Source organism: Pseudomonas sp. 3HC3 (assembly GCF_044904505.1).
In the GTDB taxonomy this organism is placed as follows: Bacteria; Pseudomonadota; Gammaproteobacteria; order Pseudomonadales; family Pseudomonadaceae; genus Aquipseudomonas; species Aquipseudomonas putida_Y.
This window is the reverse complement of sequence record NZ_JADDRH010000011.1, coordinates 56,326-112,760: the sequence shown is the minus strand read 5'-3', so window position 1 is coordinate 112,760 and position 56,435 is coordinate 56,326. Positions and strand designations below refer to the sequence as shown.

General features: G+C 62.8%; 52 protein-coding genes and 1 pseudogene (2 of these 53 only partly in view). 26 read left to right on the top strand and 27 right to left on the bottom strand.

Annotation, left to right across the window (positions count from 1 at the left end):
* Positions 1 to 879: the 5' portion of a sigma-54-dependent transcriptional regulator gene (locus tag INQ47_RS16450; protein WP_392488108.1), read on the bottom strand. Its footprint begins 681 nt before the window's first position; the window shows 879 of its 1,560 coding nt (coding positions 1–879); it begins with the start codon at positions 877 to 879; the stop codon falls past the left edge of the window.
* Between the two features lie 257 nt (positions 880 to 1,136).
* Here INQ47_RS16450 and phhA point away from each other — a divergent pair, with 257 nt between their 5' ends.
* The 5 genes from phhA (at position 1,137) to INQ47_RS16425 (ending at position 8,286) form a co-directional block, all read left to right on the top strand.
* Complete coding sequence (gene phhA, locus INQ47_RS16445; protein WP_003254528.1) at positions 1,137 to 1,925, top strand: phenylalanine 4-monooxygenase; 789 nt, start codon at positions 1,137 to 1,139, stop codon at positions 1,923 to 1,925.
* Positions 1,926 to 1,964: 39 nt separating this feature from the next.
* Positions 1,965 to 2,321: a 4a-hydroxytetrahydrobiopterin dehydratase gene (locus INQ47_RS16440; protein ID WP_003254532.1), complete on the top strand. Its 357-nt coding sequence runs from the start codon at positions 1,965 to 1,967 to the stop codon at positions 2,319 to 2,321.
* Between the two features lie 186 nt (positions 2,322 to 2,507).
* The gene (locus tag INQ47_RS16435; RefSeq protein ID WP_003254533.1) at positions 2,508 to 2,636 is read left to right on the top strand and encodes a hypothetical protein; all 129 of its coding nucleotides are present in this window, start codon (positions 2,508 to 2,510) and stop codon (positions 2,634 to 2,636) included.
* A 157-nt stretch (positions 2,637 to 2,793) separates the two neighbouring features.
* On the top strand, positions 2,794 to 6,993 hold the full coding sequence (locus tag INQ47_RS16430; protein ID WP_404702118.1) for a deaminase domain-containing protein: 4,200 nt from the start codon (positions 2,794 to 2,796) through the stop codon (positions 6,991 to 6,993).
* A 90-nt stretch (positions 6,994 to 7,083) separates the two neighbouring features.
* A complete protein-coding gene (locus INQ47_RS16425; protein ID WP_404702117.1) occupies positions 7,084 to 8,286 on the top strand; it encodes an MFS transporter in 1,203 nt (400 codons plus the stop codon).
* Between the two features lie 132 nt (positions 8,287 to 8,418).
* On the opposite strand, the gene INQ47_RS16420 is transcribed toward INQ47_RS16425, so the two are convergent.
* A complete protein-coding gene (locus tag INQ47_RS16420) occupies positions 8,419 to 11,439 on the bottom strand; it encodes an FAD-binding and (Fe-S)-binding domain-containing protein (protein WP_392521301.1) in 3,021 nt (1,006 codons plus the stop codon).
* Between the two features lie 152 nt (positions 11,440 to 11,591).
* Between INQ47_RS16420 and INQ47_RS16415 the strand changes: the two genes are divergently transcribed.
* Positions 11,592 to 12,476: a LysR substrate-binding domain-containing protein gene (locus tag INQ47_RS16415; RefSeq protein ID WP_003254537.1), complete on the top strand. Its 885-nt coding sequence runs from the start codon at positions 11,592 to 11,594 to the stop codon at positions 12,474 to 12,476.
* Positions 12,477 to 12,892: 416 nt separating this feature from the next.
* Here INQ47_RS16415 and INQ47_RS16410 read toward each other — a convergent pair whose 3' ends face one another.
* The 6 genes from INQ47_RS16410 to INQ47_RS16385 all read right to left on the bottom strand — a co-directional run bounded on the left by INQ47_RS16410 (position 12,893) and on the right by INQ47_RS16385 (position 19,392).
* Positions 12,893 to 14,311 carry an amino acid permease gene (locus INQ47_RS16410; RefSeq protein WP_404702116.1) on the bottom strand — a complete coding sequence of 473 codons (1,419 nt, stop codon included), beginning with the start codon at positions 14,309 to 14,311 and terminating at the stop codon, positions 12,893 to 12,895.
* A gap of 640 nt (positions 14,312 to 14,951) precedes the next feature.
* Positions 14,952 to 16,019, bottom strand: a complete 1,068-nt coding sequence (gene rluB / locus INQ47_RS16405) for a 23S rRNA pseudouridine(2605) synthase RluB (protein WP_252461646.1) — start codon at positions 16,017 to 16,019, stop codon at positions 14,952 to 14,954.
* Between the two features lie 264 nt (positions 16,020 to 16,283).
* Positions 16,284 to 17,051, bottom strand: coding sequence for an SMC-Scp complex subunit ScpB (scpB, locus tag INQ47_RS16400; protein WP_404702115.1), 768 nt, complete (start codon positions 17,049 to 17,051; stop codon positions 16,284 to 16,286).
* Positions 17,038 to 17,778, bottom strand: a complete 741-nt coding sequence (locus INQ47_RS16395) for a ScpA family protein (protein WP_162149596.1) — start codon at positions 17,776 to 17,778, stop codon at positions 17,038 to 17,040. Before INQ47_RS16395 ends, scpB begins: the two co-directional genes overlap by 14 nt.
* Before the next feature lie 110 nt (positions 17,779 to 17,888).
* Complete coding sequence (locus INQ47_RS16390; protein WP_103444853.1) at positions 17,889 to 18,518, bottom strand: L-threonylcarbamoyladenylate synthase; 630 nt, start codon at positions 18,516 to 18,518, stop codon at positions 17,889 to 17,891.
* Positions 18,519 to 18,531: 13 nt separating this feature from the next.
* Complete coding sequence (locus INQ47_RS16385; protein ID WP_252461648.1) at positions 18,532 to 19,392, bottom strand: PHP domain-containing protein; 861 nt, start codon at positions 19,390 to 19,392, stop codon at positions 18,532 to 18,534.
* A gap of 67 nt (positions 19,393 to 19,459) precedes the next feature.
* Between INQ47_RS16385 and INQ47_RS16380 the strand changes: the two genes are divergently transcribed.
* From INQ47_RS16380 to INQ47_RS16360, 5 genes are all read left to right on the top strand, one after another.
* Positions 19,460 to 20,053, top strand: coding sequence for a septation protein A (locus tag INQ47_RS16380; protein WP_404702114.1), 594 nt, complete (start codon positions 19,460 to 19,462; stop codon positions 20,051 to 20,053).
* Between the two features lies 1 nt (position 20,054).
* The gene (locus tag INQ47_RS16375) at positions 20,055 to 20,354 is read left to right on the top strand and encodes a YciI family protein (protein WP_021783441.1); all 300 of its coding nucleotides are present in this window, start codon (positions 20,055 to 20,057) and stop codon (positions 20,352 to 20,354) included.
* Positions 20,355 to 21,141: 787 nt separating this feature from the next.
* A complete protein-coding gene (locus INQ47_RS16370; RefSeq protein ID WP_020193052.1) occupies positions 21,142 to 21,819 on the top strand; it encodes a response regulator transcription factor in 678 nt (225 codons plus the stop codon).
* Between the two features lie 148 nt (positions 21,820 to 21,967).
* The gene (locus INQ47_RS16365; protein ID WP_103444750.1) at positions 21,968 to 22,384 is read left to right on the top strand and encodes a Spy/CpxP family protein refolding chaperone; all 417 of its coding nucleotides are present in this window, start codon (positions 21,968 to 21,970) and stop codon (positions 22,382 to 22,384) included.
* 58 nt (positions 22,385 to 22,442) lie between these two features.
* Positions 22,443 to 23,783 (top strand): ATP-binding protein, encoded by a 1,341-nt coding sequence (locus INQ47_RS16360; RefSeq protein ID WP_404702113.1) that lies wholly within the window; start codon positions 22,443 to 22,445, stop codon positions 23,781 to 23,783.
* 129 nt (positions 23,784 to 23,912) lie between these two features.
* Here the strand turns inward: INQ47_RS16360 and INQ47_RS16355 are convergent, their stop codons facing one another.
* Positions 23,913 to 24,470 (bottom strand): nitroreductase family protein, encoded by a 558-nt coding sequence (locus INQ47_RS16355; RefSeq protein ID WP_021783437.1) that lies wholly within the window; start codon positions 24,468 to 24,470, stop codon positions 23,913 to 23,915.
* Positions 24,471 to 24,572: 102 nt separating this feature from the next.
* Between INQ47_RS16355 and INQ47_RS16350 the strand changes: the two genes are divergently transcribed.
* Positions 24,573 to 26,027: a TrkH family potassium uptake protein gene (locus tag INQ47_RS16350; RefSeq protein WP_021783436.1), complete on the top strand. Its 1,455-nt coding sequence runs from the start codon at positions 24,573 to 24,575 to the stop codon at positions 26,025 to 26,027.
* On the opposite strand, the gene INQ47_RS16345 is transcribed toward INQ47_RS16350, so the two are convergent.
* Positions 25,984 to 27,045, bottom strand: a complete 1,062-nt coding sequence (locus tag INQ47_RS16345) for an AraC family transcriptional regulator (protein ID WP_404702112.1) — start codon at positions 27,043 to 27,045, stop codon at positions 25,984 to 25,986. The two genes, INQ47_RS16350 and INQ47_RS16345, sit on opposite strands and share 44 nt — an antisense overlap.
* A gap of 153 nt (positions 27,046 to 27,198) precedes the next feature.
* Between INQ47_RS16345 and INQ47_RS16340 the strand changes: the two genes are divergently transcribed.
* A complete protein-coding gene (locus tag INQ47_RS16340; protein WP_252461591.1) occupies positions 27,199 to 27,510 on the top strand; it encodes a DUF962 domain-containing protein in 312 nt (103 codons plus the stop codon).
* A gap of 13 nt (positions 27,511 to 27,523) precedes the next feature.
* Here INQ47_RS16340 and INQ47_RS16335 read toward each other — a convergent pair whose 3' ends face one another.
* Positions 27,524 to 28,321: a UDP-2,3-diacylglucosamine diphosphatase gene (locus INQ47_RS16335; RefSeq protein WP_021783434.1), complete on the bottom strand. Its 798-nt coding sequence runs from the start codon at positions 28,319 to 28,321 to the stop codon at positions 27,524 to 27,526.
* A 127-nt stretch (positions 28,322 to 28,448) separates the two neighbouring features.
* Here INQ47_RS16335 and INQ47_RS16330 point away from each other — a divergent pair, with 127 nt between their 5' ends.
* Both INQ47_RS16330 and INQ47_RS16325 read left to right on the top strand, forming a co-directional pair.
* The gene (locus INQ47_RS16330; protein ID WP_021783433.1) at positions 28,449 to 29,216 is read left to right on the top strand and encodes an AraC family transcriptional regulator; all 768 of its coding nucleotides are present in this window, start codon (positions 28,449 to 28,451) and stop codon (positions 29,214 to 29,216) included.
* Positions 29,217 to 29,433: 217 nt separating this feature from the next.
* The gene (locus INQ47_RS16325) at positions 29,434 to 30,324 is read left to right on the top strand and encodes a DMT family transporter (protein ID WP_021783432.1); all 891 of its coding nucleotides are present in this window, start codon (positions 29,434 to 29,436) and stop codon (positions 30,322 to 30,324) included.
* Here the strand turns inward: INQ47_RS16325 and INQ47_RS16320 are convergent, their stop codons facing one another.
* Positions 30,325 to 30,606, bottom strand: a complete 282-nt coding sequence (locus tag INQ47_RS16320) for a SelT/SelW/SelH family protein (RefSeq protein ID WP_121783045.1) — start codon at positions 30,604 to 30,606, stop codon at positions 30,325 to 30,327.
* A gap of 67 nt (positions 30,607 to 30,673) precedes the next feature.
* On the opposite strand from INQ47_RS16320, the gene INQ47_RS16315 reads away from it, so the two are divergent.
* Positions 30,674 to 32,860: a patatin-like phospholipase family protein gene (locus INQ47_RS16315; RefSeq protein ID WP_404702111.1), complete on the top strand. Its 2,187-nt coding sequence runs from the start codon at positions 30,674 to 30,676 to the stop codon at positions 32,858 to 32,860.
* A 38-nt stretch (positions 32,861 to 32,898) separates the two neighbouring features.
* Here the strand turns inward: INQ47_RS16315 and INQ47_RS16310 are convergent, their stop codons facing one another.
* Both INQ47_RS16310 and recQ read right to left on the bottom strand, forming a co-directional pair.
* Positions 32,899 to 33,336, bottom strand: coding sequence for a MarR family transcriptional regulator (locus INQ47_RS16310; protein ID WP_252461595.1), 438 nt, complete (start codon positions 33,334 to 33,336; stop codon positions 32,899 to 32,901).
* A 150-nt stretch (positions 33,337 to 33,486) separates the two neighbouring features.
* Entirely contained in the window at positions 33,487 to 35,634 is a 2,148-nt protein-coding gene (gene recQ / locus INQ47_RS16305) for a DNA helicase RecQ (RefSeq protein WP_404702110.1), read from the bottom strand.
* Between the two features lie 243 nt (positions 35,635 to 35,877).
* Here recQ and INQ47_RS16300 point away from each other — a divergent pair, with 243 nt between their 5' ends.
* The 3 genes from INQ47_RS16300 to INQ47_RS16290 all read left to right on the top strand — a co-directional run bounded on the left by INQ47_RS16300 (position 35,878) and on the right by INQ47_RS16290 (position 38,508).
* Positions 35,878 to 36,465 carry a YecA family protein gene (locus INQ47_RS16300; protein WP_010955200.1) on the top strand — a complete coding sequence of 196 codons (588 nt, stop codon included), beginning with the start codon at positions 35,878 to 35,880 and terminating at the stop codon, positions 36,463 to 36,465.
* 7 nt (positions 36,466 to 36,472) lie between these two features.
* Positions 36,473 to 36,838 (top strand): YbaN family protein, encoded by a 366-nt coding sequence (locus INQ47_RS16295; RefSeq protein ID WP_404702109.1) that lies wholly within the window; start codon positions 36,473 to 36,475, stop codon positions 36,836 to 36,838.
* 311 nt (positions 36,839 to 37,149) lie between these two features.
* Positions 37,150 to 38,508 (top strand): TolC family outer membrane protein, encoded by a 1,359-nt coding sequence (locus INQ47_RS16290; RefSeq protein ID WP_021783426.1) that lies wholly within the window; start codon positions 37,150 to 37,152, stop codon positions 38,506 to 38,508.
* A gap of 61 nt (positions 38,509 to 38,569) precedes the next feature.
* Here INQ47_RS16290 and INQ47_RS16285 read toward each other — a convergent pair whose 3' ends face one another.
* The 3 genes from INQ47_RS16285 to INQ47_RS16275 all read right to left on the bottom strand — a co-directional run bounded on the left by INQ47_RS16285 (position 38,570) and on the right by INQ47_RS16275 (position 41,830).
* Positions 38,570 to 39,169, bottom strand: coding sequence for a tRNA-uridine aminocarboxypropyltransferase (locus INQ47_RS16285; RefSeq protein WP_404702108.1), 600 nt, complete (start codon positions 39,167 to 39,169; stop codon positions 38,570 to 38,572).
* Positions 39,170 to 39,233: 64 nt separating this feature from the next.
* Positions 39,234 to 40,799, bottom strand: a complete 1,566-nt coding sequence (locus INQ47_RS16280; RefSeq protein ID WP_252461599.1) for a PAS domain-containing methyl-accepting chemotaxis protein — start codon at positions 40,797 to 40,799, stop codon at positions 39,234 to 39,236.
* A 137-nt stretch (positions 40,800 to 40,936) separates the two neighbouring features.
* Positions 40,937 to 41,830, bottom strand: coding sequence for a LysR family transcriptional regulator (locus INQ47_RS16275; protein WP_003254585.1), 894 nt, complete (start codon positions 41,828 to 41,830; stop codon positions 40,937 to 40,939).
* A 224-nt stretch (positions 41,831 to 42,054) separates the two neighbouring features.
* Here INQ47_RS16275 and speB point away from each other — a divergent pair, with 224 nt between their 5' ends.
* Entirely contained in the window at positions 42,055 to 43,005 is a 951-nt protein-coding gene (gene speB, locus INQ47_RS16270) for an agmatinase (RefSeq protein ID WP_129932884.1), read from the top strand.
* Between the two features lie 275 nt (positions 43,006 to 43,280).
* Positions 43,281 to 44,660 carry a sodium:solute symporter gene (locus tag INQ47_RS16265; protein WP_003254587.1) on the top strand — a complete coding sequence of 460 codons (1,380 nt, stop codon included), beginning with the start codon at positions 43,281 to 43,283 and terminating at the stop codon, positions 44,658 to 44,660.
* A gap of 127 nt (positions 44,661 to 44,787) precedes the next feature.
* On the opposite strand, the gene INQ47_RS16260 is transcribed toward INQ47_RS16265, so the two are convergent.
* Positions 44,788 to 44,916: a PA1414 family protein gene (locus tag INQ47_RS16260; RefSeq protein WP_009683677.1), complete on the bottom strand. Its 129-nt coding sequence runs from the start codon at positions 44,914 to 44,916 to the stop codon at positions 44,788 to 44,790.
* A gap of 124 nt (positions 44,917 to 45,040) precedes the next feature.
* A complete protein-coding gene (locus INQ47_RS16255) occupies positions 45,041 to 45,934 on the bottom strand; it encodes a LysR substrate-binding domain-containing protein (RefSeq protein WP_404702107.1) in 894 nt (297 codons plus the stop codon).
* 106 nt (positions 45,935 to 46,040) lie between these two features.
* Here INQ47_RS16255 and INQ47_RS16250 point away from each other — a divergent pair, with 106 nt between their 5' ends.
* Positions 46,041 to 47,213 carry an MFS transporter gene (locus INQ47_RS16250; RefSeq protein ID WP_404702106.1) on the top strand — a complete coding sequence of 391 codons (1,173 nt, stop codon included), beginning with the start codon at positions 46,041 to 46,043 and terminating at the stop codon, positions 47,211 to 47,213.
* Between the two features lie 52 nt (positions 47,214 to 47,265).
* On the opposite strand, the gene INQ47_RS16245 is transcribed toward INQ47_RS16250, so the two are convergent.
* From INQ47_RS16245 to INQ47_RS16230, 4 genes and pseudogenes are all read right to left on the bottom strand, one after another.
* The gene (locus tag INQ47_RS16245) at positions 47,266 to 48,192 is read right to left on the bottom strand and encodes a DMT family transporter (RefSeq protein ID WP_404702105.1); all 927 of its coding nucleotides are present in this window, start codon (positions 48,190 to 48,192) and stop codon (positions 47,266 to 47,268) included.
* A gap of 105 nt (positions 48,193 to 48,297) precedes the next feature.
* Positions 48,298 to 48,693: a hypothetical protein gene (locus INQ47_RS16240; protein ID WP_028697753.1), complete on the bottom strand. Its 396-nt coding sequence runs from the start codon at positions 48,691 to 48,693 to the stop codon at positions 48,298 to 48,300.
* 76 nt (positions 48,694 to 48,769) lie between these two features.
* On the bottom strand, positions 48,770 to 49,024 hold the full coding sequence (locus INQ47_RS16235; protein WP_404702104.1) for a BrnA antitoxin family protein: 255 nt from the start codon (positions 49,022 to 49,024) through the stop codon (positions 48,770 to 48,772).
* Positions 49,002 to 49,130: pseudogene (locus INQ47_RS16230) on the bottom strand (BrnT family toxin); the annotation flags it as partial. The pseudogene INQ47_RS16230 and the gene INQ47_RS16235, both read right to left, overlap by 23 nt.
* Positions 49,131 to 49,352: 222 nt before the next feature.
* On the opposite strand from INQ47_RS16230, the gene INQ47_RS16225 reads away from it, so the two are divergent.
* Entirely contained in the window at positions 49,353 to 49,625 is a 273-nt protein-coding gene (locus INQ47_RS16225) for a hypothetical protein (RefSeq protein WP_012051554.1), read from the top strand.
* 71 nt (positions 49,626 to 49,696) lie between these two features.
* On the opposite strand, the gene INQ47_RS16220 is transcribed toward INQ47_RS16225, so the two are convergent.
* Entirely contained in the window at positions 49,697 to 51,058 is a 1,362-nt protein-coding gene (locus INQ47_RS16220) for a DEAD/DEAH box helicase (protein WP_012051553.1), read from the bottom strand.
* Between the two features lie 103 nt (positions 51,059 to 51,161).
* Here INQ47_RS16220 and INQ47_RS16215 point away from each other — a divergent pair, with 103 nt between their 5' ends.
* Entirely contained in the window at positions 51,162 to 52,463 is a 1,302-nt protein-coding gene (locus INQ47_RS16215; RefSeq protein ID WP_404702103.1) for a mechanosensitive ion channel family protein, read from the top strand.
* 41 nt (positions 52,464 to 52,504) lie between these two features.
* Here the strand turns inward: INQ47_RS16215 and INQ47_RS16210 are convergent, their stop codons facing one another.
* From INQ47_RS16210 to INQ47_RS16200, 3 genes are all read right to left on the bottom strand, one after another.
* Complete coding sequence (locus INQ47_RS16210; protein WP_003254607.1) at positions 52,505 to 53,380, bottom strand: carboxylate/amino acid/amine transporter; 876 nt, start codon at positions 53,378 to 53,380, stop codon at positions 52,505 to 52,507.
* Between the two features lie 285 nt (positions 53,381 to 53,665).
* The gene (locus INQ47_RS16205; protein WP_021783415.1) at positions 53,666 to 54,265 is read right to left on the bottom strand and encodes an FMN-dependent NADH-azoreductase; all 600 of its coding nucleotides are present in this window, start codon (positions 54,263 to 54,265) and stop codon (positions 53,666 to 53,668) included.
* Positions 54,266 to 54,374: 109 nt separating this feature from the next.
* Positions 54,375 to 54,689 carry a 3-phosphoglycerate kinase gene (locus tag INQ47_RS16200; RefSeq protein ID WP_404702102.1) on the bottom strand — a complete coding sequence of 105 codons (315 nt, stop codon included), beginning with the start codon at positions 54,687 to 54,689 and terminating at the stop codon, positions 54,375 to 54,377.
* A 48-nt stretch (positions 54,690 to 54,737) separates the two neighbouring features.
* On the opposite strand from INQ47_RS16200, the gene INQ47_RS16195 reads away from it, so the two are divergent.
* Positions 54,738 to 55,661: a LysR family transcriptional regulator gene (locus INQ47_RS16195; protein ID WP_003254610.1), complete on the top strand. Its 924-nt coding sequence runs from the start codon at positions 54,738 to 54,740 to the stop codon at positions 55,659 to 55,661.
* A gap of 13 nt (positions 55,662 to 55,674) precedes the next feature.
* On the top strand, positions 55,675 to 56,435 hold the 5' portion of the coding sequence (locus INQ47_RS16190) for an alpha/beta fold hydrolase (RefSeq protein ID WP_252461605.1). 52 nt of this gene lie beyond the right edge of the window; the window shows 761 of its 813 coding nt (coding positions 1–761); it begins with the start codon at positions 55,675 to 55,677; the stop codon falls past the right edge of the window.

Genomic DNA, 56,435 nt, shown 5'->3' with positions numbered 1-56,435 from the left:
CAGCTTGCCTTCGGCGCGTGCCCCTTCAAATGCCCCTGGGCCGTAACCGAACAGCTCGGTCTCGGCCATCGATTCGGGCAGCCCGGCGCAGTTGAGAGCCATCAGCGGCGACTGGCCACGCGGGCTGGCCAGGTGGCAGGCACGCGCCAGCAACTCTTTGCCGGTACCGGTTTCGCCCTCAATCAGCAACGGCGCATCCAGCGGCGCCATGCGCCGCGCTTCACGCACCACCGCAGCCATCACCCGCGAGCTCTGGAAGATGCTGTCGAAGCCGCGCAGCTCTTGCTTGCGCACATTGTAGATACGCTCGCCGATCCGGTCGGCGCGGTGCAGGGTAAGCACCGCGCCGGCCAGCGCCTCGCTGTCATCGTGCTCGGACTGCAGCGGTGCGATATCGGCCAGGAACACATCACCTTTGACTTTGATGCGCAAGCCATTGATGCGCGACTTGTTGGCCCGAACCAGTTCCGGTAAGTCGAAGTCTTCTACATAGCGCGCCAGCGGCATGCCCGGCACTTCATCAACACGCACGCCAAGCAACTGCGCGGCTGCGCGGTTGGCGGCAACGATGCTGCCGCCCATGTCGATCGACAACACCGGGAAGTCCAGCGCCCCCAGCAACGCATTCAGCTCCATGTGTCGGCGTTCACTGGGCATCAGGCCCACGCGCTTGACGCCGAATACCCCGGCAATCGCCTCGAACTTCGGCCGCAGGGCCTGAAATTGCAGGTTGATCAGGTTCGGACAATGCAGGTAGATGGCGTTGCCATGGTCACCGCCCACCTCGCCGCGCAGCACGTTGATGCCGTACTCCACCAGCAGGTTGAGAATGTCGCGCAGGATGCCAATGCGGTTCTGGCAATGGACTTTGATACGCATGAGGGCTCTCGAAGCGCCGATGTTTTTCAACACCGCGCAGAAAATTCGTAAAGATAAGCTGACAAAAACAGGGTTTCCACCAGCCATATGCCTCGAATTTTCCGACACTTGCTGAGTTTTGTAAAATTATCGTTACGAAAACCCACATCGGCACCCTTCGCGGCCGAAGCCCGCCCCCGTGCAAAACCGCTGGTGAAGGGATATTCCTTTAGGCATGTCCTGCACATAACAAGAAAAGCCCTCACCAGGAGAGCCTCATGAAACAGACGCAATACGTGGCACGCGAGCCCGATGCGCATGGTTTTATCGATTACCCGCAGCAAGAGCATGCGGTGTGGAACACCCTGATCACCCGCCAGCTGAAAGTGATCGAAGGCCGTGCGTGCCAGGAATACCTGGACGGCATCGACCAGCTGAAATTGCCGCATGACCGCATTCCGCAACTGGGCGAGATCAACAAGGTGCTGGGTGCCACCACCGGCTGGCAGGTTGCCCGGGTACCGGCGCTGATCCCCTTCCAGACCTTCTTCGAGCTGCTGGCCAGCAAGCGCTTTCCGGTCGCCACCTTCATCCGCACCCCGGAAGAGCTGGACTACCTGCAAGAGCCGGATATCTTCCACGAGATCTTCGGCCACTGCCCGCTGCTGACCAATCCCTGGTTCGCCGAGTTCACCCACACGTACGGCAAGCTCGGCCTGGCCGCGACCAAGGAACAACGTGTGTACCTGGCGCGCTTGTACTGGATGACCATCGAGTTTGGCCTGATGGAAACCGCGCAAGGCCGCAAAATCTATGGTGGTGGCATCCTCTCGTCCCCGAAAGAGACCGTCTACAGTCTGTCCGACGAGCCTGAGCACCAGGCCTTCGACCCGATCGAGGCCATGCGTACGCCCTACCGCATCGACATTCTGCAACCGGTGTATTTCGTGCTGCCGAACATGAAGCGCCTGTTCGACCTGGCCCACGAAGACATCATGGGCATGGTCCACAAAGCCATGCAGCTGGGTCTGCATGCACCGAAGTTTCCACCCAAAGTCGCTGCCTGAGCGACCTTGCCGATAACAACTCGAACCGGAAAACACCTCATGAATGCCTTGAACCAAGCCCATTGCGAAGCCTGCCGCGCCGATGCACCGAAAGTCACCGACGAAGAGCTGGCTGAGCTGATCCGCGAAATCCCGGACTGGAACATCGAAGTACGTGACGGCCACATGGAGCTGGAGCGCGTGTTCCTGTTCAAGAACTTCAAGCACGCCCTGGCGTTCACCAATGCCGTGGGCGAAATCGCCGAGGCCGAAGGCCACCACCCAGGGCTGCTGACTGAATGGGGCAAAGTCACCGTGACCTGGTGGAGCCACTCGATCAAAGGCCTACACCGCAACGACTTCATCATGTGCGCACGCACTGACAAGGTGGCGGAAACGGCTGAAGGCCGGAAGTAATCAACCGAAAGGGGCCAGCGGCCCCTTTTTTCATGGGGCATTTGTGCGTTGTTCGCCCGCAAAACCGACAAGCGACCAGGAAAAAAACCAAACTGTCATCCAGACTTGTGTATCCTGCCCCAGCTTTTTGAAGCTCCAAACGCGCCTGGCGCAGACTTTTCACTCACACTTGCGAGGAACGACGAGATGCATGAAATCCCGAATCTTCCCTTCCCAAGCCTGAACCCAGAAGAGCCATCCGTGACCGTTCACGCCGAACCGGCAGCTGCCGCCGAGCAGGATGGTGACGATCAATCCAGCGCTGACCAGGAATAACTGCGCATCCCCGACTGTGTGAAAACGGCTGACCTGCGGGCTACCCCCGTCATCACGTTTTCACACCGTCTAAAATCAACGTTGTAACAACCCACTACCACCTGCCCCGCCCCTCCCCCACGCAGACTCGTGCCTCCAACCGCAAAGAGGCAGAGCCATGCCATCCATCACTGACGCCGCCGACCTACTCGCCCGGATAGACACCCTGGACGCCGAAAGCGTGCGCCTGCACAGCGACCTGTCCGGTCCAATGGACCTGGCGACATCGCTGCACGAACATTTCACCCAGGCACTGGGCTTCACAGACCTGTTCCCCATCGACCTGAACGATCATGACCTGCGCCAGCAGCTGACCGAGGCTTTCGCCCGTGAACCGGCGCGCGAGCACTTCAACCGCATTCTGCGACGCCCCGCCGGCAGCCAAGTGCAGGCAAACCTGGTGGCGACCTTGCAGGCAAAACTGGCCCATATCGTGATCACGACAACCGATGCCTCACTCATCGCCGAGCTGAGCGAAGGCCTGCCCTATCCATGGCCCTACGCCAGTTGCAGCCTGGCCCAGGCACTCTGGGCTCGCCGGGTGTGCCTGACCCAGCGCGACTGCTTCGTAGCGGCCGCCTTGCTGCTGTACCCCAGTTTGCCAACTACCCCCCTGCCCCCACGATCGCCTTCCCGTCCACTGATGCTGGACAACTACCTGGACCTCCCCACGCTGGCCAGACACCTGCTGAAGCCTCCAGCCGGCGTTCACCTTGCCGTACACCTGTTCAACGCTCTCGGTGCCACCCTCTATGCACAAGGCAGGCGCTACCGCCCGCCCACTGCCCGCGAACGGGAGGCAGGCGTAACCCCTGATCAAAATGGAAAGGCGTTTCTCCCAGGCCCGGCATTGAATGCACCAGCAGCTCAAGCGCTCGACGCCCTGTTGCATTCATCCATGTTCACCCGATGGGCCGGCGAACTGGCCGCCTCGGCAGAATGGGACGCCAGCTCCGATCACTTGGCCTTGGCCGAACAAACCTTGATCGACGTGTTGTACCCACCCGATGACCGCCAGCCGGGGCTGATCATGGCTTTCGATCTGTTCAGCCCGGACAATGCTGCGCGCCCCGTGGAGGAAATCCGCCTTGATCTGATCAACAGCGTGCAAATCCGCCTCGCCTGCACCCCGGCGATTGCGCAACTGGCCGGTGAGCTGCTGATGCGCCGCTTCGCCCCCGAACTACTGCTCGGTGGCTACCCGGCCGACTTCAGCTTCGAGCCCGACCTGCGCTGGGCCAGCATCCGCCAGGGAGCCCTGATACTCAGCGCCCGCCAGCAACCGATGACCTTCGACAACGCAGAGCAGGTCATGCGCCAGGCCCTGCAAGAGGATGACCCTGTTCCCGAAGAAGCACTGCGCCAGACGCTGGCGGTGTGGGCCCCCTTGCGCGGATCATTCGAACTCCCCCCGCCCTGGTCGCACCAGCAATGGCAATTGGCGTTGCACCGCTACCTGGCGGTCAGGGACGTTGAAAGCCTCAACGACCTCCCGGACCGCTTCGAGGAGGCGCGTCGTCAGTTGCTCCAGAGCCGGATAGCGCCAGAGTCGCGTAATGCTGACGGCCAAGAGCACCTGCTGATGTACCTCGACCATGGCGCAGGCTACCGAAACAACCCCCGCTTACCGGACGTGACCGCCTGGTATGAAGTGGCCTTCGGCGCTTGGGAACAGCGCGCCATCATCATCTACCAAGGTATCCTGCACCGCTGTTTTAGCCACCTGCCGGAAGACATCAAGGACCGCCTGCGTGATGGCCCCTGGACCGCCTACGCCGTTACCTGGCCGATCTACGTGGGCCCCCATAACCGACCTGAGTACGGCTCCAGCCCCAGAGCGGACTGGCACATGCAGACGGCCACCCAGGGTTTCGTCGTACATGCCCCTGGCACCGAGGGCGATTGGCTTTACGAGCTGTTCCCCGAACGGCTGCACTGGCAAGCGCACTTCATTGCCCGCACAGCGCCGACACGCCTGGCCGAGCAATTGACGCTGGTCTACAGCGAATACAACCAATCGCAACTGCCGTGGCTTGCTGCCGACTTCCCCGCCTTGCGACAAGTGCTCAGCGCCCCTTCGCAGGATCGCCTCGACTCACTGGCCAGGCATTACGCCAGCGATATCGCCTTGGGCAATCGGGATGCCTTGCATGCATTGGGCAAAGGCGCTACCCCGCACGAACAATTCCTGGCCAGGCGCCAGTCCGTGAGCACTGGGCGCTACTTGCAACGGTTGTTTTCCAACCTGATACCAGGCTTGAGTTGCCTGAACCCAGAGGATGGCAGCGATGCACTGGCTTGCGTCCTGGACATCGCCGCGCTTAAAGGCGCGGCAGTCACGCTCGGTGGACGGGCCTTCAAACCATTGGCCAAGCTTCCCGGCGTGCTGGGCCAAAGCGCCAACACCGCGCGCCTGAACGCCGCGCGCGCTGCCCGACGCTGGAACAGCATCCCCGTCACGCCCGACGTCAGCGAGCGCATTACCCCGCCCAAGCGCTGGCGCAGCGCGCCCGAACTGACGACGGTCGCCCCCGAATCCCGGGAACTCATGACGCAGCGAAGGGTACTGCCGGGCCAGACGCCCGATGCCCTGCTACTTGACCAGATACCCGGCAGCCATGGTCCGGTGCCACGCGAGCTGCCTGAGACAGCCACACTGATCCCCCGCGACAATGCCACGGTCGATGCAATCATTCACGGCGCCGCCTATCGCCTTCAAGCACCGAACACCTCGGGACTAGTACGTCGTGTTGCCCATGAGCCACTACTCGGCCAGCCGCCCACCGTGGTGCCGCCGCCCTACCCCGGCGGCGAAGCGGAAATGGCCCTAAGCTTCTCGCCCTTGCCAAATGACGCGGGCACACCCGTGTTCGGACAACACGTCAGTCACGCCTTCCAAACCGTGCGGATCGAGCCGGTACCGATTCGTTACCGCCCGCAGCACACGCGCTTCGACATCTGGGCGCAGGTCATGGTGCGCGAAGGCAAGGTCGTCGTGCACGCCCCTAATCACCCCAGGCGATTGAAAGCCTTGCCCGTCGAAGAAACCCAGTTACGCCTTGGCGTCATCTCGCCGCCCGTTTACCACAGGCGCATCGTGGTCGATCCATCGCCTGAACTGCGCTTTGGCCTGCCTGCGGACATGCCGATCGAACAAGTCAGGCAGATTACCGAACACTGCCCTCCCGTGCGCCTGGGCGGGCTGGCACGGACCATCCCCGATCGCCGTACCCTGCGCGGCGCATTGATCGACTGGCGCGGTGAGCAGTGGTTGATCGTCGAGGCCGATCTGGGAATTTTTTATGGAGCCCCCCATCAGCCCTGGGCGTGGCAGACAAGGCTGCTGGATACCCCGGCAGTGCCAGCTTCACTGCCACATCCACCCAGAGGGCTGCGTCGCAAGTTCGAGAGAATCACCGACCACGAGGCCATCGAGCGGTACCTGGAAATCAGCGAAACCTACCGCATCGTCGCCGAGCGCCCCAACCTGCAGCGCGATGTCGATAACGTGGTCAGATTGCTGCGCGACTGGATAGAACAAGGGCGAACATGGCAGCTCCGCCACCCCTCGCGATTCCTGCAGTTCATCGAAGCCATGGAGTCACGCCTGCTCCCGGATTACGCGCGCAACATCCTCACGCAGAGCGCGGCCCAGGACGCTTTGGCGGGCCCCGCCAGTCGCGGCATCGCAGCGTTGAACCGGGAGATAATCCCGATCTGGAGGCAGTTCCACAGCACCAGCGCCGCAGACCGCCAACACATCCTTGGCGTACTGGACGATCTGCTTCCTGCGCGCGGCGCCACTACCCCTTACACACCGGCAGCAGGTGCGCAGTCGCTTGACGACAACGCGATGGCCGCCTTGCGTCAGCACCTCTACCCAGTCAACCTGGCCTTTGCCAGCGTCACGCTGAAGGACCATAGCCGCGTGGTGTTCTTCGCCCTGTCAGGCAGCCCTGGCCGACGCGCATTGCATATCATCCCGACGCCCCGCCTCACACCGGCAGTGGACTACGTCGATGCACGTCAGGTTAACCAGTTTTTCCCGCCAGACCCGCGGTTTACCGAGTTGCCAATCCTGCGGCGCGCAGATTTCCTGTCGACGCGCGTCCATAAGCGACATCTCGATGCCGAACGGCACATCGCCAGCGCGCTGAACCGCAGACTGCTTCACCGCCACACCGAGGTCGAGCGTATCGAAGTCTTCACACTGCTCGACTCCTGTCGCTCCTGTGGCGGCTTCGTCCTGCCGCGCTTGCGGCTGGATTACCCGCAAGCCGAGTTCAGTGTGACCTGGATGCTCGATTACACCAACTGACTACAGGCTGACAGCTTCGCCCGCAAACACCCTTGCTGTGGTTAAGATGGCGGCGCACACCGCCATCCTTACCGCAGCAACGGATCCCCAATGCCACCACGCAGTCCCACGTCCCTTGCCGTCACTGGGCAAGTCGTCTCCATCGTCCTGTTCACCTTCATCGGCTACCTGAACATCGGCATCCCACTGGCCGTGTTGCCCGGCTATGTGCACAACGACCTGGGGTTCAGTGCCGTGGTCGCCGGCCTGGTGATCAGCGTGCAGTACCTGGCCACCCTGCTCAGTCGCCCTGGCGCCAGCCGCATCATCGATAACCACGGCAGCAAGAAGGCGGTCATGTATGGCCTGGCCGGCTGCGGGCTCAGCGGGGTATTCATGCTGGCCTGCGCCTTCCTCACCCAGCTGCCTTGGCTGAGCCTGGCTTGCCTGCTGATCGGCCGCCTGGTGCTGGGCAGCGCCGAAAGCCTGGTGGGCTCTGGCGCGATCGGCTGGGGCATTGGCCGGGTGGGTGCCGCAAACACGGCCAAGGTCATCTCCTGGAACGGCATCGCCAGCTATGGTGCGCTGGCCATCGGCGCCCCGCTGGGCGTGCTGATGGTCAAGGGCCTCGGGCTGTGGAGCATGGGTGTGAGCATCATCCTGCTGTGCGTACTCGGTTTGCTGCTGGCCTGGCCCAAGCAAGCCGCCCCCATCGTCAGCGGTGTACGCCTGCCGTTTCTGCGGGTGCTGGGCAAGGTATTCCCGCATGGCTCGGGGCTTGCCCTGGGCTCGATCGGCTTTGGCACCATCGCCACCTTCATCACCCTGTACTACGCAAGCCGCGGCTGGGCCAATGCGGCGCTGACCCTGAGCCTGTTCGGCGCCAGTTTCATCAGCGCACGACTGCTCTTTGGCAACCTGATCAATCGCATCGGTGGCTTCAGGGTGGCGATCGCCTGCCTGTCGGTGGAAGTGCTCGGGCTGTTGATGCTGTGGCTGGCACCCAACGCCGAACTGGCCTTGGCGGGGGCTGCACTGAGCGGGTTTGGTTTCTCGCTGGTGTTTCCGGCGTTGGGCGTGGAGGCAGTGAACCAAGTGTCGGCAGCTAACCGCGGGGCGGCGGTGGGGGCTTATTCGCTGTTCATCGACTTGTCACTGGGGGTGACCGGGCCATTGGTCGGTGCGGTGGCGGCGGGGTTCGGCTTTGCTTCGATGTTTCTGTTCGCGGCGGCGGCGGCGGCGTGCGGGTTGGTGTTGAGCCTCTATTTGTACCGCCAGGCGCGCCGTGGCAGGGACCGTACAACAGAAGCCTGAAATCCGCTGCCGGCCTCTTCGCGGGCAACCCCGCCCCTGCAGGGTTGACGCGCCAGCCTGGCGTGCACGATCCCCCGTAGGAGCGGGTTCACCCGCGAAGGGCTGCAAAGCAGCCCCCAAAGGCCCAGAACCTTAGCGCTGAGCGTACTGCAACACCACCTCAAGCGGGTGACGCATCTTCCGCTCGGTCATGCGCTTGACCTGGCTACGGCACGAATAACCGGTCGCCAGCGGCTCCCCTTCCTTGTCCAGCTTGGTCGCCCAGCTCTGCTCGAATATGACCCGAGACGTTTCCTGGTTGCGGGCTTCGTGCCCATAGGTACCGGACATACCGCAGCAACCCGTGGCCTCGGTCACCAGCTTCAGCCCCAGACGGGCGAACACCTGCTCCCACTGCCGGGTGCTGGCCGGCACGTTGGTCTTCTCGGTGCAGTGCGCCATCAGGCGGAAACTGCCCGGTGCGGTCGGCGCCTGCTCGGGCAGCACATCCATCAGCCATTCCTGCGGCAGCAGCACCTGCGGGCAACCCTCCAGGCCTGGCACTTTCTGATACTCCTGGCGATACACCAGCGTCATCGCCGGGTCCAGCCCCACCAGCGGCACGCCGCAATCGGCCAGGGCCTTGAGCTGCGTGGCGTTGCGGATCGCCGCCTTGGCAAATGCGCCAAGGAAACCCTGTACGTGCAACGGCTTGCCGTTGGCGCTGTACGGTGCCAGGAATACCCGGTGGCCCAGCCGGTGGGCAAGGTCGATGAAGGCCGACAGCAGCGGCGTTTCGAAGTAGCGGGTGAAGGCGTCCTGCACCAGCACGATGCTGCGTTCGCGCTGGGCCGGGGTCAGCTCGCGCAAGGCCGGCACCGTGGCCATGCCAACGCGGCAACGGGTCAGGGTAGCCTGGAAGTTGAAGCGGCTGATCAGCGGGCTGTCGACCATGCCCACCTTGTCGGCCAGCAGTTGGCTCACCCACTTCGAGCCCATCACCGCGTTGTACAGCCCCGGTGCGTGCGCCAGGTAGGGGATGGTGAACTCGAGCGAGCCGATCAGGTAGTCACGCAGCGGGCGCTGGTAGCGGCCGTGGTACAGCTCGAGGAAGCGCGAGCGGAAGTCCGGCACATTGACCTTGATCGGGCACTGCCCGGCGCACGACTTGCACGCCAGGCAGCCGGCCATGGCGTCGTACACTTCATGGGAGAAGTCTTCCTGGCCCTGGTTGCGCGCGCGGTTGTTGCGCAGACGCGCCGGCAGGCCCTTGAGCCACGACACCTTGTTGCGCGCCGCAGCCAGCACATCAATGTTCGCCTCGCCCTGCAGGCGCAGCCACTCGCGCATTAGCGAGGCGCGGCCCTTGGGTGAATGCTGGCGTTCGCGGGTAGCCTTCCACGACGGGCACATGGCGTCGTTGGGGTCATAGTTGTAACAGGCGCCATTGCCGTTGCAGTGCACGGCGCTGGGGAAGTCCTGCCAAACGCGCTCGTCAATGGTACGGTCAAGGTCGCCGCGCAGGGTCACGCCATCGACCGGGGTCAGGCCCTCGGCGCTGCCCGGCGGTGTGCAGATCTTGCCCGGGTTGAGCTGGTTGTGCGGGTCAAAGGCGCCCTTCAGGCGCTGCAAGGCCGGGTACAGCTCGCCGAAATACTCGGGCACGTATTCCGAGCGCAGGCCTTTGCCGTGCTCACCCCACAACAGGCCGCCATAACGTTTGGTCAGCGCGGCAACGGCGTCGGAAATCGGCTTGACCAGCGCAGCCTGCGCCGGGTCCTTCATGTCCAGTGCCGGGCGCACGTGCAGCACGCCGGCATCGACGTGGCCAAACATGCCGTAGGCCAGGCCGTAGCCATCGAGCAGTGCGCGGAAATCGGCGATGTAGTCGGCCAATTGCTCTGGCGGTACCGCGGTGTCTTCCACGAACGGCTGCGGGCGCACTTCGCCTTCGACGTTACCCAGCAGGCCCACCGAGCGCTTGCGCATGGTATAGACGCGGGTGACTGCCTCGGCGCCTTCGGCCAAGGTGTGGCCCAGGCGCTCGACGCTGGTGTCGCTTTGCAGATGCTGGATGAACGCCTGCACCTTGGCGTTGACCTCGGCCGGTTCGTCGCCGCAGAACTCCACCAGGTTGATGCCCAGCGTGGGGCGCTCGGGGTCCGCCGGAAAGTACTCGGCAACGCTGTGCCAGACGATGTCTTTCATCGCCAGCATCAGCACCTTGGAGTCGACCGTCTCGATCGACAGCGGCTTGTGCGCCATCAGCGCATTGGCATCACGCAGCGCATCCATGAAGCTGGTGTAGCGTACGTTGACCAGCACCGCATACTTGGGAATCGGCAGCACGTTGAGTTTGGCTTCGACCACGTAGCCCAGCGAGCCCTCGGCGCCGCACAGCACGCTGTTGAGGTTGAAGCGGCCCTGCTCGTCGCGCAGGTGCGCCAGGTCGTAGCCGGTCAGGCAACGGTTGAGCTTGGGGAAGGTGGTTTCAATCAGTTCGGCCTGGGTTTCCTGAATTTCCCGGGCCATGCGGTACACCTCACCGACCCGGCCCGGCGCGGCGCAGGCCTGCTCCAGCGCGGCATCGTCGATCGGCAGGCTGTGCAGGCGTTCGCCACCGAGCAGCACGCTGTGCAGCTCCAGCACGTGGTCGCGGGTTTTGCCGTAGGTGCAACTGCCCTGGCCACTGGCATCCGTGTTGATCATGCCGCCGACCGTGGCGCGGTTGGAGGTGGACAGCTCAGGGGCGAAGAACAGCCCGTGCGGCTTGAGCGCAGCATTGAGCTGGTCCTTGACCGTACCGGCCTGTACCCGCACCCAGCGCTCTTCCACGTTGATTTCGAGAATGTTGTTCATGTGCCGCGACAGGTCGACGACGATACCGTCGGTCAGCGACTGGCCGTTGGTGCCGGTGCCACCACCGCGCGGGGTCAGCTTGACCTGCTGGAAGCGCGGCTCGCCCATCAGCGTGGCGACCCGCGCCACATCGTCGGCATCCAGCGGGAACACCGCCGCCTGCGGCAAACGCTGGTAGATCGAGTTGTCGGTGGCCAGTACCGTACGGGTTGCGTAGTCGGCACTGATCTGGCCACGGAAGCCGCTGTTGCGCAGGGCTTCGAGGAATTCGGGGTAATTGGCGCTCGGTGCAACGGTGGACAGCTGGGCGATCATCGAAGGATGGCCTCTTGATATTGGCTAGATCACGGGATACCTGTCGCCCCGGCATGGGTTCAGGCATGCAGGGATGACGTATAGGCCAATGTTCCTGTAGTTTCGCGTCAGGGGCAAACGGATAATCCTGCCGCTATCAATGACTTTTATGAATGAATTACCGCCACCTGACCCCATCCATGTCACTGCTGCTGGCTTTCGAGGCCGCCGCCCGGCATGAAAGCTACACCCGCGCCGCCGCCGAACTGTCGCTGACCCAAAGCGCGGTCAGCCGCCAGGTACAGGCCCTGGAGCAGCAGTTGGGCCTGACCCTGTTCCGTCGCGAGGGGCGCCAAGTACAGCTGACCGATGTCGGCCGCCTGTACCAACGCGAGCTCAGCGAGGCACTGGGGCGCATCCGCAGCGCTACCTTGCAGGCACTGGCCTATCAATCAGGGGTGGGCACCTTGCGCCTGGCTACCCTGCCAACATTCGGCTCGAAATGGCTGTTGCCGAGGCTGCATGCGTTCTACAGCGCTCACCCGGGCATGCTGGTGCACATTCATTCACGCATTGAAACCATCAACTTCGACACCAGCGAAATCGATGCCGCCATCGGCGTGGCCAGCCACGACCTGCCGGGGCTTGTCTGCCATCGCCTGCATGCCGAAGAGCTGGTGGTGATCTTGCCGCCGGAGGCCGGCGTCGGCAGCCAGGGCTGGAGCCCGGCGCGGATCAGTGAAGAGGTGCTGCTGAATGTGGCCAACAACCCGCATGCGTGGGGCGAGTGGTTTTCCCATCATGGCTTGCCGCATCGTGCGATGCGGCTGGGGCCGAGCTTCGAGCTGACCTCGCACCTGATCCAGGCGGTACGTGCCGGGATCGGGATCGGGCTGGTGCCGCGCATATTGGTGGAGGAGGAACTGGCCAAGGGAGAGCTGTACAGCCCAGGTGTGGCGTTTGCCAGCCAGCGCAGTTATTACCTGATCTACCCGCCGAGGAATGAGGCGCTGCCGTCGCTGCGGGCATTCAGGGGGTGGTTGCTGGAGCAGATCTGATTTTTGGCGGGATCACCTGACCTGAGGGCAACGCTGTACCTGTAGGAGCGGGTTCACCCGCGAAAGGGCCGGGCCTGCTGGCCAGTCTCCACCTGCCGCTCACCGTTGCCGCCGCTACCGTATTCGCGGGTAAACCCGCTCCTACAAGGGTTACGCAAGCCTCAGGCATACCAGGTCGTTGTAGGAGCGGGTTCACCCGCGAACAGGCCGGGCCTGCTGGCCAGTCTCCACCCGCCGCTCACCGTTGCCGCCGCCACCGTATTCGCGGGTAAACCCGCTCCTACAAGGGTTACGCAAGCCTCAGGCATACCAGGTCGTTGTAGGAGCGGGTTCACCCGCGAACAGGCCCGCACAGGCAACAAAAAACCCGAAGCCAGTCACCTGACTCCGGGTTTTCGCATACCGCCTATGGCGCCTTACTTGGCCACAGTCTCAACAGCACCGCCCGCATTCACCTGGCGACGCGACTTGACCATGTACACCACCAACATCGCAAGCAGCCACACCGGGATCGCATACACCGACACCTGGATGCCCGGGATCATCAGCATGATGCCCAGAATCAGCACCACGAAGGCCAGCACCACATAGTTGCCGTACGGGTACCACAGTGCCTTGAACAGCGGCTTCTGGCCGGTACGGTCGAGGTGCTGACGGAACTTCAGGTGCGAGTAGCTGATCATCGCCCAGTTGATCACCAGGGTGGCCACGACCAGCGACATCAGCAGTTCCAGCGCGTTTTGCGGCATCAGGTAGTTCAGCAGCACGGCGACGAAGGTCACGGCTGCCGACACCAGGATCGAACGCACTGGCACGCCACGCTTGTCGACCTTGGCCAGCGACGCCGGGGCATCGCCCTGCTCGGCCATACCCAGCAGCATGCGGGCGTTGCAGTAGGTGCCGCTGTTGTACACCGACAACGCAGCAGTCAGCACCACGAAGTTCAGCAGGTTGGCAGCCACGTCACTGCCCAGCAGCGAGAACACTTGCACGAACGGGCTGCTGCCATAGCTGCCACCCGAGGCGTCGATGCTGGCGACCAGGGTGTCCCACGGGGTCAGCGACAGCAGCACCACCAGGGCACCGACGTAGAAGATCAGGATGCGGTAGATGACCTGATTGATCGCTTTGGGGATCACAGTCTTTGGCTTGTCGGCCTCGGCGGCGGTGAAGCCGAGCATTTCCAGGCCACCAAAGGAAAACATGATGAAAGCCAAGGCCATTACCAGCCCGCTGACGCCGTTGGGGAAGAAGCCGCCGTGTGACCACAGGTTGGCCACGGTGGCTTCAGGGCCGCCGCTGCCACTGGTCAGCAGGTAGGCACCCAGGCCGATCATGCTGACGATGGCGACCACCTTGATGATGGCGAACCAGAATTCGGCTTCACCGAAGAACTTCACGTTCATCAGGTTGATGGCGTTGATCAGCACGAAGAAGGCTGCCGCCGTGACCCAGGTGGGGATCTCCGGCCACCAGTAGTGGACATACTTGCCGACCGCCGAAAGCTCCGACATACCCACCAGGATATACAGCACCCAGCAGTTCCAGCCCGACAGGAAGCCGGCGAAACCACCCCAGTAGGTGTGGGCGAAATGGCTGAACGAGCCGGCCACCGGCTCTTCGACGATCATTTCACCCAGCTGGCGCATGATCATGAAGGCGATGAAGCCGCAGATGGCGTAGCCAAGGATCATCGACGGGCCGGCGGATTTCATCACGCCTGCCGAGCCGAGGAACAGGCCGGTACCAATCGCACCGCCGAGGGCGATCAACTGGATATGGCGGTTCTTCAGGCCCCGCTTTAGCTCGCCTGAATGCATGTTTTGTCCACTCATGAACGAAGTCACCTGCATTGTTTTTATCTGTGACGGAATCGGACCCACCGCGCTCGTGGCGCAGCGGAATGGGCAAGGTGGTTACCTTGGGTTTCTTGACCTCAGGTGCCGCCGGAGCGGGTCAACCAGGCGTGATCAAGAGTGCGCGGTACGCAAGAGAGTCACAGGTAAAACGCGGCGCACTGTATACCCCTGCAAACGCGCAGGCGTCAACGCGTTGCATCGTTTCCTCGGGGAAAAACGCAGCGTTCCTGTGGTACTGGCCTTCAAAGGCGGAGTGATCGGCGTACATGGCGCCTCCATTTGTTGTTTTGTCAGCCCGGCTCTTTGGACGGGCTCCTGCACAAGGCAATGGCGGCTATAACACCGTGGGGACGGGGGTTTGGGCAAGGGTGGCTGGCGCCATGGCGACGGCTTTGGCACAGGGGCGCCGGCAAGGTTTGTTTACACGAGCGGGCTTGATCTGAAATATGGACTGAAAACAGCCACACTCGTACAGATTTCTTTACAAGGCGGATCAAGAACTTGCCAGTCGTCCGAAAATTCTTTTTGTTCAGTATCTTGGGCCGCTTGGCCCACATTCCCGCAGGCATAAAAAAACCAGCCCGAAGGCTGGTTCCTTGATCACCACGCTGGCTTATCAGCCACGCGGCTTGCCGCGACCACGGCCTGCCGGCTTGTCACCCTCAGGCTTGCCCGCACGCTTGCGCATCTCGCTCGGGCGCTCAGCAACCGTGCTGCCACGGTTGGTTTTACGCGGGGCTTCTTCACGCGGCTGACGCGCCGGACGTTCGCCAGTGGCGGCACCTTCGTGGGCCGGGCGCAGGTTGCGCACGCGCTCGCCACGGCCCAGCGGGCGGGTCGACTTGCGCTGCAGGCGCTCCATCTTGTCCTTGGCCTTGAGCTTCATGGCTGGCAGCGCGACCGGCTGCAGGCCTACTTCGGCGGCGAGGATGTCGATTTCGCCCTGGGTCATTTCGCGCCAGCGGCCCATCGGCAGGTCGGAATTGAGGAACACCGGGCCGAAACGCACACGCTTCAGGCGGCTGACCACCATGCCCTGGGATTCCCACAGGCGGCGTACCTCACGGTTACGACCTTCCATCACCACACAGTGGTACCAGTGGTTGAAGCCTTCGCCACCCGGTGCCTTCTGGATATCGGTGAACTTGGCCGGGCCGTCTTCCAGCATTACGCCGGCCTTCAGGCGCTCGATCATCTCGTCGTCGACCTCACCACGCACACGTACCGCGTACTCACGGTCCATCTCGTAGGACGGGTGCATCAGGCGGTTGGCCAGCTCACCGTCGGTGGTGAACAGCAGCAAGCCAGTGGTGTTGATGTCGAGGCGGCCGATGTTGATCCAGCGGCCTTCTTTTGGCCGTGGCAAGCGGTCGAACACGGTCGGACGGCCTTCCGGGTCGTCACGGGTGCAGATTTCGCCGTCGGGCTTGTTGTACATGATCACCCGGCGGGTGGCCTCGGCGGCCTCCTCACGCTTGATCAGCTTGCCGTCCACGGCGATGGCGTCATGCAGGTCGACGCGCTGGCCAAGGGTAGCCTCGACGCCGTTGACCTTGATGCGACCCTGGCTGATCCAGGCCTCGACATCACGCCGCGAGCCCACGCCAATGCGCGCCAGCACTTTCTGCAGCTTTTCGCCGGATGGCGGGGTGATTTCGGTTTCTTTCAGGTCTTGCTCACTCATCTGGGCACCTCCCGGTGTAGGAATGAAAACAGGGTTCTGGCGACGAACGCGCCAAAAGGCCGCGCATCATACGCGGTTCATCAGGGGAACGCACTGGAGGGTAGAGGGTTTTGTGGGGCTGGGCATGATTTTCTGCCCAATGGGCTTTGTGCTGCCACTTCGCGGGCACGCCCGCCCCTACAGGTACGCGCAACCTTCGGGACCTGTGATCCCCCTGTGGGAGCGGGCGTGCCCGCGAAGAGGCCAGCACAGACAACAGATCAATCAGGGCTGCGCCTTGATCTCCTCCTCCACCGGAGGCTCAGGCTCTTCTCCCCGCAAATCATCAAAATCGGTTTTCAAACCGTCTTCCATGGCATCCAGCTCCACCAACAGGCTACGGAAGCTGGTCTCCTCTCTCGGCTCACCAACCTCCTCCTCCCCAAGGCTGGCATCCGCCAACGCCTGCAGGTGCGCAGGCACCGGCGCATCATCCGGGTCGAGTTGCGGCTCTGGTTCCATTTCGCGCAGCTCGGCCAAGGCCGGCAGGTCCTCAAGGCTCTTGAGGTTGAAATGATCGAGAAACGCCTTGGTGGTGGCGAACATCGCCGGCCGCCCGGGCACTTCGCGGTAGCCGACCACGCGAATCCACTCGCGCTCCATCATGGTCTTGATGATATTGCTGTTCACCGCAACGCCCCGCACGTCCTCGATTTCACCACGGGTGATCGGCTGGCGGTAGGCAATCAGGGCCAGCGTCTCAAGCAGCGCTCGCGAATAGCGCTGCGGGCGCTCTTCCCACAGGCGCCCGACCCAAGGGGCATACGCCTCGCGGATCTGCAGGCGATAGCCGCTGGCCACCTCCTTGAGCTCGAAGGCACGGCCATCGCACGACTTGCCCAGCACCTCCAGGGCCCGCTTGAACACCTTGGGCTCGGGGCGCTCGGCCTCCTCGAACAGCTCGTACAGGCGCTCCAGGGATTGCGGCTTGCCCGAAGCGAGCAAGAAGGCTTCGATCAGCGACGCCAGGTCGCGGGGTTCATTCAGGTTCATCGGGTTCTTCAACTGGCGCCGGGCGAAGCCGCACGTGAATGGCGGCGAAAGGTTCATTCTGCACAAGTTCGATCAGCGATTCCTTCACCAGTTCGAGAATGGCCATGAAGGTTACCACCACACCGAGCTTGCCCTCCTCGGCAGCAAACAGCGCGATGAACGGCACAAAGGCACCGCCCTTGAGGCGCTCCAGCACCTGGCTCATGCGCTCGCGGGTGGACAAGGTCTCACGGGTGATCTGATGGCTTTCGAACAGGTCGTTGCGGCGCATCACCTCAGCCATGGACACCAGCAGCTCTTCCAGGCTGACCTGAGGCAACAGCTTGCGTACCTTGGCCTGCGGCGCCTCCAGGCGCGGTACCACCACCTCGCGTCCGACCCGCGGCAACTCGTCGATGCCCTCGGCGGCGGCCTTGAAGCGCTCGTACTCCTGCAGGCGACGGATCAGCTCGGCGCGTGGGTCACCCTCCTCCTCCTCGACGTCGGCGGAGCGCGGCAGCAGCATGCGCGACTTGATCTCGGCAAGCATGGCAGCCATCACCAGGTATTCAGCGGCCAGCTCAAGGCGCACGCTTTTCATCAGCTCTACATAGCCCATGTACTGCCGGGTGATCTCGGCGACAGGGATGTCGAGAATGTCAATGTTCTGCTTGCGGATCAGGTACAGCAACAGGTCCAGCGGGCCTTCGAAAGCTTCGAGGATGACTTCAAGGGCGTCCGGCGGAATGTACAGGTCCAGCGGCAGCTCGGTCAGGGCTTCGCCATAGACCAGCGCCAGCTGCAGTTGCCGAGGCTCCTCGCCCCCTTCGGCCGGCGCCTCAAGCGCTTCCAGCTGGCTCACGCGTTGACCAGGAATGGCGTGGGGTCGCCACAACCTTCGCGGATCAGCTCCGGTTCGTCGCCGGAGAGGTCGATGATGGTCGACGCCTTGAGGTCGCCGAACCCGCCATCGATCACCAGGTCGACATGGTGCTCCAGCCGTTCACGGATCTCGTAAGGGTCGGTCATCGGCTCGCTGTCGCCCGGCAGGATCAGGCTTACGCTCATCAGTGGCTCGCCCAACTCGGCCAGCAAGGCCAGGGTGATGGCGTGGTCCGGCACACGCAGCCCGATGGTGCGACGCTTATCGTGCAACAGCAGGCGCGGCACTTCACGCGTGCCGTTGAGGATGAAGGTGTAAGGCCCCGGCACATGCGCCTTCAGCAAGCGGAAGGTGCCGGTGTCGACCTTGGCATACAACCCCAGTTGGGACATGTCGCAGCACATCAGGGTGAAGTTGTGCGACTTGTCCAGCCCGCGCAGGCGCCGCACCCGCTCGATTGCCGACTTGTCGCCTATCTGGCAACCCAGCGCATAGGCCGAATCCGTCGGATACACCACCACGCCCCCCTTGCGGATGATCTCGACGGCCTGTTTTATCAGGCGCGCCTGTGGGTTCTCCGGATGAATCTGGAAAAATTGGCTCACGTAGTCGTCCTGTTCATAGCGCCAAAGGCTGTTCATGGCTGAATCGACGCCACAAAGGTGGCAGATCCTCGGGCAAAGGCCGATAGGCACCGATCTCGCCCCAGGTGCCGGGGCCGTGGAAGTCACTGCCAGCGCTTGCCAGCAGGCCGAACTCACGGGCAAGGATGGACATGGTGCCCACTTGCTCGGCAGGCATCATCCCGTTGACCACTTCAAGCGCCTGCCCTCCTGCCTGAATATAGTCGGCAATCAGCCGCCTGCGCTTGCTGCGGGTCAGGTCGTAGTGCATGGGGTGCGCCAGGCTCACCCAGGCGTTGGACTGCCTCAGCGTGGCAACGGTTTCGTCGAGCGTCGGCCAGTGCTGCTTGACGTCGCCCAGCTTGCCGGCGCCCAGCCACTTGCGAAACGCTTCGCCACGGTCCTTGACGTGGCCGGCACGCACCAGATATTCGGCAAAATGCGGCCGCGCCGGAGCGTTGCCGCTGTCACCCAGTTCGTGTTGCACGGCGCGCGCGCCTTCAAGCGTGCCGGGCATGCCCTTGGCCGCCAGCCGTTTGTCGATTTCTTCGGCGCGCAGCCAGCGGCCGTGGTGCAACGCTTGAATCGCCGCCAGCAACGGTGGCGCGTCGAGCGGGAAGTCATAGCCCAGCACATGGATGGTTGCGCCGCCCCACGTGCACGACAGCTCCACCCCGCTGACCCAGCGCATCCCCAGGTCAGCGCAGGCCTGGCGCGCTTCGGCCAGGCCTTCGAGGGTGTCATGGTCGGTCAGTGCCAGCGCTTGCACCCCGTGCTCATGAGCCCGGGCAACCAGTACCGAAGGCGACAGGGCGCCGTCGGAGGCCGTGCTGTGACAGTGCAGATCAACATTCATAGAGGAGCGCTTTCGCTGGAATCGATGTTTGTTATTATGCCGTCACATCCCGATTCTGGCTGCCATTGTGAAACAATTCATCGATTTCATCCCGCTGCTGCTGTTCTTCATCGTCTACAAGCTCGACCCGCGCCCCATGGAAGTCGCCGGCCATCACTTCGAATTTGGCGGCATCTACAGCGCCACAGCCATGCTGATCATCAGCTCGCTGGTCGTGTACGGCGCTCTGTTCCTGCGCCAGCGCAAGCTGGAAAAAGGCCAGTGGCTGACGCTGATCGCCTGCCTGGTGTTCGGTGGCCTGACCCTGACCTTCCACAGCGAAACCTTCCTCAAGTGGAAGGCCCCCGTCGTGAACTGGCTGTTCGCCCTGGGTTTTGCCGGCAGCCACCTCATCGGCGACCGGGTGCTGATCAAGCGCATCATGGGCCACGCCCTGACCCTGCCTGATGCCATCTGGGCGCGCCTGAACCTGGCCTGGATCGCTTTCTTCCTTTTCTGCGGCGCGGCCAACCTGTTCGTCGCCTTCACCTTCCAGGACTTCTGGGTGGACTTCAAGGTGTTCGGCAGCCTGGGCATGACCGTGATCTTCCTGGTGGCGCAAGGCGTGTACCTGTCGCGCCACCTGCACGATGACCCTTCTACCTCCAAACCCAAGGATTGACATGCTCTACGCCATTATCGCCAGCGACGTCGCAAACTCCCTGGAAAAGCGCCTGGCTGCCCGCCCGGCGCACATCGACCGCCTGCAGCAGCTCAAGGCCGAAGGCCGCGTGGTGTTGGCCGGCCCGCACCCGGCCATCGACAGCAACGACCCGGGCGAAGCGGGTTTCAGCGGTAGCCTGATCGTTGCCGAATTCGAATCGCTGGCGGCGGCGCAGACCTGGGCCGATGCCGACCCGTACATCGCTGCCGGCGTGTACGACAAGGTTGTGGTCAAGCCGTTCAAGCAAGTACTGCCTTGACCTGAGACGGTACGGCCCTCTTCGCTACAAGGTACCCAAAAACCTTCGGGTCTGTGCCATCCCCCGTAGGAGCGGGTTCACCCGCGAAGAGGCCGGCCCTGCTGGCCAATCTCCACCCGCCGCTCACCGTTGCCGCCGCTACCGTATTCGCGGGTAAACCCGCTCCTACACAGATTGGTGGTGGACACATCTCGTTGGTTGGACACAGACCCTTGTAGGAGCGGGTTCACCCGCGAAAGGGCCGGGCCTGCTGGCCAATCTCCATCCGCCGTTCACCGTTGACGCCGCTACCGTATTCGCGGGTAAACCCGCTCCTACACAGATTGGTGGTGGACACATCTCGGTGGTTGGACACAGACCCTTGTAGGAGCGGGTTCACCCGCGAAAGGGCCGGCCCTGCTGGCCAATCTCCATCCACCGTTCACCGTTGCCGCCGCTACCGTATTCGCGGGTAAACCCGCTCCTACACAGATTGGTGGTGGACACATCTCGGTGGTTGGACACAGCCCCTTGTAGGAGCGGGTTCACCCGCGAAAGGGCCGGGCCTGCTGGCCAGTCTCCATCCGCCGTTCACCGTTGACGCCGCTACCGTATTCGCGGGTAAACCCGCTCCTACACAGATTGGTGGTGGACACATCTCGGTGGTTGGACACAGCCCCTTGTAGGAGCGGGTTCACCCGCGAAGAGGGCCACGCGGTACCAGCAGTTATACTCAGGCCATCAGTCTGCGGTATCTTTGCCACTGGCGGGCCGAATCACCGCCGTCATTGGTTGAATTGAGTGAGTCATGAGCGAGCTGTTACTGATTGATGATGACCAGGAACTGTGCGAGCTGCTCGGCAGCTGGCTGACCCAGGAAGGGTTTTCCGTGCGTGCCTGCCACGATGGCCAGAGCGCACGCCAGGCCTTGGCCGAGCATGCGCCTGCTGCCGTGGTACTGGATGTGATGTTGCCCGACGGCAGCGGCCTGGAGCTTCTCAAGCAGTTGCGCAGCGAGCATGCCGAGCTGCCGGTGCTGATGCTGTCAGCCCGCGGCGAGCCGCTGGACCGCATTCTCGGCCTGGAACTGGGCGCCGACGATTACCTGGCAAAACCCTGCGACCCGCGTGAGCTCACTGCCCGCCTGCGCGCGGTACTGCGCCGCAGCCACCCCACCGCCACGACCAGCCAGATGGAACTGGGTGACCTGGTCTACAGCCCTGCGCGGGGTGTAGCCAGCATCGATGGCCGCGAAATGACCCTGACCCTGTCCGAAAGCCGTATTCTTGAAGCGTTGCTGCGTCAGCCCGGCGAGCCGCTGGACAAACAGGAACTGGCGCAGATCGGCCTGGGCCGCAAGCTGACCCTGTACGACCGCAGCCTGGACATGCATGTCAGCAACCTTCGCAAGAAGATCGGCCCACACGCCGATGGCCGGCCACGCATCGTGGCGTTGCGTAGCCGTGGCTATTACTACTGCCTGTAAAGCTGCGCGCCTCATTCGCGGTACAAGGCCGCGCCTGCACGGGCCACTCATCTTTACTTTGCCTTTACCATCCCCTGACTGCGCTTGACGGTGATCTCCCTAGACTGTGCTCATCCGGTAATCACCGGCCTATGAAAGGAGAGACACCATGCGCAAGACCCTTATCGCCCTGATGTTCGCTGCCGCTCTGCCGACCGTGGCCATGGCCATGCCTGACGGCGGCCCGCGCCACGACGGCCCGCATCATCGCGGTGATGCGCCTTTCCACCAACTGGACCTGAGCCGCGAGCAGCGCCAGCAGATTGGCAAGCTGATGGGCGAGCAGATGCAGCAGCGCCGCGACATCACCGAGCGCTACCTGTCCAAGCTGCCGGCCGCCGACCAGAAGGCCATGAAGGACGAGCTGAAAGCCAGCCGCGACAAGACCGACAGCGCGGTGCGCAACCTGCTCAAGCCTGACCAGCAGAAGAAGTTCGATGAACTGCAAAAGGAACGCGCCGCCAAGAAAGCCGAGTGGCAGGAGTTCAAGGCCTGGAAAGCTGAAAAAGGCGCCAAGGCCCAGTAAGCTGTCCGCCCCCTGCCCGGTCCGCATCACTGCGGGCCGGGCTTTTCCCGTTAAGGAGGTGCACTTGCGTTCTTTGTTCTGGCGCATCCTGGCCAGTTTCTGGCTGGCCATCACCCTGGTCGCAGGCCTGTCGATCCTGCTGGGGCACATGCTCAACCAGGACGCCTGGATCCTCAGCCGCCACCCGGGCCTGAATACCCTGGCCAGCAAGTGGACCAAGCACTATGAGCAGGAAGGCCTGGAGGCGGCCCAGCACTTTCTGGAACGACGCAAGGACCGCTACAAGATCGACGTGCAGGTGCTCGACGATAGCGGTGAGGCCGTGGTGCCGGGTACCTTCCCACGCCGTGCGGCAGCCTTCGAAGCGCGCCAGCACAATGACCAGCGGCGCTTGCCATGGCGCCGGCTGACCGAGGAATACACCAGCCCCGACACCGGCGAAACCTACTTGCTGATCTACCGCATCCCCCATCCGGCGCTGGATGCCTGGCACCGTGAAAGCCTGCTGTGGCCTCTCAGCGCACTGGGCATTGCCTTGGTCGTGCTGACCCTGTTCAGCCTGCTGGTGACGCTGTCCATAACCCGTCCGTTAAGCCGCCTGCGCAGCGCCGTACACGACCTGGGCCAGACTACCTATCAGCAGAACAGCCTGGCACGGCTGGCAGCTCGGCGCGACGAGTTTGGCGTGCTGGCCAAGGACTTCAACAAGATGGGTGCACGCCTGCAAAGCACCATTGGCAGCCAGCGCCAGCTGCTACGCGATGTGTCCCACGAACTGCGCTCGCCGCTGGCCAGGCTGCGTATCGCCCTGGCCCTGGCCGAACGCGCCGAGCCTGAGCAGCGGCAAGCGCTGTGGCCACGCCTGACCCGCGAGTGCGACCGCCTTGAAGACCTGATCAGCGAAATCCTCGCCCTGGCCCGAGTGGATGCCGAACAGGCTCATGCCGAACCCGTCGACATCAATGCCTTGCTCGGCAGCGTGCGCAAGGACGCCCTGCTGAGCGCGCCGGAGCAGGACGTGCGCCTGGAGGCGCAGCCGGGGTTGAGCTTGCAGGGTTGGCCAACGCTGATAGAGCGGGCCGTGGACAACCTGCTGCGCAATGCCCTGCGCTTCAACCCGGTCGGCCAGCCGATCGAGGTCAGCGCCGCACGCGAGCAGGACCGTATCGTGATCAGCGTACGTGACCATGGGCCTGGGGCGGCAGCGGAGCACCTGGCGCAACTGGGCGAGCCGTTCTTCCGCGCGCCGGGGCAGGCAGCGCCGGGGCATGGCCTGGGGCTGGCGATTGCGCGCAAGGCAGCGGAGCGCCATGGCGGTAGCCTGGTGCTGGAGAATCATCCACAGGGTGGGTTTGTGGCCAGGCTGGAGTTGCCCTTGGCTGAAGCGGCAGGCAGTTGATGGGTGTAACGGCGCCTGGCCTCTTCGCGGGTAAACCCGCTCCTACAGGGGATGTAGATGCCGTTGCAGGAGCGGGCTTACCCGCGAAGAGGCCGGAAGCCTTGATACATGAATCAGCCCAAGGCGGCCTTACTCACCCCAGCCACTGACGAAATCGGCAGTGGCCAGCACCGGTGCCGTACGCGGCTCGGTCAGCGGCGTACCGACATACAGGTAGCCAATCAGCTCCTCGTTCTCGGCCAACCCCAACCCCTTGTGCACATGGGCATCGAAAGCCATGTCACCGGTACGCCACACCGCGCCGATCCCCTGCGCATGCGCAGCAATCAGAATACCGTGCGCCGCACAGCCCGCCGCCAGGCGTTGCTCGGACTTGGGCACCTTGAAGTGGTCCTGCAACCTGGCCACCACCACGATCAACAATGGCGCCCGCAGCGGCATGGCACGGGCCTTGTCCAAGGCTGCCTGGCTGGCATCGCCCTTGTGCTGCAAGGCTTCGGCGAACAACTCGCCCAGCTTCTCGCGGCCCTGCCCTTCGATGGTAAGAAAACGCCACGGCCGCAGCTGGCCGTGGTCCGGGGCGCGCAGGGCAGCCTGGAACAGCGCCTCGCGCTGGGCGGCATTAGGCGCCGGGTCGGTCAGGCGTGGCACGGAAACACGGTTGAGCAATGCGTCGAGAGCCTCCATCGGCTACCCTCCTGGCAGTTGAATGTGCGGCCATTCTAGCGTTTACATCACCAGACCCATAGGTAGAATGGCGCCCTTCCGTTTCGAGTCTGAGCAGATCACATGGCGTTGCCGACCTTAAGGATCATTGGTTTCATCATCGGCATCTTCCTGATTACGCTGGCCGTGAGCATGGCCGTGCCCATGGCGACCCTGGTGATCTTCGAGCGCACCGGCGACATGCCGTCGTTTCTCTGGTCGAGCCTGATCACCTTCATCGCCGGCTTGGCCCTGGTAGTGCAGGGGCGCCCGGAGCATGTACACCTGCGCCCGCGCGATATGTACCTGCTGACCGTCAGCAGCTGGCTGGTGGTGTGCGTGTTCGCCGCGCTACCGTTCCTGCTGACCCAGCACATCAGCTACACCGACGCCTTCTTCGAAAGCATGTCAGGCATCACCGCCACCGGCGCCACGGTGCTCAGCGGGCTCGACAACATGTCGCCGGGCATCCTCATGTGGCGCTCGATGCTGCACTGGCTCGGCGGTATCGGCTTCATCGCCATGGCGGTGGCGATCCTTCCGCTGCTGCGCATCGGCGGCATGCGCCTGTTCCAGACCGAATCGTCCGACCGCTCGGAAAAGGTCATGCCGCGCTCGCACATGGTCGCCAAGTCGATCGTGGGGGTTTACGTCGGCTTCTCGATACTGGGCGCGCTGGCCTTCTGGTGGGCGGGCATGAGCCCGTTCGATGCAATCAACCACGCCATGTCGGCGATCTCTACCGGCGGTTTCTCCACCTCCGACCAGTCATTGGCGAAATGGGATATCCCGGCCGTGCACTGGGTTGCAGTGGTGGTGATGATCATGGGCAGCCTGCCGTTCACCCTTTACGTAGCCACCCTGCGCGGCAACCGCAAGGCGCTGATCCGCGACCAGCAGGTGCAAGGTTTGCTGGGCATGCTGGTGGCCACCTGGCTGGTGCTGGGCACCTGGTACTGGTACAGCACCGACCTGCACTGGCTCGATGCCTTGCGCCATGTAGCGCTGAACGTGACATCGGTGGTCACCACCACCGGCTTCTCCCTGGGTGACTACAGCCTGTGGGGCAACTTCTCGCTGATGCTGTTCTTCTACCTGGGCTTCGTTGGCGGCTGTTCCGGCTCGACCGCAGGCGGTATCAAGATTTTCCGCTTCCAGGTGGCCTACATCCTGCTCAAGGCCAGCCTCAACCAGCTGATTCACCCGCGCGCGGTGATCAAGCAGAAATACAACGGCCATCGCCTCGACGAAGACATCGTGCGTTCGATCCTGACGTTCTCGTTCTTCTTCGCCATCACCATCTGTGTCATGGCACTGCTGCTGTCACTGCTGGGCGTGGACTGGATGACCGCGCTGACCGGCGCGGCCGGCACGGTTTCGGGTGTAGGCCCGGGCCTGGGTGAAGTGATCGGCCCGTCGGGCAACTACGCCACGCTGCCTGACGCGGCCAAATGGATTCTGGCGACCGGCATGCTGCTGGGTCGCCTGGAAATCATCACGGTGCTGGTGTTGTGCATGCCGGCGTTCTGGCGTCACTGAGCACTTCGCCCTCCGCGCCCAGGCGGGCGCGGTACTCGCTGGGCGTGGCATCGAACCAGCGGCGGAACGCCCGATAGAAGTTGCTGGGGTCGGCAAAGCCCAGCAGATAGGCGGTTTCCAGCAAAGTCATGCCCGGCTGGGCCAGGTATTGTTCGGCCAGTTCACGGCGGGTGTCGTCAAGCAAGCCCTGGAAGCTGGTGCCCTCCTCCTGCAGCCGCCGTTGCAAGGTGCGCTGCGACAGATGCAGGGCCTGGGCCAGGGTTTCGCGCTTAGGCTCACCCTGCGGCAGGATGCGGCACAACACCTGGCGCACGCGGTGGCTGACCCGGCTTTCGGAGAAGCGTGCCAGGTACTCCCCGGCAAACCGGTCGTGCAGCACCGCCATGGCCTCGTTGGCGGTCGGCAGCGGCGCCTCCATGTCGGCCCGCTCGAACACCAGCGCATCATGTGGGGCGCCGAACACCAGTGGTGAATGGAACGCCACCTTGTAAGGCTCGACATTCTTCGGCTGCGGCCCCTGCACAAGTACCCGCCGCGGCTGGACCGGCCGGCCACTGAGCCATTTGCACAGCGCCAGCGCACAGGCCAGCGACGCTTCGGCGCTGTGTCGGGTCGGCGGCAGGTGGTCGCCGTGCACGGTCAGAATCAGCGAATAGCCCTCGGCGCCGAGGACGAAACTGAGATCGGAGCTTTCGGCGATGATGCGCTGGTAGCGCACCAGGCGCTCGAAGCCCTCGGCCAAGGTGCGGCTGGACATCAACGCGTAGCCCACCACATGAAACGACGCCGGGCGGACCACCCGTGCCATGTTCAGGCCGATGGCCTCATTGCCCGACAGCTCAACCGCCAGTTGCCAGAGGCGGGTCATGGAGTCTTGTGGAAAACGTGCATCGGGGTCGTCGAGGGCGGCAAAGTCCAGCCCCAACTGCTTGAACATGGCTCTGCAGTCCAGCCCTTCCAGTTCAAGCGCCTTCACGATCCCTGATGCCCAACTGGCTGACGTTGTTCTTTCACTCATGACAGGCTTCTTTTACCAACCGCTCCTGCGGTGAACCCCAAGGATACTCATTTGGCGCCTATTGTCACTGGTAGGCCCCGTCAGTCACTCTAGACTCGAATCAGGCTCCACGCCGTGTATCTTGTCCAGAAGTATTAATCCCGGAGCACTGCCATGAACAGCACAGCGCAGTTTCGCAGTTTTGCCGAGTTCTATCCGTACTATCTGGGGGAGCACAGCAACCCCACCTGCCGCCGCCTGCACTTCGTCGGCACCAGCCTGGTGATAGCGCTGCTGGCCTACACCATTGGCAGTGGCAAATGGTTGCTGCTGCTGGCCGTGCCGGTGTTCGGCTATGGCTTTGCCTGGGTCGGGCATTTCTTTTTTGAGAAAAACCGGCCAGCGACCTTCACCTATCCGCTGTACAGCCTGGTCGGGGATTTCGTGATGTTCCGGGATATCCTGCTGGGCAAGCTCAGGCTGTAAGCATCTGAGGCCCTTAAGCCGGCTCGCGCAACGCCGCCACGGCCTGCGCTTCGGCCAGCCGATACAGTTCGACACTGCCATCCCAATGCTCGATCAGTGCCGTGCACGATTCCACCCAGTCCCCGCAATTGAGGTAGTCCACCTCACCCACCTTGCGGATCTCGGCATGATGGATATGCCCGCACACCACCCCATGAAACCCACGACGGGTGCATTCATGGGCAATGGCATTCTCGAAGTCACTGATGAAGTTCACCGCCCCTTTCACCTTGTGCTTGAGGTACGCCGACAGCGACCAGTAACCATAGCCATAGCGCGCACGCCAATGGTTGAGCCAGCGGTTGAGCACCAAGGTGAATTCGTAGGCGCGGTCACCCAGAAACGCCAGCCAGCGGTGGTAACGGGTAATCACATCGAACTGATCGCCATGGACCACCAGCAGACGGCGGCCATCGGCCGTCAGGTGCTCGGCCTCGTCCACCAGCTGAATGTTGCCCAGAATCAGCTTTGAGTAGCGGCGCAGGAATTCATCATGATTGCCGGTGACGTAGATCACCTCGGTGCCGCGCTTGCTCATGGTCAGTAGCCGGCGGATTACGTTGGTGTGAGCTTGCGGCCAGTAGATCCCGCCGCGCAGTTTCCAGCCATCGATGATATCGCCCACCAGGTAGACACGGTCAGCCTGGTAGCCCTTGAGAAATTGCGACAGGTGTTCGGCCTGGCAGTCGCGGGTACCCAGGTGCACGTCGGAGATCCACAGGGTACGCACGCGTTGCTTGCGCGAGGGGCGGGACAGTTCGGCATGGGTCATGGGCAGGCTCCGGCGCAGTTTGCTGGAGACTGGCAGGCGCACATGACAGCGCCATGGCAAAACAGTGACGAGTGATGGCGTGCAGGGATTGAGGCACAATGGGCGCCCGCCCTGCGAGGAAGCCCCCATGACCGCCGGCCCGATCCTCTCGCTGCGCCATTACCGCGACAGCCTGATCGCCCACAGCCACGAACACCCGCAATTGGTGTTCGGCCTGCGCGGCCGCCTGGAGTTCGAGGTCCAGGGGCATGGTGCCGGGATCGATCGGCAGGGGCTGGTGGTGGTCCCGGCGGGTGCTCATCACACGTGCGCCAGCGATGCCGGCAGTGATTGCCTGGTGCTTGATGTGCCTGGGGAGCCTTGGCTGCACGAGCACTTGGGTGAGCATGCCGATGCCAGCCGCCGCCTGCTCGACCGCCCCATCGCCCTGGGCCTGGATGAACGCCAGCAGCAACTGGTGGACTGGCTGGCGAGCAGCCCTGTACACGACCCATTGATCGCCAGGCAAGGCGCGGCACTGCTGCTGGCCAGCCTCAACGTCACGGCAGCAGCCAGCGTGCACGCCAGCCAGCGCCTGCCCTATGCGTCCTTCGATGTGCATATCGAACAGCATGCTGCCTACCCGCTGCAGGTTGCCGACCTGGCGCGCATCGCCGGGCTGTCCAGTGCCCGGCTGCATGCGCGCTTTACCACTGAGTGCGGGATGACTCCGATGGACTACATTCGCCAGCGGCGTTTGCTCAAGGCGCGGCGGCTAATCGTGCAGACCGTGCTGCCGATGGGCGAGATAGCGGCGCAGGTCGGGTATAGCTCGCAAAGTGCCTTTTCAGCGGCGATGCTGCGGGCGTTCGGGTGTACACCTTTGGCTTTGCGGCGAGAGTCTGGCGATAACTGACAGCAGTCTTGCGACAGAATGTGTTTGCCTGAGGCTTTACACTTTGCCTTTACCGGCCCTTTCGCGGGTAAACCCGCTCCTACAGGATTTGCGCGGCCCTGAAGGTTGTGCACAACCTGAGCGGGTTTACCCGCGAAAGGGCCGGCACAACCTGTAGGAGCGGGTTTACCCGCGAAAGGGCCGGCACTGCCTGTAGAGATCTTCATCAAGGACCACCATGAACCACCGCACCGCCCTCGGCGCCCTGCACATTGGCGCGCTGTTCTTCGGCCTTACCGGCGTCTTCGGCAAACTGGCCGCCAGCGCCAGCCCGGCGATCATCGTCTTCGGTCGCGCTGCCTTCGCCGTACTCGCCCTGGCCCTGTTCGTCAGCCTGGCAGGTCCGGGCTGGCAACGCCTGAGCAGCCAGGACGCGCGCCGCCTGCTGCTCGGCGGCGTGCTGCTGGCCGGCCACTGGGTCAGCTTCTTCATCGCCGTCAAAGTGGGCGGCGTAGCCATCGCCACCCTCGGCTTCGCCAGCTTCCCGGCCTTTACGGTGATCCTCGAAAGCCTGCTGTTCCGCGAGCGTATCCGCCGTAACGAAGCCGTATTGGTCGTGCTGGTCAGCATCGGCCTGATACTGGTCACGCCGGCATTCGACCTGGCCAGCGAAGCCACCGGCGGCCTGCTCTGGGCGCTGCTCTCGGGCCTGCTGTTCTCGCTGCTGTCACTGACCAACCGGGCTGGCTCCGGCCGTTTGCCTGCGGTGCAGGCAGCACTGTGGCAGAACCTGGTGGTAGGCCTGTGCCTGCTGCCGTTCGCCGCCCCCGGCCTGGCCAGCGTTGCGACCCTGGACTGGCTGTGGATCGCCCTGCTCGGCATCTTCTGCACGGGTGTGGCGCACAGCCTGTTCGTCGCCAGCCTGGCGGTGATCAAGGCGCGCACCGCCGCCGTCGTGTTCGGCATGGAGCCGGTCTACGGCATTGCCGTGGCCTGGGCAGTGTTCGCCGAAACCCCCACCGTGCGCATGCTGCTGGGCGGCGCGCTGATCATCTTCGCCATCGTGCTGTCCAGCCGTCTTGCTGCCGAGCAACCACCCAGGCAGCGACCACTGACCGAGGGCGCCTGATCAGCGGTCGTTGTGACCAAGGTCACGCTGCGGGTCGACCTGGTCGCGCACCCGCTGCTTCAGCACCTTCGCTTCGGGGAAACCACCGTCGGCCTTGCGCTCCCAAATCTGCACACCATTGCAGGTGATGCGGAAGATACCCCCGGTACCCGGCTCCAGCGCTACCCGGCCAAGGTCGTCGGCAAAGGTGCTGAGCAGTTCCTGAGCCAGCCAGGCAGCGCGCAACAGCCACTGGCACTGGGTGCAATAGGTGATTACGATTTCTGGCTTGTTGTCAGCCATGGTGAAACATCTCCAGGTGAGGGGCCGCTTATACTAGCGGTCTTTCGCCCACGGTTTGAGACTCACGATGCGCCGTTTGCTGTTCTGTTTTCTGCTCGCCCTTACCTCGCTTACGGCAATCGCTGCGGAACCCGCCAGGCCCAAGGTCGGCCTGGTGTTGTCTGGCGGTGCAGCCCGTGGCCTGGCCCACATCGGCGTACTCAAGGCGCTGGAGGAACAGGGTGTGCGCATCGACGCCATCGCCGGCACCAGCATGGGCGCGGTAGTCGGCGGTCTGTACGCCTCGGGCTACAGTGTCCAAGAGCTGGAAAAACTCGCTACCACCCTTGACTGGCAACAGGCGCTCTCCGATGCCCCGCCGCGCGAGGATGTGCCGTTCCGGCGCAAGCAGGATGACCGCGACTTTCTGGTCAAGCAGAAGCTCAGCTTCCGCGACGACGGCAGCCTGGGCCTGCCGCTGGGTGTGATTCAGGGCCAGAACCTGTCAATGCTGCTGGAAAGCAAACTGGCGCATACCGCCGACACCCGCGACTTCGACAAGCTGCCCATTCCCTTCCGCGCCGTGGCCACCGACATCGCCAGTGGCGAAAAAGTCGTATTCCGCCGCGGTCACCTGCCCCAGGTAATCCGCGCCAGCATGTCGATCCCCGCCGTGTTCGCCCCGGTCGAACTGGACGGCCGCCTGCTGGTGGACGGCGGCATGGTCGACAACATTCCGGTGGATGTGGCCCGCGAAATGGGCGTGGACCTGGCCATCGTGGTCGACATCGGCACCCCGCTGCGCGATCGCAAACAATTACTGACGGTGGTCGACGTGCTGAATCAGTCGATCACTTTGATGACCCGCCGCAACTCCGAAGAACAACTGGCCAGCCTGCACCGCGACGACATCCTCATCCAGCCATCGTTGACTGCCTTCGGCGTGACAGATTTCGGCCGCGCCCGCGACATGATCGACGCCGGTTACCGCGCCACTCGCCTGCTTGACCCGCGCCTGGCCGCCCTGCGCCAACTCGAGGGCGACGCCAGCCTGGCCGTGGCCCGCTCGCCGCGCCAGCGCACGCCGGTAATTACCGCAATCCGGATCGAAAACGACTCCAAGGTCAGTGATGATGTGATCCGCTCGTACATCCGCCAGCCGATCGACGCACCGCTGGAACTGGACCGCCTGCAGACCGACATGGGTACGCTGTATGGCCTGGACTACTTCGACAGGGTGCAGTACCGCGTGGTGCACAAGGGCAACGACAACACCCTGGTGATCAACGCCCGCGGACGACGCGGCGGCACCGACTACCTGCGCCTGGGCCTGAACCTGTCCGATGACCTGCGTGGCGACAGCGCTTTCAACCTGGGCGCCAGCTACCGGGTCAACGGCATCAACAGCCTTGGCGCCGAATGGCTGACCCGCGGCCAGATCGGCGATAAGCAAGAGCTGTACAGTGAGTTCTATCAACCCCTGGATGTGGGCTCACGCTACTTCATCGCGCCGTACCTGGACCTGGGCTCGCAGAACATCGAAGCGACCCTGGACAACGACCCCGTCGCCGAGTATCGCCTGGAGCGCTACGGCTTTGGCCTGAATGTAGGCCGGCAGATCGGCAACAGCGGTGAAGTGCGCCTGGGCGCGGGCAAGGCCTGGGGCGAAGCCGAAGTGCGCATCGGCGACCAGGACTTGCCCAAAGTCAGTTTCAACGAAGGTTTCTACGAACTGAAGTACTCGTTCGACACCCTCGATAACGTGTACTTCCCGCACCATGGCGAGGACATCAGCCTGACCTTGCGCAAATACGACAAGTCGCTGGACTCCGACCAGGATTACCGGCAGTGGCTGTTTAACCTGGACAAGGCCATCAGCAGCGGGCCGAACACGTTCGTGCTGGGTGGGGGCTACGGGCGCACGCTGGACGATACCGAAGTGGTGACGTCGAGCTTTGTGATAGGCGGGGCGCGACAGCTGTCAGGCTTCCGCCAGGACTCGGTATCGGGGCAGAACGTAAGCCTGTTGCGCATGGTCTATTACCGCCGGCTGACGCCGCGGGCCTATGTGCCGCTGGACTTCCCGTTATACATCGGCGGTTCGCTGGAGCGTGGGCGGGCATGGAACAACGACAACGAGTTCGACAGTGGGTACATCAATGCGGCGAGCATCTTCCTGGGGCTGGAGACGCCTCTAGGGCCGCTGAATTTCAGCTATGGCGCCAACACTGCACATGAACAAGCGGTGTACCTGAACCTTGGGCACACCTTCTGAGGCTTGGGCTTGCACTGCACCTGAATTGGCGGGTGAGCTCAGGACTTTTCGAGGTTGGCCAGGATCTTGGCATGCACGCGCATACATATCTGCAAGTCGGCCTCGTCCACGCCGGTAAACAGCTCTACCCGCAGCTGATTGGCAATGGTCTCGATCTGATCGATCAACGGCTTGGCCGGCGGGCACAGCACAATCTTCTTCGCCCGCCGATCCTCCAGCACCGCCTGGCGACGCACCAGCCCTTGCGCTTCCAGGCTGTCAAGCAGACGCGCCAGGGTCGGGCCTTCGACACCTACGCTCTGGGCCAGCTCACGCTGGGTCGGGGCTTCTTCGAAGCGGGCCAGGTGCAGCAACACCAGCCAGCGCGCCTGGGACAGGTTGAGCCCGGCCAGGCGGCGGTCCAGCTCGGCACGCCAACCTCGGGACATTTGGGCCAGTTGCATGCCAAAGCGGTGTTGGTTGTCGTTCAGGGGCATAAGGAACTCATTGAGTAGATCTAATTATTAGGCAGCTAACCATGCCCTGCCCCATGAGGCAAGGCTCGGCCTGGCCTACGCGTTCGATAATCGTCAAAAAGCATGACAAAGGTCAGCAGATGGCGCTTCTGCCTTCGATCCTGCCGGTGTTTACAATTCGAATTCCGCCGCCAGTGCTGCTCGCACGCAATGGAGTACGCCCTCCGGTACCCGCGCCCCGAACTGGGGGGCAATGGCCGACACCGGTGGCAGTTCACCCTCACCATCAAGAAAGGCGTCCTGTACCTCCATCATCAGGTCTTCCGGCAGGTCGATGGCCTGGTCAAGACTCAGCTCCTGGCGCCCCAACGCCTCGGCCAGCAGGCTATACACGTTCTTCTCGCTGCAGTTGAGCTGCCCGGCGATCTGCGCCGGGGTCATGCCGGCACGGGCCAGGCTGACCAGTTCGTGGCGCAGGTCGAGCACCACTTTCGGTGCCTCGTCGGTGCCACCACTGTTGTTCAGCACTTCGAGGAACGCCTGGCCGTAGCGCTCCAGCTTGCGCGCCCCCACACCGCTGACCTGGGCCATGTCGCTGAGGCTGACCGGCTGGCTGCGCAGCATCTCCAGCAGTGTCGAGTCGGGGAAGATGACGTAGGGTGGCACACTGTGTTCTTCTGCCAGCTTGCGACGCAGGGTACGCAGCGCTTCCCACAGATCGCGCTCTTCGGCACGCACCAGCTGGCTGGCCGGGCTGCCGCCACCGGACGACGAGGTTTTGGCCGTGGTCTGGGGTTTGAGATCACGGCGCAGTTGCAAAGTCACCTCGCCGCGCAGCAGCGGCCGGCAGCTGTCGGACAGGCGCAGGCCGCCGTAGCCTTCGAGGTCGATATCGACCAGCCCGCGCGCCACCAGCTGACGGAACAGCGAGCGCCACTCGACCTCGGCCAGACCTTTGCCAACGCCAAATACCGACAGCTTCTCATGGCCGAAATTGCGCACCTTCTCGGTGTCCTTGCCCAACAGCACATCGACCAGGTGGCCAACACCATAGCGCTGGCCGGTGCGGAACACCGCCGACAGCGCCTGGCGCGCCGGTTCGGTAGCGTCCCAGGTCTGGATGTTGTCGACACAGTTGTCGCAATGCCCGCACGGTTGTTCGAGGGTCTCGTCGAAGTAGGCCAGCAGCGACTGGCGGCGGCAGCGGGTTTCTTCGCACAGCGCCAGCATGGCATCCAGCTTGTGCTGCTCAATACGCTTGTGGCGCTCGTCGCCTTCGGAGTTCTGCAGCATCTGCTTGAGCATCACCATGTCCTGCAGCCCGTAGGCCATCCAGGCATCGGAGGGCAGGCCGTCCCGGCCGGCACGGCCGGTTTCCTGATAGTAGGCCTCAAGCGATTTGGGCAGGTCGAGGTGAGCAACGAAGCGCACGTTGGGCTTGTCGATCCCCATGCCGAAAGCAATGGTAGCGACCATGATCAGCCCTTCCTCGTTCAGGAAGCGATGCTGGTTGGCCGCCCGCGTCTCGGCGGCCAGGCCAGCGTGGTACGGCAGCGCGGGGAACCCCTGACTACAGAGGAAGGCGGCAGTTTCGTCGACCTTCTTGCGCGACAGGCAGTAGACGATGCCAGCGTTGCCACGGCGCTCGCCGAGAAAGGCCATCAACTGCTTGCGCGGTGCCTCCTTGGGCACGATGCGGTAGAAGATGTTGGGCCGGTCGAAACTCGACAGGAAGCGCTCGGCGCCTTGCAGGTGCAGGCGCTGGACAATCTCCTCGCGGGTCCGCATGTCGGCGGTAGCGGTAAGCGCAATGCGCGGAACATGCGGGAACAGTTCGGCCAGCTGGCCCAGCTGCAGGTACTCTGGGCGGAAATCGTGACCCCATTGCGATACACAGTGGGCCTCGTCAATGGCGAACAGCGAGATGTCCAGATCGCGCAGGAAGTCGAGCATGCGCGGCTGCACCAGGCGTTCCGGTGCCAGATACAGCATCTTGACTTCACCACGGCGCAGGCGCCCGGCCAGTTCACGCTGCTGCTCCGCCGTCAGGGTAGAGTTCAGGGCGGCCGCAGACACACCCAGCTCGTCAAGGGTGGCGACCTGGTCGTCCATCAGCGCGATCAGTGGCGATACCACCACCGTCAGGCCCGGGCGCAGCAGCCCCGGCACCTGGAAACACAGCGATTTGCCGCCACCGGTGGGCATCAGCACCAAGGCATCGCCGCCATTGGCCACGCATTCGATGATCGCTGCCTGGCGCCCACGGAAACTGTCGTAGCCGAAGATGTCCTTGAGAACGCGCTGAGCCTGTTCGAGCATGTGCAACTCCAAATCGCCGTACCACCCTGGATAAAGGCTGGACGAAAAACCCGCCCCGCACACGCCAAATGCGTAAGCGGTTTTTGCCAGGCAGCCGGCAAAACCTGCCCCTGGATGAAAAATCGCGGAGTATACCGCAGCACCGCGCTGCACAGGCACCGTGGCGATAGACGTTCCCTTTGCCCCGCTGCCGCTGCAAGGTGCTAGAATTCGTTATCGTTTATTCCCCAAGGTAGCCCTGTAATGTCCTTCGCCGAGCAACTGACCCGCCTGCAAGCCTTCCTCGACGCCGACGAGCTGCACGAAGAAGCGCTGGACTATGTCGCCGCACACGGCTACCTCACCGCTCTTTCGATCAACGCCGAGGACGTGCCCGAGCGCGAGTGGATCGACGCCCTGTTCGCCGAAGAGCCGCACTACGCCAGCGAAGCCCAACGCACCGAGATCGAGGCCACCCTGGTGGCGCTCAAGGCGCACATTGCCCGCCAGTTGGCCAGCGACGAAGAATTCGACCTGCCATGCGACCTCGACCTGACCGATGAGCCGGACGATTCCGACTTGCGTGGCTGGTGCATCGGCTTCATGGAAGGCGTTTTCCTGCGGGAAGAGGCGTGGTTCGAAAACGCTGAAGAAGAAGTCAGCGAGATGCTGCTGCCGATCATGGTGGGTTCGGGCTTGTTTGACGAGCAACCAGAGTTCGCCGACATCGCCAGCAACGCCAACCTGCAGGATGACATGATCGTGCAGATCCCCGAAGCACTGAGCGCTCTGTTCCTGCTGCTGCACGCCCCTGACGAAAAACCGGCGCTGCTCAAGCCACGCCACCACTGAGCAACCTGTGCGCTACCTGCTGCTGGCTACCGGCTGGCTCAGCGTCGCGCTGGGGGTGCTGGGGATATTCCTGCCGGTACTGCCCACCACCCCCTTCCTGCTTTTGGCGGCGGCCTGCTTTGCCCGCAGCTCGCCGCGCTTTCACCACTGGCTGGTCCATCATCCCAAGCTGGGACCATGGATCCGTGACTACCTCAGTGGTGAAGGCATCCCCCTCAAGGGCAAGGTCTACGCCATCGGCCTGATGTGGGCCAGCATTGGCCTGTCGTGCTATCTGGTCCCGCTGTTCTGGGCCCGCACTTTCATGCTGACCAGTGCAGTGCTGGTCACCCTGTACATTCTCAGGCTGAAAACGCTGCACAAGCCTAAGTGACAATATTTTGTCGCCAAATATCGCTTTCGCCTAACGGGCGCCCTCTTTATCTGAATTAGTTCTTGAACTGCGCGAAAGCCTTGTACTCATTGGCTTTCATAGCATTCAGCGGCGCCACTCCCTGCCCCTTCATGCAAAATTATTAGACAACAACAGTCTTACATGGCAATTTGATATGAATAAATCTTCTTATCTATCGCGTTGAATGTACTTAGCTGTGTTGTTAAAAACCTGCAACACTATACGCGATAAGTTTATCGTCATTTTTTTGGCGAGCAGCAGGATCAATTCCAGGATCAGGGAGATGTACCATGCGCGTTTTGAACCCCATCACCAGTGCTTTATTGTTGGCCCTGGCGAGTGCCAACGTACAGGCGATGTCGATTACCGAGGCTGTCCAAAGCGCCGTGGACTACCACCCACAAGTCAGCTCCAACCGTAACAGCAAGCTGTCGGCCGATGAAGACGTGAAGTTCGCGCGTGGTGGCTACTACCCTTCCGTGGACCTGGTTGCCGGCTACGGCCGCCAGCGCTCGGACAACGCCACTACCCGCGCCGCAGGTAATCACAACAAGGAAACCCTCAACTACACCCAGTCCGAGCTGCGCCTGCGGCAGATGATCTTCGACGGCTTCAACACCGCGAATGAAGTGGGCCGCACCGAGGCGGTCTCTACCTCCCGCGCCTATTACACCCAGGCCGTTGCCCAGGATGTCGCCCTGCGTGCAGTCGAGGTCTACCTGGAAGTGCTCAAACGCCGCGAACTGGTGACCTTGGCCAAGAACAACCTGCAAGCTCACCTGCGCGTCAACGACCAGATTGGTCTGCGCAACGAGCGCGGCGTCGGCAGCACAGCCGACCTCGACCAGTCCCGCGCCCGTCGCGCCCTGGCAGAAAACAACCTGGACACCGCAGAAGTCGACCTGGCCGATGCCGAGGCCAACTTCTTCAGTGTGATCGGCCGTGCTCCGGACGAACTGGAAAGCCCGCAGACCATCAAGGGCGAGGTGCCAGGCACTCTCGAAGAGGCCCGCGATGGCATGCGCCAGAACAACCCGTACATCAAGTCTGCCCAGGCTGACGTCAACGCCGCCGAGAAGCAGTACGAAGTGGGCAAGTCGACCTTCTACCCACGCTTCGACGCCATTCTGGCAACTGGTGCCAACAACAACACCGGCGGCGAAAAAGGCCACAACAACAACGACTGGCAAGCTGGCGTGGAGATGAACTACAACCTGTTCCGCGGCGGCAGCGACAAGGCTCGCCTGCAGTCCGACGCGCACAAGATCAACCAGGCACTGGACATTCGCAACAACGCCCTGCGGGAGTTGACCGAGAACCTGAGCCTGGCGTGGAACGCCATGAACAACGCCAGCAAGCAGCTGCCGACCGCGCGTGAATACGCCGAGACCACCAAGCGTGTGCGTGCGGCCTACCAGGACCAGTTCGGCCTGGGCCAGCGCACCCTGCTGGACGTACTCGACAGTGAAAACGAGCTGTACAACGCCGACCGCCGCTACACCGAGGTGCGTTATACCGAAGAGTTCTCACGCTACCGCGTACTGGCGACCATGGGTGAATTGCTGAGCAAACAGCATATTTCGCTGCCGCCAGAGGCGCTGGCGACTACCGAAGTACGCACCGAGGCGCGTCTGCCCGAGATGCGTTGAGCGGGTTTGAGATAGCGGGGCCGCTTTGTGCTGCGAATGGGCTGCAAAGCAGCCCCAACCCTCACTCGCGGCCATGATTACGCTGAAACGTCTCTACCCCCATGGCCCTGATCTGCCCCTCGATCAACGCCTCGAACGGCGCCAGCAGTGCGTCGAAGCAGGCCGGTTGCTCCAACGTGTTCAACGCCCCGACCACCGCCTCGATCGTCGACACTGCACCCGCCTCCGGCGCTTTGCGCAACCGATAGCGCGAAGCCGCCACCTGCCCCAGCGTCACCCGTGGCAGCCCCCCCAGCGACGGGTTCAGGTACAGCAGCTTGCGCGCCTTGCGCCAGGTGCCGTCGGGTACTATCAGCAGCAAAGGTTTGTCGCCCGCCTCGCCATACGCTGTCAGCACCTGCGCGTCATCACCCGGGAACAACAGCACTGGGTGGTATCCGGGGGTGGCGAGCAGGTCATGCAGGTCATCGAACACCTCCCCAATCCGCAGCTCGGCATTGCGCAGGCCAAGGGCAGCCAGGCGCGCCGTGTTCAGGGCGTGGGCAGTTTCACTGGGGTGCTGCAGCAGGACCACACGGGTGCGGCTATCGAGCGCGGGAATCAATGGGCATAGGCAATGGTCGAGCGGGCGCTGGCAGCGTTCGCAGCGGGGTCTGGGCATGACGGTCTCCTTGGCGGGGACAGTTTGCCACATAACCGGGGCCCGCTTTGCGGGCCCCGCGATTTCAGCGGTTGAACCTTTCCGCCAGGCTGTGCAGGTACTCCGCCATGCGCTCGAGGTCCTGGCTGATTTCCGCGCCTTGCCTGGCTTGCCCGGCACTCTGGTCGCACAGTTGGGCAATCCTCACGATCTGCTGGTTGATGTCCTCTGCCACATGGGTCTGCTGCTCCGATGCCGTGGCCATCTGCTGGCTCATGCCGGTGATGCGGCTGACCGCCTGGGCAATCCCGCTCAGCGCCGCCTGCACCGCCTCGACACTGTGCACACTGTCCCGGGAAATCTGTTCACCCCGGCTGGCAGTGCTGACCGCTCGCTCCGCCCCGGCCCTCAACGAGGCGATGATATGGTGGATCTCTTCGGTCGACGCGCGGGTACGTTGCGCCAACGACCGCACCTCATCAGCCACCACGGCGAACCCGCGCCCTTGCTCACCGGCGCGCGCCGCTTCAATGGCGGCATTAAGCGCCAGCAGGTTGGTCTGCTCGGCAATCGAAGTGATCACGTCGACCACGCTGCCAATCGACTGAGTCTGCTCGGCCAAGGCGTTGACCGCCTGACCAATGTCATTGACCGCATCGCTCATGCTGCCCATGGCTTGCAGGCTCTTCAGGGCCAGCTCGCTGCCCTGCTGCGCCAGCTGGTCGGCATCACCTGCTGCGTGTGCCGTGCTTTGCACGTTGTGGGTGACCTGCTGGATGGTCGCCGCCATCTGCGCGATAGCCGTGGCGGACTGGTCAGTCTCGCTGCGCTGCCGGTCGAGCATCTGCGCCTGGGCATCGGACAGGTCGGAAGATTGCGCCGCCCGCGACTTTACCCCGACACCGGCATCCACCAGCCGGGTCAGGGCCGTTTGCAGGCGGGCTTCTTCGCTGATGATGGCCAGGTCGAGCTGGCCCTGCAGGCCTGGGTTGTCGCTGTAGGTCAGCGCCACCAACGGACTGGTAAAAGCCTTGGGATGCTCAGCCAACGTGCGGCGAATGGCCTGGTTCTGCCGGTGCTCGACCCAGAACCAAGCCAGCAGCAGACTTGCCATCAGCACCGCGAGTGCGGCATAGGGTGGCAGCCAAAGGTAACCCGCCGCCGACAGCAGGCCGGCGCCGATCAGCGGCCAGCCATGGCCCAGGCCGTGCCCCAGGCGGGCAGCCCAAGGCACTGGCCCGCGGCCATCGCGCAAGCGCGCATACAGTGCCTCGGCACGGCGGATCTGCTCGCGCGTGGGCACCGAGCGCACCGACTCGTAGCCACTGATCCGGCCCTGTTCGTATATCGCCGTGACGTAGGCGCTTACCCAGTAGTAATCGCCGTTCTTCGCCCGGTTCTTGACTATGCCCATCCAGGGTTTGCCCTGTTTGATGGTTTCCCACATGTGGCCAAACACTGCCGGCGGCATGTCCGGGTGGCGCACCAGGTTGTGCGGTTGGCCGACCAGCTCGTCGTAGGTAAAGCCGCTGATCGCCACAAAGGCGTCGTTGCAGTAGGTGATTCGGCTGTCGAGGTCAGTCGTGGAAATAAGGCGTTGATCGCCGGGGAAGGTTCTTTCGTGCTCAGTGACGGGCAAATTCATGCGCATCTTGGGCGATCCTTGCAGGATGAAATAGGGGAAAATCATCAGCGCAAGTTGATATGTAGCAGAGCGCTATCAGGTTAGCGGCCGGCGTTTGCCAGAATTTAACCCCCTCCCGACGGAATGCATGAATGCGTCGCATCTCAGCCCACGTTGAGCTGGCTTTTGAGCAGGTCACGGAAGGTCTGGATCAACGGTTCACGGCTGCGGCCGCGACGAATGATCAGCGAGAACGGGGCCTGGTAACCAAAGGTCGACGGCGACAGCACGCGCAAGTCACCTTTGTCGACCCAGGCCTGGGCGTAGTGCTCAGGCAAGTAGCCAATATAGGCCCCGGAAAGGATCAGGATCAGCTGCGCCTCCATGCTTTCAACCGTCGCTGCACTGTGCTTGAAGCCATGCCGGGCCAGTTCGGCCTGGCTCCAGTAACCACGCCCGACCATGCGCTGCTGGGTCACCACCTGCTCGGGGATGCGCCGCTCGGCATACAACGGGTGGCGGCTGCTGCAGTACAGCCAGTGCTGTTCGCGGTACAACGGCTGGTAGAGCAAGCCGCTCATCCGGGAAGAAAACGCGCCGATGGCCAGGTCCAGGCGATTGTCCTGCACACCCAGTTGCAGCTCGTAGGGGCTGGACACCGACAGGTGCAGGTGCACCGCTGGGTGCTCCTGGCTGTAGGCACCGATGGCTTCGGCCAGCGGCAAGGCGCGGTCACCGACAGTGGAGTCGATCACCCCAAGGTTGAGGGTGCCACGCAATTCACCCTTGAGGGCGGCGGCATACTGCTCGAAACCGTCCAGCTCGGCCAGCAGGCGCAGGGTCTCCTGATGAAACAGCTCGCCCTTGCTGGTCAGGCTGAAGCCACCCCGACCACGGTGGCACAGCACGATACCCAAGGCGCCCTCCAGCTGGCTCATGTAAGTACTGATGGCCGAGGTCGACAGGTTCAGCTCGCGCTGGGCGTTGGCAAAGCCCTGGTGGCGCACCACGCTGATGAAGATGCGCAGCAGTTTCAGGTCGGGCAAGGTCGAGGCCATGGTGCAACGGTTCCACAAGAGTATGTGCGCGCAGTCTAACTGCTCCACCCGCCTTTAGTTCAGAAAATCCTGAACTAAGTATTTGTCGGTAGCGATTCTTCCCCGGCACTACCTTGAGCAGACTTGGCCGAAATGTCCCTGCCCGCCGGCAAACCACACGTGAATGGCGCGCGGCGGCACAGGTTCGAACAAACACAACAATCGACCGACTGATGAGGCCCACCGTGGACAAGACTCTCCACCAACCACTGGGCGGCAACGAAATGCCGCGTTTCGGCGGCATCGCTACCATGCTCCGCCTCCCCCACCTGCAAAGCGCCGAAGGCCTGGATGCTGCCTTCATCGGCGTACCGCTGGATATCGGTACCTCGCTACGCTCCGGTACCCGCTTCGGCCCACGGCAGATCCGCGCCGAGTCGGTGATGATCCGCCCGTACAACATGGCGACCGGTGCCGCCCCGTTCGACTCGCTTTCGGTCGCCGATATCGGCGATGTGGCAATCAACACCTTCAATCTGCTGGACGCCGTGCGCATCATCGAAGAAGCGTATGACGAGATCGTCGAGCACAACGTCATTCCCATGACCCTGGGGGGCGATCACACCATCACCCTGCCGATCCTGCGTGCACTGCACAAGAAACACGGCAAGATCGGCCTGGTGCACATCGATGCCCACGCCGACGTCAACGACCACATGTTCGGCGAGAAGATCGCCCACGGCACCACCTTCCGCCGCGCCGTGGAAGAAGGCCTGCTCGACTGTGAGCGCGTGGTGCAGATCGGCCTGCGCGCTCAGGGCTACACCGCCGATGACTTCAACTGGAGCCGTCGCCAGGGCTTCCGCGTGGTCCAGGCCGAAGAGTGCTGGCACAAGTCACTGGAGCCACTGATGGCCGAAGTGCGGGAAAAAGTCGGCGGTGGCCCGGTTTACCTGTCTTTCGACATCGATGGCATCGACCCGGCTTGGGCGCCCGGTACCGGAACCCCGGAAATCGGCGGCTTGACCACCATCCAGGCGATGGAGATCATTCGCGGCTGCCACGGCCTGGACCTGATCGGCTGTGACCTTGTTGAAGTCTCCCCGCCTTACGACACCACCGGCAACACCTCGCTGCTCGGCGCCAACCTGCTGTTCGAGATGCTCTGCGTGCTACCGGGCGTGGTGCGTCGCTAAGGTCTGGATGAAAAGCCTTGAGACGAAGGTCAGGCAAGGCGAAAGCAGCCGAGGAAGCGGAGTTTACGGGTTGTAAATGAGCATTGCGAGGCTGTTTTCGACGCAGCATCACCGAGTATCAAGGCTTTTCATACAGAGCCTAAAACCGTTACACCCCGGCAGGAGCCATGAGGGAGGGCCACTGAGGCCCGCCAACACACGACAGGACCGCCGGGCGCCATGAACCCCGCCCGCGTGGTCGATCTCGCCATAATAAAGATAATCGGGAGACCCCAATGGCCTTGGACATCATTGTTGTAATGATCTATACCGCCGGCATGCTCGGGCTTGGCTGGTATGGCATGCGCCGCGCGAAAACCCATGAAGACTACCTGGTAGCCGGGCGCAATCTCGGCCCGGTGCTGTACATGGGCACCATGGCCACCACCGTACTCGGTGGCGCCTCCACCGTCGGCACCGTGCGCCTGGGCTACGTCCACGGCATCTCCGGCTTCTGGCTGTGCGCAGCCCTGGGCCTGGGCATCATCGCCATCAACCTGTTCCTCGCCAAACCGCTGCTGCGCCTGCGCATCTTCACCGTGACCCAGGTGCTTGAGCAACGCTACAACCCCACCGCACGCCAGGCCAGCGCCGTCATCATGCTGGCTTATGCACTGATGATCGGGGTCACCTCGACCCTGGCCATGGCCACCGTCCTGCAGGTGCTGCTGGACCTGCCGTTCTGGGCTTCTCTGATGCTCGGCGGCGGCGTGGTAGTGCTGTACTCGACCATCGGCGGCATGTGGTCGCTGACCCTGACCGATATCGTCCAGTTCGTGATCAAGACCGTCGGCCTGATGTTCATCCTGCTGCCAGTGTGCCTGTACAAGGCCGGTGGCTGGGACACCCTGGTGGCCAAATTGCCAGCGGCCAGCTTCCAGCTGACTACCATTGGCTGGGACACCATCATCACTTACTTCCTGATCTACTTCTTCGGCATCCTCATCGGCCAGGACATCTGGCAACGGGTGTTCACCGCCCGTGACGAAAAGGTCTGTCAGCGTGCTGGTACCACCGCTGGTGTGTACTGCGTGCTGTATGGCCTGGCCTGTGCTGCGATCGGCATGGCTGCGCACGTGCTGATGCCCGACCTGGCCAACCCGAACAACGCCTTTGCCGAGATGATCAAGACCACCCTGCCCGATGGCATCCGTGGTCTGCTGATGGCCGCGGCCCTGGCGGCGATGATGTCCACCGCCAGTGCCGGCCTGCTGGCTGCCTCGACCACCGTGACCGAAGACCTGCTGCCCAAGCTGCGTGGCGGCAAGCAGTCGAGCCTGGGTACCAGCCGCCTGTTCACCCTGCTCACCGGCCTGGTGGTGCTGGGCATCGCGCTGGTGGTGAATGATGTGATCAACGCCCTGACCCTGGCTTATAACCTGCTGGTCGGTGGCATGCTGATCCCGCTGATCGGGGCGATCTTCTGGAAGCGTGCAACCACCGCAGGCGCGATTGCCAGCATGTCGCTGGGCTTTGCCACCGCCCTGCTGTTCATGTTCCTGGACGGGCTGGAGGCTAATACGCCGATCTACTACAGCCTGGCAGTAGGACTGGTGAGCTTTGTAGGGGTGAGCCTGGTGTCGCGCAAGTCGGTCGCGGCGGTGAAGCTGGCCTGACCGTTGTACCGGCCCTTTCGCTTGGAGGAGCGGGCTTGCCCGCGAAAGGGCCAGTACAGGCAATAGACAATCAGCAGACACAAAAAGGCCGCTGCACACACTCGGGTGCAGCGGCCTTTGTCGTTAATCAGCGCCGACGCGGTTGACGTTTGCGCTGCTCTTCATCAGTCGGGATCGGCACCGGCTGCAAGGGTGGTGGAATCAGCCCCAAGGCTACGGCCAGGTCGTGGAGCCAGTTTGACAGTGGTTTATTCATAATGCCCCCTTGACGGGTCAGCCTCACGGCAAATCAATCCTGCGATGTTTCATACAGATCATAGCCCGATGTCCTGTATTACGCATGCCTCTGTTCCTACAGATAAGGGCCATTTTGACGCGGATCAAGCCGTGGCGGTGCATTCCGACGACTGGTTAATCGTTTCGCTTTGTTGCAGGTCGATCCATGCCTGCAGATTAGCCCCACGCATGCCTTGGCGCCACATCAGCCAAGTAACCGCCTGATCGAAAGGAGCCTGCAGCGGGTGCACCCTCACCCGACCACGTCCAGGCAGGCTGTCGAGCATCGACTGGGCCATCATCGCCACACCCGCACCCGCGATCACACAGGCCAGCATGCTCTGGTACGACTCGATCTCCATTACCCGCCCCATCGGCGTATGGGCATGGGCATACCAGGCCTCCAGGCGCATGCGGTACGAGCAGCCTTGGCGGAAGGTAAACACCGCCTTGCCCGCCACGTCCTTGGCGGTGTGTACCGTCGGATGCTCGGGGCTGGAGATCAGTACCAGTTGCTCATCGCACAGCGGTACGCCATCCAGCCCGGCAAGGCTCGGCGGCCCGTCCACAAGAGCAGCATCCAGGGTGTGGTTCAGCAGCCCCTCAAGCAACTCGCCGCTGGGTGCTGCACGCACTTGCAGGTTCACCTGCGGGTAAGCCTGGTGATAGCGCGCCAGCAACCCCGGCAGGTGGGTCGCCGCCGTGCTGTACATGGTCCCCAGCACGAAATCACCAGCCGGCTGACCGCCACGCACGGCGGCCAGCGCTTCGTCGCGCAAGGCTGACATGCGGTTGGCATAGTCCAGCAGCACCTTGCCTGCTGGCGACAACTGAAGGCGCTGGCGTTCGCGCAGGAACAGTTCGACGCCCAACTGCTCCTCGAGCTGGCGCAGGCGCGTGGAGAGGTTTGATGGCACCCGGTGCAGACGCTCTGCGGCGCGGGTAACCGAGCCTTCCTCGGCCACGGCCTGAAAGATACGCAATTGGCTGAACTCCACAGCATTCTCCAAAACAGAACAACTTGATCATCATTATTCAATTTTATTGAAAATAAAAGCGCCCTAACCTGCCAGCCATCACTTATATCCGCGCAGGAGACCTGTCATGTCGCCACTCATTCAACTGCTCGCCAGCGCCGTGGCGCTGATGATGGCCATGGGCATCGGTCGTTTCGCCCTCACCCCGCAACTGCCGCAACTGATTGCCGAAGGCCAGTTCGACCTGACAGTCGCCGGGCTGGTCGCGGCGGCCAATTACCTTGGCTACTTCGTGGGTGCGGTGGACGCCATGTTCGCCCGCTCGCCAGGCCAGGTACGCCTGCGCCTGCATGGGGGCCTGTGGCTGTGTGTGCTGCTGACCCTGGCCTCATGGGCGGCCAACGGCTTCTGGGGCCACCTGCTGCTGCGCTTTGGCACCGGCGTAGCCAGCGCCTGGGTGCTGGTGATGATCACCAGCCTCAGCCAGCAAGTAGCCAATGCGCACAACCGCCAACGCCTGGGAGCGCTGGTATTCGCCGGGCCCGGCCTGGGTATTGCCGTGACCGGGCTACTGGCACTGGCCGCACATGTACAGGGGCTGGGCTCAGCAGCGCTGTGGCTGATCTATGCCGTGGCTGCCCTGGTGATGCTGCTGGCCGTGCGGCCATGGTTGCCACGGGCATTGCAAGCGGCACCGGCTCAGTCGCCAGTGCGACAAGGCCCGACGCGCAGTGTCGGCACTGGCCGCCTGGGGTTGGTGTATGGCCTGTATGGCATGGGCTACATCCTGCCGGCCACCTTTCTGTCACAGATGGCCAATCAGCAGTTTCGCGGGCAGTGGCTGGCTGACCTGTTCTGGCCGGCGTTTGGCCTGGCGGCGGCGCTGGGCGTCTTGCTGGTGAGCGTGCGCCGTGGTGGCCGCACTTCAGCCTGGCTGACTGCCACCCTGTGGCTGCAAGGGCTGGGTGTGCTGGCCTGCCTGATGGGTGGAGGGATCGGCCTGGCGCTGGGTGTTGCGCTGTGTGGCGGGCCGTTCCTGGCCTGCATGCAACTGGTCATGCAACGCTCGCGCGAGTTGGCGCCACATGCCACGCAGCGCAATGCCGGGCTGCTGACCGCGTGCTTTGCCTTGGGACAATTGAGTGGGCCGCTGCTGGCAGTGCTCAGCAGCCATTACAGCGGCGGGCTGCAACCCGCATTGATGCTGGCGGCGGGCGGGTTGGCGGTGGCTGGCGGGTTGGTCCAGTTGCCAGGTAATGCACAGCAGGGAAGCGCCTGTCAGGCCAAGGTTGCATCCTGAGTCGATGTAGCCTGTTCCGGCCGCCCGCGAAGGGGCCGGTACAGGCTATCCATCACCCTACCAACCGCCGCAATTGTTGTTTCACCCAAGGCTCGGCACTTACCAGGATCACACCCAGCAACACCATCAACGCGCCTACCACGAAATTCGCACTGAGCGGCTCATCCAGCAGCACTACGCCAAAGGTCACCCCAAATAACGGGGTAATGAAGGAAAACACCGCGAGGTTCGACGCCAGGTACTTACGCAGCAACCAGAACCAGGTGAGGTAGCTGATGAATGAGACCACAATCCCCTGGAACAACACGCTGCCCATCGCCAGCGGCGTCAGCGACACCGCGCCAATCTGTCCGCTGAGCAGGGCGATCAGCAGCAGCCCGGCAAACCCGACCGCCAACTGATAGAACAGGGTCAAGGTTGCCGGCGCCTCCGATAGCCGTGAGCAACGCACCACCACCGTAGTCGCGCCCCAAGCCAGCCCGGCGATCACGCCAAAGGCATCACCCAGCAAGGTGCGGCTGTCCATGTGCTCGAACGAAGTGCCACCGGCAAAGGCCATGGCAATGCCGCCGAAGGCCAGCAGAATGCCCAGCCATTGCAGCAGCCGCAAGCGTTCACTGGCTAGCCGAAAATGCAGGCCCAAGGCGGTAAATACCGGCGCGGTGTAGAGGAATACCGACATGTGCGCCGCCGACGTCAGTTTCAGTCCTTCGGCAATGAACAGAAACTCCACCCCGAACAGCCCGCCCGCCACCACCCCTGCGCGCCAGGTGCTGCCGACCTGCTCCCAGCCTCCCCGCCAGCACAGCATCAGGCCTACCAGTACAGCGGCAATGCCATTGCGCAGTGCTGCCTGCATCACCGGGGCGATGTCGACGGCAGCGGTCTTGATCAGTACCTGCTGGCAGCCCCAGATCAGGCAAAGCCCCAGCATTACCTGGAAGGCAAAGGCGTCAGGGTTCTTGCGGACCGCGCTCATAAGCGGGCCTCTGGGGTGATCGTAGGCATGGGCAAGGCTCGGCAGCGTTCAGAAGCTACCGATTATCGGGTTTCGAACGCTGCACTTGCCAGCCTTAAAACGACCTCAAGCAATCTGTGCCTTCGCAGATACCTGTTCGAATGTCGTTTCGTCCAGCGCATCCTCCTGCTCATCCAGCACCTGGCGCGGGTGCTCGAAGCCGGGGATGCTGCTGTCGATAAGGCTCATCAAGCGCGAGCCGCGTTCGGTCAGGACGAAGTTTTCGCCATTGCCGCCGTCCTCTTCAGGCCGGCATTCAATGAATCCGCGCTCGAATAGCAGCTTTTCATACTCGCATGCACGGGTTTTCAGGTGATCCACGTCACCCACCGGCTCACCCTTGGCGGCCAGTGCAGCAGCATGCTGCTCGGCATAGGGGCGGGGCGTGAAGCTGTGACCGGCGCCGTTCTGCACTTCGTGCAGCAAGCGTTCGATCAGGTCCCAGTCGTAGGTGATGCTCATGGCTACAGGCTCCTGCTGTGGACGAAAGGGGTACACAGGTTGGGACCTGCCAGGGTTGCCAAGCGTTCCGAAGCGCTTAGCGCTGGCGTTGTTGCGCTTGCATGTACTGGCGCAGCAACTGATTGATGCGGGTCTGGTAGCCGCTGCCCTGCTCCTTGAACCAGGCGAAGACATCTGAGTCCAGTCGAATGGTCACCGTCTGCTTGGCGGGAACGCGCAGCTCGGCCTGGCGGAAAAAATCCTGGTCCAGTTCAGGGATATCTGATGTGTCGATATCCTTGTCGTCCTGTCGGGCCAGGCGGCTCCAGTCAGTTCTCGATGATTTGGTCATAGTACCTGGCCTCCCGTTTGGTGGCTTTTATTGCAGAAATGATGCGTATCACCTCACCCCGCCTCTCCGTGTACACGACGAACCTTATCAGCGCCTTTAGCCATTCAAAGAACAGGAGACGACTGTATTTACAGCTGTACCTACAACACCCCTCTTTTCCTTCGAGACTAGAGCGATGTAGCGTGCTGCTCAACGGCACTGGAGGGATACGGGAGCGTTTCAGAAACGGACTACCACCATCAAAGAAATCTTCCATCGGTCGCAAGCCCTGAACTTCCTTGCCCCCACAGCCCTCCACCGGGCATCACCACCGCCGGAGGTTGAAAGGATGAAACCGCTACTGCCCATAGCCTGTGCCACCGCCCTGCTCTGCGCCCTGCCCGCTTGGGCCTGCACACCTGAAGAAGCAACACAAAAACGTGAGGAGTTGGCCGGGCTGGTCACTCAGTTGACCGAGCAGAACCCGCAAAAGGCCAAGGAGATCAATGATGAGCTCCAGGGGATGGATCTGGGGACGGCGAGCAAGGACTTGCCCGACAAATGTCAGCTGATCGACCAGCGGATCAAGGAATTGAAGCAGGCAGAGAAAAAGGCGGAGTGATCGTTCGTCGCCTGCGCTCGCCCTTCGCAGATGCGAGCTTGCGTCGCTTCTGCAAAGGGCCGGCGTGAGTCTTATTCAGCAGCAGGCTTGCGCTTCTTCAGCGGTGCCAGGCCGTCTGCGCTGGCCAGAGGCGCGTTGGCCTTCGGCTTGGCAGTAGGCTTGCGCTTGGCGGCAGCTTTCTTGTCGCCAGTCTTCTTCTCGACCTTTTTCTTCTTGCTACCGGCCGCCTTGCCCGAGGCCTTGACCTTCTTCGGCCCGTTGTAGGTGCCCTTCACTTCCTTGATGACCCGGCGTTCGAACTGCTGCTTGAGGTAGCGCTCGATGCTCGACATCAGGTTCCAGTCGTTGTGGGTGATCAGCGAGATCGCCAGGCCTTCACCACCGGCACGGCCGGTACGGCCCACACGGTGGACGTACTCGTCACCGCTGCGTGGCATGTCGAAGTTGATCACCAGGTCCAGGCCGTCGATATCCAGGCCACGGGCTGCCACGTCGGTCGCCACCAGCACTTTGGAGCTGCCCTGTTTGAAGCGCTCGATGGCCAGCTTGCGGTCCTTCTGGTCCTTTTCGCCATGCAGCACGAAAGCCTTCACATCCTTGGCCACCAGGTGGCCGTAGATACGGTCGGCCATGGCGCGGGTGTTGGTGAAGATAATTGCCTTGTCGAAGGTTTCGTTGGCCAGCAACCACTGCGCGATCTGCTCTTTATGCTGGTCGTGGTCGGCGGTGATGATCTGCTGGCGGGTGCCTTCGGCCAGTTGCGAGACACTGTTGAGCATCAGGTGCTCAGGGTCTTTCAGCACCTTGCCGATGATGTCGCGCAGGGCTGCGCCACCCGTGGTGGCCGAGAACAGCAAGGTCTGCTCGCGGTTCTCGCACTCCTTGCACAGGCGCTCCATGTCTTCGGCAAAGCCCATGTCGAGCATGCGGTCGGCTTCGTCCAGAATCAGGACCTGCACGTGGGACAGGTCGAGGTTGCCGGCATTGAGTTGCTCGAGCAGGCGACCCGGGGTGCCGATCAGCACGTCGGGCACCTTGCGCAGCATGGCGGCCTGTTCCTTGAAGTCTTCGCCGCCAGTAACCAGGCCCGACTTGATGTAGGTGAACTGCGAGAACAGCTGCACCTGCTTGAGGGTTTGCTGGGCCAGTTCACGGGTCGGCAGCAGGATCAACGCGCGAATCTCGACACGCGGGCCGCTGAGGTCGACCAGACGGTTGAGCAGCGGCAATACGAAGGCCGCCGTCTTGCCGCTGCCGGTCTGCGCAGTCACACGCAGATCACGCCCTTGCAGGGCCAGGGGGATGGCCGCGGCCTGCACCGGGGTTGGCTCGACAAATTTAAGCTCGGCCACGGCTTTAAGCAGGCGTTCATGCAGGGCGAATTGGGAGAACACGGAGGTAACCTCAGACAAGTGCGGGAAATTCAGTTGCATAGGGTAACGTTTTCTGCCGCCTTAGCCGAATTTCTTTTGGCAACTTTGTCGCTATCCGCGCTCTAATACAGCTTCGTTTCGCAACAAGACTGTACGCAAGCCCATGGATATCCAACAAATCTGGCGTGATTCCCTCGACCTGTGGGGCACCCTCGACCAACATCCAATGCTGCACGCCGCCATCGGCCTGGCGGCACTGCTGCTCATTTCCCTGATAGTCGGCCGCCTGGCGCGCTTCCTGGTACTGCAAGGCGGGCGCCTGCTGGCCCGTCAGCATGCGCTGAAGTGGCTGGACGACCTGCGCCACAACAAGGTGTTCCACCGCCTGGCACAAACGACACCGTCACTGGTGCTGCAATTCGGCCTGAAGCTGGTGCCCGAGCTGTCCGACACCGCCCAGCACTTCCTCGGCAATGTCGCCCTGGCCTTTACCCTGCTGTTCATGACCATGGCGCTGTCATGCCTGCTGGATGCCCTGCTCGACATCTATGCCCGCACCGAACACGCCCGCACCCGCTCGATCAAGGGTTACGTGCAGCTGGCCAAGCTGATGTTGTGGATCTTCGCCTCGATCGTCATCGTCGCCACCCTGATCGACCGCTCGCCGCTGTTACTGCTGTCCGGCCTGGGTGCAATGTCGGCGGTGCTGCTGTTGGTGTACAAGGACACCCTGCTGTCATTCGTCGCCAGCGTGCAGTTGACCAGCAACGACATGCTGCATGTGGGTGACTGGATCGAAATGCCGCAGGTAGGCGCCGATGGCGACGTGGTGGACATCACCTTGCACACGGTGAAAGTGCAGAACTTCGACAAGACCCTCGTTTCCATCCCCACCTGGCGCCTGATGAGCGAGTCATTCCGCAATTACCGCGGCATGCAACAGTCCGGTGGCCGACGCATCAAGCGCAGCCTGTTCATCGACGCCGGCGACGTACGCTTTCTCTCCCGCGAAGAAGAGCAGCGCCTGAGCCAGGTGCGGCTGCTGGGTGATTACCTGACCGCCAAGCGCCAGGAACTGCAGAACTGGAACGAGGCGCTGGGGCCGGTGGCGGAGCTGTCAGCCAACCGCCGCAAGCTGACCAACATCGGTACCTTCCGTGCCTTTGCCCTGGCTTACCTGCAGAACCACCCCAATGTGCACAAGAACATGACGTGCATGGTGCGGCAGATGCAGACCACCGCCGAAGGCGTGCCGCTGGAGATTTACTGCTTCACTACCACCACGGCGTGGGAAGAGTACGAGCGGATTCAAGGCGATATCTTCGACTACCTGCTGGCGGTGTTGCCGGAGTTTGGCCTGAGCCTGTATCAGCAGCCGAGTGGCAATGACATGCGGGTGGGGTTGACCGGGCGTACGGCGGCGGAGCCGATGCCGCGTCGCCTTGAAGAGATGAACGAGGCCTGAGATTGCCGGGGCTGCCTTGCAGCCCCGGATCAAAGGGCGCGTCAGGCCTTGCCGGCCAGCGGCGCCTGTGCGCGCCCACCCAGGCGGCTCAGCCACACCGACGCCAGGATGATCCCCCCACCGATGAACAGCCGCCCCAGCGGCTCGTGCTGGTTCCAGATCAACAGGTTCAGCAGCAGCCCTACCGGCACATGCAGGTTGTTCATGACTGCCAGCGTACCTCCAGAAACCAGGCATGCACCTTTGTTCCACCAGTACAGCCCCAGCGCCGTCGGGCACAGCCCCAGGAACAGCAGCACCAGCCATTGCACATCCGTGCTCGGCAGGTGCTGAGTGTTGCCGAACAGCAAGAAGGCCGGCAGCACCACCAGCAACGCGCCGAGGTAAAAGTACCCGAAGCGGGCGTAGTGTGGCAGGTCGCTGGGGTGGCGAGCGACCAGGTGACGGTACAGCACCTGGCCGGCAGCGTAGGTGAAGTTGGCCAGTTGCAGCAGCAGGAAGCCGATGAAGAACTCGCCGCTGATGCTGTCAAAGCGGATCACGGCGGCGCCGGCCACGGCGACCAGCGCGGCCACTAGCGCCCAAGCGTTGAAGCGCCGGTTCAGGGCATCTTCGATCAAGGTCACGTGCAGCGGCGTGAGGATGGTGAACAGCAGCACCTCCGGTACAGTAAGCACCCGGAAGCTCAGGTACAGGCAGACATAGGTGATGCCGTACTGCAGCGCGCCAATCAGCAGCATGGAACGCATGAAGCGTGGCTCGACCTGGCGCCAGCGGGTCAGCGGCAGGAACACCAGGCCGGCCAGCAGCACCCTGGCGAGCACTGCGAAATAGCTGTCAACGTGCCCGGCCAGGTACTCGCCGATCAGGCTGAAGGAAAACGCCTGGATCAGCGCGACGATTATCAGGTAGCCCATGGTTGTCTCTCGTGAATCAAGGCCGCGACCTTAGCGGGTTGCGACGAATGAGTTCAACCATGAGGAATGTAGGGGCTGTACCGGCCTCTTCGCGGGCACGCCCGCTCCCACAGGGACCTGCTATATCTTCCGGCGAATGGAGGCCCTGTAGGAGCGGGTTTACCCGCGAAGAGGCCAGCACTGATGCCCTAAAAATCCCAGGCATAAAAAAGCCCGGCCATACAAGCCGGGCAGGTACACCCAAAGGAGCAAAAACAGGTGTCAGGGTTGGGAATTCGTGAAGCCTCAGGCCACCGCCGCCAGCTTGGCCTTGGCCTGGCTGACGCCCTTCTCGTGGAACTCGCCGCTCATGTTCAAGCCTTCGGCATGGATGAAGTCGACATCGTGGATGCCGATGAACGCCATCACCTGGCGCAGGTACGGTTCCTGGTGGTCACTGCTGGCGCCAGCATGGATGCCGCCACGGGCAGTCAGGACGATGGCGCGCTTGCCGGTCAGCAGGCCTTGCGGGCCTGTCGGGGTGTACTTGAAGGTGATACCCGCACGCAGCACGTGGTCCAGCCAGGCTTTCAGGGTGCTGGGGATGGTGAAGTTGTACATGGGCGCCGCCATCACCAGCACGTCGGCAGCCAGCAATTCATCCGTCAGTTCGTTGGAACGGGCCAGGGCCTCCAGTTCGGCGGCGGTGCGCTGTTCTTCAGGCTTCATCCAGCCACCCAGCAGATTGGCGTCCAGGTGCGGCACCGGGTTTACGGCCAGGTCACGCACGCTGATCTGATCGGCTGGGTGAGCGGCCTGCCATTGCTGGATGAAATCTTTGGTCAGCTGACGGGAAACGGAATCCTGCTGGCGGGCGCTGCTTTCGATGATCAGTACGCGGGACATGGGGTGCCTCCATCGGCAAAAAAGGGTGCGATTCGATGGAGGTGAGATTAAGGCTTGACCTATCGATAAAAAAGCGTAAAAAGTGGGTCCAATCTATCGATTAATCAGTTTATTCCGCACTGCAGTTCAAGGCGATGCGCAGTTTGATGATTTGCCGATTGAATTTGGCGGTGACATCGACGCTTTTACCCGCCGGTACGTTCACCCGGCGCACCCGCGGTGCCTCCGGGCCATTGCGAAAGGTCACCTTGCACGCCGCCGGGACCTGCCCATAGTTGTTGAGGGTGATGGCGCCAATGTCATAGGCCGTGTCATAGGCGGTGTAATCGAGCTTGACCCCGGTCAGGTCCTTCTCCACATCGATGGGATAAGCCATGGCCCCGAGGGGCAGGCACATCAGTATTGCCGCACAATATTTCTTCATGGGCCGCTCTCCTTGAAAGAGCGCAGCTTAGGACAACAGGAGCGAAAGATGAAAGCGCCGCGCGTAACCCTTGACCAGTGGCGAACCCTGCAAGCAGTGGTCGATCACGGCGGGTTTGCCCAGGCCGCCGAGGCCTTGCACCGCTCGCAGTCATCGGTCAGCTACACCGTGGCCCGCATGCAGGAGCAGTTGGGCGTGCCGCTGTTGCGCATCGATGGCCGCAAGGCGGTGCTGACCGAGGCCGGCAATGTGCTGCTGCGCCGCTCGCGCCACCTGGTCAAACAGGCCAGCCAGCTCGAAGACCTGGCCCACCACATGGAACAAGGCTGGGAAGCCGAGGTGCGCCTGGTGGTCGATGCCGCCTACCCCAGTGCCCGCCTGGTGCGCGCGCTGGCCGCGTTCATGCCGCAAAGCCGCGGCTGCCGGGTGCGCCTGCGTGAAGAGGTGCTGTCTGGCGTGGAGGAAGTGATGCACGAAGGCATCGCCGATCTGGCCATCAGCAGCTACAGCATCGGCGGCTACCTGGGTGCCGAATTGAGCGCCGTGGAGTTCATCGCCGTCGCCCACCCCGAGCACAGCCTGCACCGCCTGGGACGTGAACTGACCTTCCAGGACCTGGAAAGCCAGCTGCAGGTGGTGATCCGCGATTCCGGCCGCGCCCAACCGCGTGACGTAGGCTGGCTGGGCGCCGAGCAGCGCTGGACCGTCGGCAGCCTGGGCACCGCCGCCACCTTTGTCAGCAGCGGCCTGGGCTTTGCCTGGCTGCCCCGTCACATGATCGAGCGTGAGCTGCGCGAAGGCGTGCTCAAGCCATTGCCGCTGGATCAGGGTGGCAGCCGCCACCCACTGTTCTACCTTTATTCGAGCAAAGAGAAGACCCTGGGACCGGCCACGCAGATTCTCATCGACCTGCTGCGCAATTTCGACACCGCGCCACTGGACGTGCCCTTCGCAGCCCCCCCGCAAGCCTGAGAGGACCGCGCCCATGGCCTATTTCGAACACGAAGGATGCACGCTGCATTACGAGGAATATGGCCAGGGCGAACCCCTGGTGTTGCTGCACGGCCTGGGCTCCAGCTGCCAGGACTGGGAGTTGCAGGTGCCGGTGCTCAGCCGCCACTATCGGGTGATCCTCATGGACATCCGCGGCCACGGTCGCTCCGACAAGCCCTCTGACGGTTACCAGATCGCCACCTTCAGTGCCGACCTGCTGGCCCTGCTCGAACACTTGCACACAGGGCCGGTGCACTTCGTCGGCCTGTCCATGGGCGGCATGGTCGGCTTCCAGTTTGCCGTCGACCACCCGCAATGGTTGCGCAGCCTGTGCATCGTCAACAGCGCCCCCGAGGTCAAGCGCCGCACCCGCAGTGACTGGGTGTGGTGGCTCAAGCGCTGGAGCCTGGCGCGCGTCCTCAGTGTCGAAACCGTCGGCAAGGGGCTGGCCGAGCGGCTGTTCCCCAAGCCACAACAAGCAGACCTGCGGCAGAAGATGGCCCAGCGCTGGGCGCGCAACGACAAACGCGCCTACCTCAAGAGCTTCGACGCTATCGTCGACTGGGGCGTGCAGGAACGCATCGGGCAGATCCACTGCCCTGCCCTGGTGATCGCCGCCGACCACGATTACACGCCGATACAACTCAAAGAGCGCTACGTCGCCCTAATACCCAACGCCAGGCTGGTCGTCGTCGACGATTCCCGGCACGCTACACCCCTCGATCAACCCGAGGTCTTCAACCAGACCCTGCT

Bases quoted from the DNA above. Each gene is read 5' to 3' on its own strand.
- phhA (WP_003254528.1), top strand. From the start codon at position 1,137: ATGAAACAGACGCAATACGTGGCACGCGAGCCCGATGCGCATGGTTTT.
- INQ47_RS16440 (WP_003254532.1), top strand. From the start codon at position 1,965: ATGAATGCCTTGAACCAAGCCCATTGCGAAGCCTGCCGCGCCGATGCA.
- INQ47_RS16435 (WP_003254533.1), top strand. From the start codon at position 2,508: ATGCATGAAATCCCGAATCTTCCCTTCCCAAGCCTGAACCCAGAAGAG.
- INQ47_RS16430 (WP_404702118.1), top strand. From the start codon at position 2,794: ATGCCATCCATCACTGACGCCGCCGACCTACTCGCCCGGATAGACACC.
- INQ47_RS16425 (WP_404702117.1), top strand. From the start codon at position 7,084: ATGCCACCACGCAGTCCCACGTCCCTTGCCGTCACTGGGCAAGTCGTC.
- INQ47_RS16420 (WP_392521301.1), bottom strand. From the start codon at position 11,439: ATGATCGCCCAGCTGTCCACCGTTGCACCGAGCGCCAATTACCCCGAA.
- INQ47_RS16415 (WP_003254537.1), top strand. From the start codon at position 11,592: ATGAATTACCGCCACCTGACCCCATCCATGTCACTGCTGCTGGCTTTC.
- INQ47_RS16410 (WP_404702116.1), bottom strand. From the start codon at position 14,311: ATGAGTGGACAAAACATGCATTCAGGCGAGCTAAAGCGGGGCCTGAAG.
- rluB (WP_252461646.1), bottom strand. From the start codon at position 16,019: ATGAGTGAGCAAGACCTGAAAGAAACCGAAATCACCCCGCCATCCGGC.
- scpB (WP_404702115.1), bottom strand. From the start codon at position 17,051: ATGAACCTGAATGAACCCCGCGACCTGGCGTCGCTGATCGAAGCCTTC.
- INQ47_RS16385 (WP_252461648.1), bottom strand. From the start codon at position 19,392: ATGAATGTTGATCTGCACTGTCACAGCACGGCCTCCGACGGCGCCCTG.
- INQ47_RS16375 (WP_021783441.1), top strand. From the start codon at position 20,055: ATGCTCTACGCCATTATCGCCAGCGACGTCGCAAACTCCCTGGAAAAG.
- INQ47_RS16370 (WP_020193052.1), top strand. From the start codon at position 21,142: ATGAGCGAGCTGTTACTGATTGATGATGACCAGGAACTGTGCGAGCTG.
- INQ47_RS16365 (WP_103444750.1), top strand. From the start codon at position 21,968: ATGCGCAAGACCCTTATCGCCCTGATGTTCGCTGCCGCTCTGCCGACC.
- INQ47_RS16355 (WP_021783437.1), bottom strand. From the start codon at position 24,470: ATGGAGGCTCTCGACGCATTGCTCAACCGTGTTTCCGTGCCACGCCTG.
- INQ47_RS16350 (WP_021783436.1), top strand. From the start codon at position 24,573: ATGGCGTTGCCGACCTTAAGGATCATTGGTTTCATCATCGGCATCTTC.
- INQ47_RS16345 (WP_404702112.1), bottom strand. From the start codon at position 27,045: ATGAGTGAAAGAACAACGTCAGCCAGTTGGGCATCAGGGATCGTGAAG.
- INQ47_RS16340 (WP_252461591.1), top strand. From the start codon at position 27,199: ATGAACAGCACAGCGCAGTTTCGCAGTTTTGCCGAGTTCTATCCGTAC.
- INQ47_RS16335 (WP_021783434.1), bottom strand. From the start codon at position 28,321: ATGACCCATGCCGAACTGTCCCGCCCCTCGCGCAAGCAACGCGTGCGT.
- INQ47_RS16330 (WP_021783433.1), top strand. From the start codon at position 28,449: ATGACCGCCGGCCCGATCCTCTCGCTGCGCCATTACCGCGACAGCCTG.
- INQ47_RS16325 (WP_021783432.1), top strand. From the start codon at position 29,434: ATGAACCACCGCACCGCCCTCGGCGCCCTGCACATTGGCGCGCTGTTC.
- INQ47_RS16320 (WP_121783045.1), bottom strand. From the start codon at position 30,606: ATGGCTGACAACAAGCCAGAAATCGTAATCACCTATTGCACCCAGTGC.
- INQ47_RS16315 (WP_404702111.1), top strand. From the start codon at position 30,674: ATGCGCCGTTTGCTGTTCTGTTTTCTGCTCGCCCTTACCTCGCTTACG.
- INQ47_RS16310 (WP_252461595.1), bottom strand. From the start codon at position 33,336: ATGCCCCTGAACGACAACCAACACCGCTTTGGCATGCAACTGGCCCAA.
- recQ (WP_404702110.1), bottom strand. From the start codon at position 35,634: ATGCTCGAACAGGCTCAGCGCGTTCTCAAGGACATCTTCGGCTACGAC.
- INQ47_RS16300 (WP_010955200.1), top strand. From the start codon at position 35,878: ATGTCCTTCGCCGAGCAACTGACCCGCCTGCAAGCCTTCCTCGACGCC.
- INQ47_RS16290 (WP_021783426.1), top strand. From the start codon at position 37,150: ATGCGCGTTTTGAACCCCATCACCAGTGCTTTATTGTTGGCCCTGGCG.
- INQ47_RS16285 (WP_404702108.1), bottom strand. From the start codon at position 39,169: ATGCCCAGACCCCGCTGCGAACGCTGCCAGCGCCCGCTCGACCATTGC.
- INQ47_RS16280 (WP_252461599.1), bottom strand. From the start codon at position 40,799: ATGCGCATGAATTTGCCCGTCACTGAGCACGAAAGAACCTTCCCCGGC.
- INQ47_RS16275 (WP_003254585.1), bottom strand. From the start codon at position 41,830: ATGGCCTCGACCTTGCCCGACCTGAAACTGCTGCGCATCTTCATCAGC.
- INQ47_RS16265 (WP_003254587.1), top strand. From the start codon at position 43,281: ATGGCCTTGGACATCATTGTTGTAATGATCTATACCGCCGGCATGCTC.
- INQ47_RS16260 (WP_009683677.1), bottom strand. From the start codon at position 44,916: ATGAATAAACCACTGTCAAACTGGCTCCACGACCTGGCCGTAGCCTTG.
- INQ47_RS16250 (WP_404702106.1), top strand. From the start codon at position 46,041: ATGTCGCCACTCATTCAACTGCTCGCCAGCGCCGTGGCGCTGATGATG.
- INQ47_RS16245 (WP_404702105.1), bottom strand. From the start codon at position 48,192: ATGAGCGCGGTCCGCAAGAACCCTGACGCCTTTGCCTTCCAGGTAATG.
- INQ47_RS16240 (WP_028697753.1), bottom strand. From the start codon at position 48,693: ATGAGCATCACCTACGACTGGGACCTGATCGAACGCTTGCTGCACGAA.
- INQ47_RS16235 (WP_404702104.1), bottom strand. From the start codon at position 49,024: ATGACCAAATCATCGAGAACTGACTGGAGCCGCCTGGCCCGACAGGAC.
- INQ47_RS16225 (WP_012051554.1), top strand. From the start codon at position 49,353: ATGAAACCGCTACTGCCCATAGCCTGTGCCACCGCCCTGCTCTGCGCC.
- INQ47_RS16220 (WP_012051553.1), bottom strand. From the start codon at position 51,058: ATGCAACTGAATTTCCCGCACTTGTCTGAGGTTACCTCCGTGTTCTCC.
- INQ47_RS16215 (WP_404702103.1), top strand. From the start codon at position 51,162: ATGGATATCCAACAAATCTGGCGTGATTCCCTCGACCTGTGGGGCACC.
- INQ47_RS16210 (WP_003254607.1), bottom strand. From the start codon at position 53,380: ATGGGCTACCTGATAATCGTCGCGCTGATCCAGGCGTTTTCCTTCAGC.
- INQ47_RS16205 (WP_021783415.1), bottom strand. From the start codon at position 54,265: ATGTCCCGCGTACTGATCATCGAAAGCAGCGCCCGCCAGCAGGATTCC.
- INQ47_RS16200 (WP_404702102.1), bottom strand. From the start codon at position 54,689: ATGAAGAAATATTGTGCGGCAATACTGATGTGCCTGCCCCTCGGGGCC.
- INQ47_RS16195 (WP_003254610.1), top strand. From the start codon at position 54,738: ATGAAAGCGCCGCGCGTAACCCTTGACCAGTGGCGAACCCTGCAAGCA.